The 56316-nt window shown below is 51.9% G+C and carries 58 protein-coding genes (2 of these 58 running past the window's edge); 37 read left to right on the plus strand and 21 right to left on the minus strand.

Going from position 1 to position 56316, the window contains the following annotated elements:
* Positions 1 to 1003 carry the 5' portion of an ATP-binding protein gene (locus ACO0LH_RS24945; RefSeq protein WP_422943849.1) on the minus strand. It extends 881 nt beyond the left edge of the window, so only the first 1003 of its 1884 coding nucleotides appear in the window; the start codon lies at positions 1001 to 1003; its stop codon lies off the left edge, out of view.
* Positions 1004 to 1222: 219 nt separating this feature from the next.
* Between ACO0LH_RS24945 and ACO0LH_RS24950 the strand changes: the two genes are divergently transcribed.
* From ACO0LH_RS24950 to ACO0LH_RS24960, 3 genes are all read left to right on the plus strand, one after another.
* The gene (locus ACO0LH_RS24950) at positions 1223 to 1771 is read left to right on the plus strand and encodes a hypothetical protein (RefSeq protein ID WP_422943850.1); all 549 of its coding nucleotides are present in this window, start codon (positions 1223 to 1225) and stop codon (positions 1769 to 1771) included.
* A gap of 15 nt (positions 1772 to 1786) precedes the next feature.
* On the plus strand, positions 1787 to 2731 hold the full coding sequence (locus tag ACO0LH_RS24955) for a fatty acid desaturase family protein (RefSeq protein WP_422943851.1): 945 nt from the start codon (positions 1787 to 1789) through the stop codon (positions 2729 to 2731).
* 153 nt (positions 2732 to 2884) lie between these two features.
* Positions 2885 to 3805 carry a hydroxymethylglutaryl-CoA lyase gene (locus ACO0LH_RS24960; RefSeq protein ID WP_422943852.1) on the plus strand — a complete coding sequence of 307 codons (921 nt, stop codon included), beginning with the start codon at positions 2885 to 2887 and terminating at the stop codon, positions 3803 to 3805.
* Positions 3806 to 3833: 28 nt separating this feature from the next.
* Here ACO0LH_RS24960 and ACO0LH_RS24965 read toward each other — a convergent pair whose 3' ends face one another.
* The 5 genes from ACO0LH_RS24965 to ACO0LH_RS24985 form a co-directional block, all read right to left on the minus strand.
* Positions 3834 to 4130 (minus strand): DUF427 domain-containing protein, encoded by a 297-nt coding sequence (locus ACO0LH_RS24965; protein ID WP_422943853.1) that lies wholly within the window; start codon positions 4128 to 4130, stop codon positions 3834 to 3836.
* Positions 4131 to 4138: 8 nt separating this feature from the next.
* A complete protein-coding gene (gene egtB / locus ACO0LH_RS24970) occupies positions 4139 to 5371 on the minus strand; it encodes an ergothioneine biosynthesis protein EgtB (protein WP_422943854.1) in 1233 nt (410 codons plus the stop codon).
* Positions 5372 to 5409: 38 nt separating this feature from the next.
* A complete protein-coding gene (gene egtD, locus ACO0LH_RS24975; RefSeq protein WP_422943855.1) occupies positions 5410 to 6378 on the minus strand; it encodes an L-histidine N(alpha)-methyltransferase in 969 nt (322 codons plus the stop codon).
* 274 nt (positions 6379 to 6652) lie between these two features.
* On the minus strand, positions 6653 to 7432 hold the full coding sequence (locus tag ACO0LH_RS24980) for an alpha/beta fold hydrolase (RefSeq protein WP_422943856.1): 780 nt from the start codon (positions 7430 to 7432) through the stop codon (positions 6653 to 6655).
* Complete coding sequence (locus ACO0LH_RS24985; RefSeq protein WP_422943857.1) at positions 7429 to 8439, minus strand: M14 family zinc carboxypeptidase; 1011 nt, start codon at positions 8437 to 8439, stop codon at positions 7429 to 7431. The genes ACO0LH_RS24980 and ACO0LH_RS24985 overlap by 4 nt, the downstream gene beginning before the upstream one ends.
* Before the next feature lie 304 nt (positions 8440 to 8743).
* On the opposite strand from ACO0LH_RS24985, the gene ACO0LH_RS24990 reads away from it, so the two are divergent.
* The 7 genes from ACO0LH_RS24990 (at position 8744) to ACO0LH_RS25020 (ending at position 13714) form a co-directional block, all read left to right on the plus strand.
* Positions 8744 to 9922, plus strand: coding sequence for an aminotransferase class V-fold PLP-dependent enzyme (locus ACO0LH_RS24990; RefSeq protein ID WP_422943858.1), 1179 nt, complete (start codon positions 8744 to 8746; stop codon positions 9920 to 9922).
* A 63-nt stretch (positions 9923 to 9985) separates the two neighbouring features.
* A complete protein-coding gene (locus ACO0LH_RS24995) occupies positions 9986 to 10546 on the plus strand; it encodes a helix-turn-helix domain-containing protein (protein WP_422943859.1) in 561 nt (186 codons plus the stop codon).
* A 3-nt stretch (positions 10547 to 10549) separates the two neighbouring features.
* Complete coding sequence (locus ACO0LH_RS25000) at positions 10550 to 11077, plus strand: GNAT family N-acetyltransferase (protein WP_422943860.1); 528 nt, start codon at positions 10550 to 10552, stop codon at positions 11075 to 11077.
* A gap of 12 nt (positions 11078 to 11089) precedes the next feature.
* Positions 11090 to 11815: a metallophosphoesterase family protein gene (locus tag ACO0LH_RS25005; protein WP_422943861.1), complete on the plus strand. Its 726-nt coding sequence runs from the start codon at positions 11090 to 11092 to the stop codon at positions 11813 to 11815.
* A gap of 4 nt (positions 11816 to 11819) precedes the next feature.
* Complete coding sequence (locus ACO0LH_RS25010) at positions 11820 to 12368, plus strand: cysteine hydrolase family protein (RefSeq protein ID WP_422943862.1); 549 nt, start codon at positions 11820 to 11822, stop codon at positions 12366 to 12368.
* A gap of 142 nt (positions 12369 to 12510) precedes the next feature.
* Positions 12511 to 13302 carry a TIGR00266 family protein gene (locus tag ACO0LH_RS25015; protein ID WP_422943863.1) on the plus strand — a complete coding sequence of 264 codons (792 nt, stop codon included), beginning with the start codon at positions 12511 to 12513 and terminating at the stop codon, positions 13300 to 13302.
* 133 nt (positions 13303 to 13435) lie between these two features.
* The gene (locus ACO0LH_RS25020) at positions 13436 to 13714 is read left to right on the plus strand and encodes a hypothetical protein (RefSeq protein WP_422943864.1); all 279 of its coding nucleotides are present in this window, start codon (positions 13436 to 13438) and stop codon (positions 13712 to 13714) included.
* 62 nt (positions 13715 to 13776) lie between these two features.
* Here the strand turns inward: ACO0LH_RS25020 and gshA are convergent, their stop codons facing one another.
* A complete protein-coding gene (gshA, locus tag ACO0LH_RS25025; RefSeq protein WP_422943865.1) occupies positions 13777 to 15405 on the minus strand; it encodes a glutamate--cysteine ligase in 1629 nt (542 codons plus the stop codon).
* Between the two features lie 317 nt (positions 15406 to 15722).
* Here gshA and ACO0LH_RS25030 point away from each other — a divergent pair, with 317 nt between their 5' ends.
* Positions 15723 to 17852 carry a S9 family peptidase gene (locus tag ACO0LH_RS25030; protein ID WP_422943866.1) on the plus strand — a complete coding sequence of 710 codons (2130 nt, stop codon included), beginning with the start codon at positions 15723 to 15725 and terminating at the stop codon, positions 17850 to 17852.
* A gap of 55 nt (positions 17853 to 17907) precedes the next feature.
* Entirely contained in the window at positions 17908 to 18300 is a 393-nt protein-coding gene (locus ACO0LH_RS25035) for a VOC family protein (protein WP_422943867.1), read from the plus strand.
* A gap of 103 nt (positions 18301 to 18403) precedes the next feature.
* Here ACO0LH_RS25035 and ACO0LH_RS25040 read toward each other — a convergent pair whose 3' ends face one another.
* Positions 18404 to 19156: a substrate-binding periplasmic protein gene (locus ACO0LH_RS25040; RefSeq protein ID WP_422943868.1), complete on the minus strand. Its 753-nt coding sequence runs from the start codon at positions 19154 to 19156 to the stop codon at positions 18404 to 18406.
* Positions 19157 to 19491: 335 nt separating this feature from the next.
* Here ACO0LH_RS25040 and ACO0LH_RS25045 point away from each other — a divergent pair, with 335 nt between their 5' ends.
* The 6 genes from ACO0LH_RS25045 (at position 19492) to ACO0LH_RS25070 (ending at position 25818) form a co-directional block, all read left to right on the plus strand.
* Complete coding sequence (locus ACO0LH_RS25045) at positions 19492 to 20004, plus strand: DUF1269 domain-containing protein (RefSeq protein WP_422943869.1); 513 nt, start codon at positions 19492 to 19494, stop codon at positions 20002 to 20004.
* Between the two features lie 216 nt (positions 20005 to 20220).
* Positions 20221 to 20955, plus strand: coding sequence for an ABC transporter ATP-binding protein (locus ACO0LH_RS25050; protein ID WP_422943870.1), 735 nt, complete (start codon positions 20221 to 20223; stop codon positions 20953 to 20955).
* Positions 20956 to 20973: 18 nt separating this feature from the next.
* Positions 20974 to 22572 (plus strand): putative ABC transporter permease subunit, encoded by a 1599-nt coding sequence (locus ACO0LH_RS25055; RefSeq protein WP_422943871.1) that lies wholly within the window; start codon positions 20974 to 20976, stop codon positions 22570 to 22572.
* Between the two features lie 86 nt (positions 22573 to 22658).
* Positions 22659 to 23852: an efflux RND transporter periplasmic adaptor subunit gene (locus tag ACO0LH_RS25060; protein ID WP_422943872.1), complete on the plus strand. Its 1194-nt coding sequence runs from the start codon at positions 22659 to 22661 to the stop codon at positions 23850 to 23852.
* Positions 23852 to 24598 (plus strand): ABC transporter ATP-binding protein, encoded by a 747-nt coding sequence (locus ACO0LH_RS25065; RefSeq protein ID WP_422943873.1) that lies wholly within the window; start codon positions 23852 to 23854, stop codon positions 24596 to 24598. Before ACO0LH_RS25060 ends, ACO0LH_RS25065 begins: the two co-directional genes overlap by 1 nt.
* The gene (locus ACO0LH_RS25070; RefSeq protein WP_422943874.1) at positions 24595 to 25818 is read left to right on the plus strand and encodes an ABC transporter permease; all 1224 of its coding nucleotides are present in this window, start codon (positions 24595 to 24597) and stop codon (positions 25816 to 25818) included. The genes ACO0LH_RS25065 and ACO0LH_RS25070 overlap by 4 nt, the downstream gene beginning before the upstream one ends.
* A gap of 100 nt (positions 25819 to 25918) precedes the next feature.
* Here the strand turns inward: ACO0LH_RS25070 and ACO0LH_RS25075 are convergent, their stop codons facing one another.
* Positions 25919 to 26575, minus strand: a complete 657-nt coding sequence (locus ACO0LH_RS25075) for a thiol:disulfide interchange protein DsbA/DsbL (protein ID WP_422943875.1) — start codon at positions 26573 to 26575, stop codon at positions 25919 to 25921.
* A 292-nt stretch (positions 26576 to 26867) separates the two neighbouring features.
* Between ACO0LH_RS25075 and ACO0LH_RS25080 the strand changes: the two genes are divergently transcribed.
* The 6 genes from ACO0LH_RS25080 to ACO0LH_RS25105 all read left to right on the plus strand — a co-directional run bounded on the left by ACO0LH_RS25080 (position 26868) and on the right by ACO0LH_RS25105 (position 33779).
* Entirely contained in the window at positions 26868 to 27371 is a 504-nt protein-coding gene (locus tag ACO0LH_RS25080; RefSeq protein WP_422943876.1) for a hypothetical protein, read from the plus strand.
* A gap of 232 nt (positions 27372 to 27603) precedes the next feature.
* Complete coding sequence (locus tag ACO0LH_RS25085) at positions 27604 to 28737, plus strand: SMP-30/gluconolactonase/LRE family protein (protein WP_422943877.1); 1134 nt, start codon at positions 27604 to 27606, stop codon at positions 28735 to 28737.
* A complete protein-coding gene (gene glpD, locus ACO0LH_RS25090; protein ID WP_422943878.1) occupies positions 28734 to 30287 on the plus strand; it encodes a glycerol-3-phosphate dehydrogenase in 1554 nt (517 codons plus the stop codon). Before ACO0LH_RS25085 ends, glpD begins: the two co-directional genes overlap by 4 nt.
* Positions 30288 to 30713: 426 nt before the next feature.
* The gene (locus ACO0LH_RS25095) at positions 30714 to 31511 is read left to right on the plus strand and encodes a DUF1700 domain-containing protein (protein ID WP_422943879.1); all 798 of its coding nucleotides are present in this window, start codon (positions 30714 to 30716) and stop codon (positions 31509 to 31511) included.
* Positions 31512 to 31556: 45 nt separating this feature from the next.
* A complete protein-coding gene (locus ACO0LH_RS25100) occupies positions 31557 to 32366 on the plus strand; it encodes a head GIN domain-containing protein (RefSeq protein WP_422943880.1) in 810 nt (269 codons plus the stop codon).
* 306 nt (positions 32367 to 32672) lie between these two features.
* A complete protein-coding gene (locus ACO0LH_RS25105; RefSeq protein WP_422943881.1) occupies positions 32673 to 33779 on the plus strand; it encodes a substrate-binding domain-containing protein in 1107 nt (368 codons plus the stop codon).
* 174 nt (positions 33780 to 33953) lie between these two features.
* Here ACO0LH_RS25105 and ACO0LH_RS25110 read toward each other — a convergent pair whose 3' ends face one another.
* Positions 33954 to 35141, minus strand: a complete 1188-nt coding sequence (locus ACO0LH_RS25110; RefSeq protein WP_422943882.1) for a diguanylate cyclase domain-containing protein — start codon at positions 35139 to 35141, stop codon at positions 33954 to 33956.
* Positions 35142 to 35222: 81 nt separating this feature from the next.
* On the opposite strand from ACO0LH_RS25110, the gene ACO0LH_RS25115 reads away from it, so the two are divergent.
* The 6 genes from ACO0LH_RS25115 (at position 35223) to ACO0LH_RS25140 (ending at position 39351) form a co-directional block, all read left to right on the plus strand.
* Positions 35223 to 36485: a TIGR03862 family flavoprotein gene (locus tag ACO0LH_RS25115; protein WP_422943883.1), complete on the plus strand. Its 1263-nt coding sequence runs from the start codon at positions 35223 to 35225 to the stop codon at positions 36483 to 36485.
* A gap of 109 nt (positions 36486 to 36594) precedes the next feature.
* Entirely contained in the window at positions 36595 to 36921 is a 327-nt protein-coding gene (locus ACO0LH_RS25120; protein ID WP_422943884.1) for a hypothetical protein, read from the plus strand.
* Positions 36922 to 37031: 110 nt separating this feature from the next.
* Positions 37032 to 37523, plus strand: coding sequence for a YbaK/EbsC family protein (locus tag ACO0LH_RS25125; protein ID WP_422943885.1), 492 nt, complete (start codon positions 37032 to 37034; stop codon positions 37521 to 37523).
* Positions 37520 to 37735, plus strand: coding sequence for a DUF1289 domain-containing protein (locus ACO0LH_RS25130; RefSeq protein WP_422943886.1), 216 nt, complete (start codon positions 37520 to 37522; stop codon positions 37733 to 37735). Before ACO0LH_RS25125 ends, ACO0LH_RS25130 begins: the two co-directional genes overlap by 4 nt.
* 72 nt (positions 37736 to 37807) lie before the next feature.
* Positions 37808 to 38446, plus strand: coding sequence for a 2-hydroxychromene-2-carboxylate isomerase (locus ACO0LH_RS25135; protein WP_422943887.1), 639 nt, complete (start codon positions 37808 to 37810; stop codon positions 38444 to 38446).
* Complete coding sequence (locus ACO0LH_RS25140; RefSeq protein WP_422943888.1) at positions 38443 to 39351, plus strand: MBL fold metallo-hydrolase; 909 nt, start codon at positions 38443 to 38445, stop codon at positions 39349 to 39351. Before ACO0LH_RS25135 ends, ACO0LH_RS25140 begins: the two co-directional genes overlap by 4 nt.
* Positions 39352 to 39381: 30 nt before the next feature.
* Here ACO0LH_RS25140 and ACO0LH_RS25145 read toward each other — a convergent pair whose 3' ends face one another.
* The gene (locus ACO0LH_RS25145) at positions 39382 to 39687 is read right to left on the minus strand and encodes a putative quinol monooxygenase (protein WP_422943889.1); all 306 of its coding nucleotides are present in this window, start codon (positions 39685 to 39687) and stop codon (positions 39382 to 39384) included.
* Between the two features lie 120 nt (positions 39688 to 39807).
* Here ACO0LH_RS25145 and ACO0LH_RS25150 point away from each other — a divergent pair, with 120 nt between their 5' ends.
* A complete protein-coding gene (locus tag ACO0LH_RS25150; protein ID WP_422943890.1) occupies positions 39808 to 40767 on the plus strand; it encodes a GlxA family transcriptional regulator in 960 nt (319 codons plus the stop codon).
* A 22-nt stretch (positions 40768 to 40789) separates the two neighbouring features.
* On the opposite strand, the gene ACO0LH_RS25155 is transcribed toward ACO0LH_RS25150, so the two are convergent.
* A complete protein-coding gene (locus ACO0LH_RS25155; protein ID WP_422943891.1) occupies positions 40790 to 41644 on the minus strand; it encodes an enoyl-CoA hydratase-related protein in 855 nt (284 codons plus the stop codon).
* 71 nt (positions 41645 to 41715) lie between these two features.
* Here ACO0LH_RS25155 and ACO0LH_RS25160 point away from each other — a divergent pair, with 71 nt between their 5' ends.
* The 3 genes from ACO0LH_RS25160 to ACO0LH_RS25170 all read left to right on the plus strand — a co-directional run bounded on the left by ACO0LH_RS25160 (position 41716) and on the right by ACO0LH_RS25170 (position 44260).
* Positions 41716 to 42702, plus strand: coding sequence for an NAD(P)H-dependent flavin oxidoreductase (locus tag ACO0LH_RS25160; RefSeq protein ID WP_422943892.1), 987 nt, complete (start codon positions 41716 to 41718; stop codon positions 42700 to 42702).
* An 18-nt stretch (positions 42703 to 42720) separates the two neighbouring features.
* On the plus strand, positions 42721 to 43035 hold the full coding sequence (locus ACO0LH_RS25165; protein WP_422943893.1) for a DUF1330 domain-containing protein: 315 nt from the start codon (positions 42721 to 42723) through the stop codon (positions 43033 to 43035).
* Positions 43036 to 43114: 79 nt separating this feature from the next.
* Positions 43115 to 44260 (plus strand): carbonic anhydrase, encoded by a 1146-nt coding sequence (locus tag ACO0LH_RS25170; protein WP_422943894.1) that lies wholly within the window; start codon positions 43115 to 43117, stop codon positions 44258 to 44260.
* 22 nt (positions 44261 to 44282) lie between these two features.
* Here the strand turns inward: ACO0LH_RS25170 and ACO0LH_RS25175 are convergent, their stop codons facing one another.
* From ACO0LH_RS25175 to ACO0LH_RS25190, 4 genes are all read right to left on the minus strand, one after another.
* A complete protein-coding gene (locus ACO0LH_RS25175) occupies positions 44283 to 44711 on the minus strand; it encodes a DUF3052 domain-containing protein (RefSeq protein WP_422943895.1) in 429 nt (142 codons plus the stop codon).
* A 99-nt stretch (positions 44712 to 44810) separates the two neighbouring features.
* Positions 44811 to 45269, minus strand: coding sequence for a cache domain-containing protein (locus ACO0LH_RS25180; protein WP_422943896.1), 459 nt, complete (start codon positions 45267 to 45269; stop codon positions 44811 to 44813).
* Positions 45270 to 45401: 132 nt separating this feature from the next.
* Positions 45402 to 47657, minus strand: coding sequence for a molybdopterin cofactor-binding domain-containing protein (locus ACO0LH_RS25185; RefSeq protein WP_422943897.1), 2256 nt, complete (start codon positions 47655 to 47657; stop codon positions 45402 to 45404).
* A gap of 14 nt (positions 47658 to 47671) precedes the next feature.
* Complete coding sequence (locus ACO0LH_RS25190) at positions 47672 to 48130, minus strand: (2Fe-2S)-binding protein (RefSeq protein WP_422943898.1); 459 nt, start codon at positions 48128 to 48130, stop codon at positions 47672 to 47674.
* 365 nt (positions 48131 to 48495) lie between these two features.
* Between ACO0LH_RS25190 and ACO0LH_RS25195 the strand changes: the two genes are divergently transcribed.
* From ACO0LH_RS25195 to ACO0LH_RS25205, 3 genes are read left to right on the plus strand one after another with little or no spacing between them, the layout of a single operon-like run.
* Positions 48496 to 49686 carry an MBOAT family O-acyltransferase gene (locus ACO0LH_RS25195; RefSeq protein WP_422943899.1) on the plus strand — a complete coding sequence of 397 codons (1191 nt, stop codon included), beginning with the start codon at positions 48496 to 48498 and terminating at the stop codon, positions 49684 to 49686.
* Positions 49643 to 49900, plus strand: coding sequence for a hypothetical protein (locus tag ACO0LH_RS25200; RefSeq protein ID WP_422943900.1), 258 nt, complete (start codon positions 49643 to 49645; stop codon positions 49898 to 49900). The genes ACO0LH_RS25195 and ACO0LH_RS25200 overlap by 44 nt, the downstream gene beginning before the upstream one ends.
* Before the next feature lie 7 nt (positions 49901 to 49907).
* Entirely contained in the window at positions 49908 to 50972 is a 1065-nt protein-coding gene (locus ACO0LH_RS25205) for a hypothetical protein (protein ID WP_422943901.1), read from the plus strand.
* 16 nt (positions 50973 to 50988) lie between these two features.
* Here ACO0LH_RS25205 and ACO0LH_RS25210 read toward each other — a convergent pair whose 3' ends face one another.
* The 5 genes from ACO0LH_RS25210 to ACO0LH_RS25230 all read right to left on the minus strand — a co-directional run.
* Positions 50989 to 52236 carry a phenylacetate--CoA ligase family protein gene (locus tag ACO0LH_RS25210; RefSeq protein ID WP_422943902.1) on the minus strand — a complete coding sequence of 416 codons (1248 nt, stop codon included), beginning with the start codon at positions 52234 to 52236 and terminating at the stop codon, positions 50989 to 50991.
* 52 nt (positions 52237 to 52288) lie between these two features.
* Positions 52289 to 53131, minus strand: a complete 843-nt coding sequence (locus tag ACO0LH_RS25215; RefSeq protein ID WP_422943903.1) for an ABC transporter ATP-binding protein — start codon at positions 53129 to 53131, stop codon at positions 52289 to 52291.
* A 90-nt stretch (positions 53132 to 53221) separates the two neighbouring features.
* The gene (locus ACO0LH_RS25220) at positions 53222 to 54523 is read right to left on the minus strand and encodes an ABC transporter substrate-binding protein (protein ID WP_422943904.1); all 1302 of its coding nucleotides are present in this window, start codon (positions 54521 to 54523) and stop codon (positions 53222 to 53224) included.
* Between the two features lie 124 nt (positions 54524 to 54647).
* Positions 54648 to 55706, minus strand: coding sequence for a branched-chain amino acid ABC transporter permease (locus tag ACO0LH_RS25225; RefSeq protein ID WP_422943905.1), 1059 nt, complete (start codon positions 55704 to 55706; stop codon positions 54648 to 54650).
* Positions 55707 to 55886: 180 nt separating this feature from the next.
* A protein-coding gene (locus ACO0LH_RS25230) for a branched-chain amino acid ABC transporter permease (protein ID WP_422943945.1) crosses the window boundary here: on the minus strand, positions 55887 to 56316 show its 3' end. It continues 467 nt past the right edge of the window; only the last 430 of its 897 coding nucleotides appear in the window; the start codon falls outside the window, past its right edge; its stop codon occupies positions 55887 to 55889.

The raw sequence follows: 56316 nt of genomic DNA on the forward strand, positions 1-56316 counted from the left end.
CAGACATGGCTTGATGCAGATGCGTACCCAGAATTGCGCCGGCAAGGCTTTCCAGTTGTGGCCAACTGGTGGCTGCTTCCAGTTCCTGCCGCCATGCCGCCAGCACGCCGGCTTCCAGATGAGCACCGGGGAAGACCAGTTTTTCCATCACGCTACGCATCGGCCTTTCCAGCAGCAGGGTGGTGAACAACATGGCCGTTCCCAATAACCACAACTGCCACAAGGGCAGGCTGGCCAGCGGGGCAAAACCGGTTTGTGCAACGAGGCTCAGCAATAAACCGGCAACAGCGATGGTGGTAATGCCTAGCGCCAGCCAGGCCAGCAGGCGGTTGGCCCATAGGTTCACCGCCATCACATCGTAGCGGACGATGCCAAACACCAGCAACACAGCATAAAAAGGTAGCAGGATCACGCTATACGGAAAAATCGGTATGCCAAAAGACGCATTCAAAAACATCAGCGTCGATGCCGAACCCCATACGCCTGCAAGACACAGCGCGATGATCTGGCCGCGTTTCTTCGGCGCTGCTGCCGGCCACGCCATCAACAGCAGGATATACGCCCAGCTACTGACTGCGCTGACAAAAATACCTGGTATCCAGCCCCAGGCTGGGAAGATGTAGTAGCGACGAAATGCCAGCCAGGGCACTAGCTGGCCCATGTCCAGCACGGTAATTAATCCGATCAGTATTACTGCCAGGCCATACCAGGCCAGCATTCTGGCAGGTCGCAAGCGCCCCAGGAAAGCCAGCACAAAGTGCAGGAACAGCACGGTATTCATGGGACCGGTATTGACCAGCATTTTGCCGAATTGGCTGAGACCTTCATCACCCAGGTTGATCGCCAGTTGACCCGTCGCCCACAGACCTATGCCTACGCAAAACAGTGACAACGCTTTCATGCCTGGCTGCCGCCCAGCCTTAACCCACAGCCATATGGCCAGCAGAGGACTGATGAGACTTTGCAGTATCAGTGAAGCGTAGTAAAGGCGGTAGGCATCCATCAGCAAGTACAGTGTCAGGGCGGGTCAGTGTTAAGAATCTTGATAGTCAAACCGGGCTAACTATATAGCAAGCTTACAGTTGTCGCCTAGTCCATAAATAAATTTCTTTCAAAAACAAAGGCTTAGCGCGAGCAGGACGATGGCATGCGGCTTGCGAATAAAGGCTTAAATTGCAGGCGTTCAAGCTGGTGCGATTCTGGCCAACGTATGAAAGAAATCATGAACATCCCATTTGTAAATCACCGCCTCAGTCTGGCTAGCTTATTTGTCACATTTGCGACCTCACGCATGAACTGGATACGATTTAACCGTGTGCTGGCATGGGCGCTGATCTTGACACCAGCCGTGCAGCTGATGCTCCGGTTTCAATGGAAGGACGGACTCATGCTTGATTTCACTCTCTTTATCGCGCACGGTATTTTGTCGCTGATCCTGTTTGGCATTCCAAAGATCAAAAAGAAAAAATTTACTTTATCCATGCACGTACTTGGCTTTCGTCCCCGTGGAATGAGTGCGCGCAATAATTTCCTGCTGACCGGTTATCGCCTGGCGATGGCGATGGCAGCCCCAGCCTTGCTGTTTATCCCTTATTTGAGCTGGTCATTTTTGTTGCTGTTGTATCCGGTATTGAGAATGTCCATTTCATTCATCCAGCATATTTTCGGAGCGATCAATTACGCCCTGTTGCGCTGGGGCGTACGCGATGTCGATGCGACCTTTCCGGTTCTGATTTATCTCATTGTGTTCTTTATTAATCTTTGCAAATAAAAGGGGGAAAACGTAATGACCAGTCTTAGCATCAACCTCTTTTTATTTGCAGAAAGAGCGCAGTTTCCCGGCCCTGCCCGCACTGTGCAGATGTCTGAAACGATGCATGCAAAAATCCATGCAAAGGCCTGCGCAAAGGCCCATACAAGAACCAGTCGCCAGAATGCAGGCTTGCCAGCTTTGTCGGAACTCGGTGCAGATTTTCTGCTTGCCAGCCGCCTGCAACGCCTGTTGTGGTCCTTGTTGCCGTTGACCACGCTGGCTATCTTCAGTGCGACCTATGCGTTGCGTTATTACGCATTGTTGCCAGTTGTCATCCTGGCGCATTTCATCGTGTCGACAACTTTTACGCATGATGTCGTGCATGGCTCTGCCGGTGCAGGTAAACGTACTGCGGAATGGCTATTATTTGGCATGAGCCTGTTATTGCTGGAAAGCGGTCACGCATTTCGTCATGCGCACCTTTATCACCATAGTCATTGTCTGGAAGATGATGATTTTGAAGGCAGTCCGGCGCGCATGAGTCTGCTCGGCGCGCTGCTTGCCGGGCCGCTGTATCTGCCTCGTCATTGGCTGCATGCCTATCGTCTTACCAAAAGAAAGGATCAGCGGCGCTGGTTACTGGCAGAATCGCTGGCCCCGATTGTTCTCGTCAGTTGTGCAGCCTTGCTGCTGTCGTGGAGTGCCGCACCGCTGACCTATTTCGGGTTCATGTGGTTTGGCAGCTGGTTGTACCCGGTGACGACAGCCTGGCTACCGCATTTCAAGCCAGACCAGTCCATGCTGGGGCATTCGCGTACTTTACGCGGGAAAATCATTCCTTTCCTCTTATGCAATCTTTCTTATCATCTTGAGCATCATCTGTATCCGCAGGTTCCGAGTTTCAATTTGCCACGGCTGGCTGAAAAACTTGATCCTTACTTTGCCGAGCGTGGTGTTTACCCGGTAAAAGTAGTTTGATGACAAGTTGATATGTTCAAGGCCGGAATGGCGATCAGGCGAAAAGAAGGGCAAGAGCGGGTAAAATGAGAGCTCGGATGGATTTAATACATTGGCATCATACAATTCAGGCCCAGCTCACGGGCGTGCGGCCGGTGAAATCGGGAAAACAAGATGAACACATCATTGCCACATCAAGTCAAAATTGTCGAAGTCGGCCCACGTGATGGCCTGCAAAATGAAAAAGAAAGCATACCTGCCGACATTAAAATCGAACTGGTTAACCGGCTTACTGCTGCTGGTTTTGCCAATATCGAGGCGGCGTCTTTCGTGTCGCCAAAATGGGTGCCGCAAATGGCCACGTCTGCTGAAGTCATGGCCGCCATACAGCGTAAGCCTGGTGTGATTTATTCCGTGCTGACACCGAATATGCAAGGCTTTGAAGCGGCACTGGCCGCCGGCGCAGATGAAGTCGTGATTTTCAGTTCGGCCTCTGAAGCCTTTGCGCATAAAAACATCAATTGTTCGATTGCCGAATCGATAGAGCGTTTCCGCGACGTGGCAGCAGCAGCAAAAGCCAATAACATCCGTTTGCGTGGCAGTATCAGTTGTGCCTTTGGCTGCCCTTATCACGGTGACGTCGCTGTCAGCAGTGTGTCGGATGTGGTCAGGCGCATGCGTGAGCTGGGTTGCGATGAAATCGATATTGCTGACACCATCGGTGTTGGTACGGCAAGACAGGTGCAAACGGTCATGCAGGCTGCTGCGCAGGATTTCCCGATTGCCGGTTTGTCTGGTCATTTCCATGATACTTATGGGCAGGCTCTGGCAAATATTTATGCCAGCCTGGAGGTGGGTATCTCCATTTTCCATTCTTCAGTAGCCGGTCTTGGTGGTTGCCCATATGCCAAAGGGGCGACAGGTAATGTCGCGACGGAAGATGTGCTGTTCCTGATGCAGGGGCTGGGTATCACAACAGGTATAAATTTGGACGCAGTGGTGGATGCCGGTCAATTTATTTCCAGCCATCTGGGGCGCAAGGCTGTCAGCCGGGCCGGTAATGCGATTGCTGCAAAACGCGCAAGCCAGGCCTGATTTTTATCATTGCCTCCTATAAGTGAAATCAGGGCGTGGGTGTGACCTGGACACCACGCCAGAAAGCAACGAAGCCGGCAATTTCTTTTGCTGCATCTTTTGGTGTGGTATACGTCCAGGCAGCATCTGCATTGACCTGACCATTGACGATGACATCAAAATAACTGGCCGTGCCTTTCCAGGGGCAAACCGTATGTTTTTCACTGGGGCGGAAATATTCCTGATTAATGCGGGTGAGCGGAAAATAGGTATTTCCCTCGACGATGACGACTTCTGAATCTTTCGCTTGCGCCAGCATGGCGCCGTTCCAGTTAGCTGTTGGCATGATATCTCCTATTCATCATCAGTCAGCGAGCGAGCCAGTCGCAGGCCGGTAAGTTGCCAGCGTGCAGATGCCGGGAAAAAATTGCGATAACTGCTGCGGCTGTGCCCAGCCGGAGTGAACGCAGAAGAACCGCGCAGTACATATTGGTTCACCATGAATTTACCATTGTACTCGCCGATTGCTCCGCTGGCTGCTGCAAACCCCGGGTAGGGGCTGTAACTGCTGCTCGTCCATTGCCAGCAATGATCAAACAACTGTGTCAGGGGCAAGCCCTGTTCATGCAGTTGTGTAGCATATTCCCACTCGGCTTCAGTGGGCAGGCGTGCTCCCGCCCAGCTTGCATAGGCGCTGGCCTCATAAAAAGACAGGTGGTTGGCGGCTTGTTGCGGATTGAGCTTCTGTATGCCATGCAGGGTAAATTCATGCCACTCCTGCTGCTCATCCTGTCGCCAGTACAGCGGATGCTCTATTGCCTGACTGCGTAGCCAGTCCCATCCTTCAGCCAGCCATAATGCCGGATTACGGTAGCCATCATCCCTGATAAACGCCAGGTATTCGGCATTGCTGACAAGACGGACACTCAACTGAAACGGTTCGACAAAATGGCGGTGGCGCGGTGTCTCATTGTCAAAGCAAAAATCTTTTCCCTCATGCCCCATTTCAAACAGGCAGGCTTCATAGTCTTGCCATTCCAGGGTAGGTAGTGTTTCTACTGCCTGTGGTGCAGTCAATATACTGGTCAGCGTAGCGGGTGTGGCATACAGTGCGGGGTACAGCGGGTTGCAGGATAACAGGTGCTTGATATCTGTCAGCATCAGTTCCTGGTGTTGCTGCTCATGTTGCAGGCCCAGTTCCAGCAGAGTGTGGAATTGCGCATCGTTTTTATGCCGCTCATGGCTAAGTGCAATGCGTTCGTCGACATTCTGGCGGTAAGCCATGACCACATCCAGCGATGGCCGTGTTAACAAGCCACGTTGTGGCCGTGGATGTTTTTCGCCTATACCGTTGTAATAGGAATTGAACAGGATACGGAAAGCTGCCTCGAAAGGCTGGAAATTTTTTTCGTACTGTTCAAGAATAAAGGTCTCAAAAAACCAGGTTGTATGGGCGAGCTGCCATTTGATAGGACTGGCATCGGGCATGGATTGCGCCATGCAGTCTTCTGCCGATAACGGGGCTGCAATCGCCAGCGAGCGCTGACGTACCTGTTGCCAGCGTTCAAAGGATAGGGCATGGGACATTTACTTTTCCTGCTCAATGTTCGAATGTCAAATCAAGATCAGGCTGCTTTTGCATAAATAACGGCAAACCAGCCATTTTCATCCGTCCAGTGACGGGTAGTCGAAAAACCGGCAGAGGCCAGCAAATCCACAAATGAATTTATGCTGTATTTATAGCTGTTTTCAGTATGTATCCGTTCACCCCTGATGAAATTTCTGTGGGCGCCCGGCCAGCTCACACGGACATCGGCCTGTGCCTGCAAGTGCATTTCTATACGGGATTTTTCAGGATTGAAAAATGCCAGATGCTGCCACTGACGTACATCAAAGTCACTGCCCAGTACACGGTTGACATGCCTTAACAGATTGAGGTTGAATGCAGCAGTCACACCGAGGCTATCGGCATAGGCAGCGTTCAATAAACTGTGTTCCTTGATCAGGTCAACTCCTATGAGTATGCCGCCCTCATCGCCACTTAAACTGCGCAAGTGCCGCAAGAAATGCAGTGCCTGCGCTGGCTCAAAATTGCCTATGGATGAACCAGGGTAAAAGAACAGACGTTTTTCTTCTCTGACTTCGCTGGGCAGAACCCAGTCTTGCGACAGATCCAGGCCCAGTGCGGTCATTTCTATGTGTGGAAAACGTTGCTGCAAACGCCGTACGGCATCCTGCAAATGATCAACCGAAATATCGATGGGTACATATTGATCAGGATGCAGACGCGGGAACAGGCGCGCTGCCTTGGCGCAATTGCCTGCACCCAGATCTATCAGAGTGCCACCAGCCCCGATCACATGCGCCATATCGGCCATATGCGTGCTGAAAATAGCGGCTTCAGTACGGGTCGGATAATATTCCGGCAGCACGCAGATGGCTTCAAACAATACAGACCCTACTGCATCGTAAAAATATTTCGGGGATGTGTAAGCCGCATCCGATAACAGGCCTGCTTCCAGTTCATGTTGAACTGCCTGGTAACTATGCAGCGGGATCACGGTTGCTGTATTTGCGCTTGTAGAGCTCAGCATAGCAGACGCCTTTTTCAAGATTTATGGTGATGTACCGCATTAGGCAAGAAGGATTTTTGCCTTATACGGTGAAGTCATATGGAAATACAGTGTACAAGGGAATCAAAAAAAAATCCTGTGCGCTAACGTACACAGGGTTTCCCTATTGCATCACCGATGTTTACCTATGGTCTGGCAGGGAAAATACAGCTCTGATACGAGATGGTGGTATGGCGGTTACCGCCCATGCTTTATGGGGTTATCGGGAGTTTTCTTCCCATATGGCCCCATGTACTTACATAAGTAATGCTGGATTGTTGCGCATCTGATTCTGCCAGGTGCGCACCTGTGCGATGATCCAGGCCGCATCGTCGAGTGGCAAATCATGTCCTGCTTCAGGATGTATATGCAGGGGACAATCCCATTTTTTTGCCAGCGTGCGTGAACAGGTGACATTCACCAAGCGGTCTTTCTCACCAGCGAGCAATAAAAGGGGAAGCTTCCCTGTTTGCATGGGTGCGTGAAAGCGAAGTGCCGCCCCCAATTGCCGTAATATATTGGCGCGGCTGATGGGTCTTTGCTGCGCATAATTTTTCCATTGCTCCACAATGGTTTTCGCTTGTTCCTCTGTATGCAGATTACTGGTAATGCGCAATATCAATTTTTCCCGCGCAAAGGCTGAACCGAACAACATGGTGGCGATCAGTGCGGGATAGTTGCCTGGTCGCAGCCGCTGATAAAAAGGGTTATGTGGTGCAACGCTGGTATTGACCAGCACGATGCCTTGCATATCTGCCGGATAGCGTTCAGCCCAGGCCAGCGCTACCATCGCCCCCAGTGATACCGCCAGGACATACACGGGCTCCTGAACAGCATGCTGCACTAATTGCTGATGACAAAAATCCGCCATGGCTGCCACAGTGGTCAAACTGTTTTGCTGGTTTAACTGGCCGTTGCCTGGAAAATCTATGCAGTGCAACTGCTCTGCCGCCATCGCCTGCTGGAACTGCACCGGGAAATCACCCCAGTGCCGCGCTTCACGCATCAGGCCGCGCAGCAATACCCAGGTCCTCATGGCCGGTACCAGCGCGCGACGGCACGTTCTTGCAGGCGCAGGCGGCTAGGCCCTTGTGCCAGCCATTGCTCGTGACCGCAAGTGGCACGCATCAAAAAATCCAGCCAGGAATTATGCCTGCGCAATACCCGGTGCAGACGGTGTTCAGCAACCGGGTTGAACATGCCATGACGCGAGAATAACTGACGCGGATTTTTTTTCACCCACAACCACGAACCCATTTCCAGTGTTAGTGGCAGAAAGGTTTTACTGCGGTCTTGCTGAGCTTGTAGATACAGATAGTCCCAGATATCGCCATGCGTGCGGTATTGCAGGCTTTGTGGCTCAAACAGGTAAGAATGATTGGGATGGGTTTGCTGGAACAATTCTTCCAGCGCCAGTATGTCAGCCAGATGATCAATAGGGTGCACGCTATGTGCATGCGGGAACCAGACGCGGTCACGCAGGCCAAAACCGGAATGGCAGTCTATCGCCAGGCTGAACGGGCGCGATAATAATTCTTCCTGCACGGTGCGGCACAATGCCTGGTTTTCTGCTTCCATGTCGGCGCCTGCTACGCCACGATACCAGGGCAGACGCGGGCTGTAACGGTGGCCACCCAACAGAAAAGGAACTTTTTCACTGGCCTCTATCGGTGCATTGCGCATCAGGTCGACACCGTTCGGATTGCAGCGCGTAGATTGCCACATGCCACCAGGGTTAATCAGTGGCATGAACACCAGCCGCACATCTTGCAGCATGTGTTGCAGGCTTCTATCCCATGACAGACGTGTGAGCAGGCCACGCAGGAAAGACAGTAATACCTGTGTGCCTATGCGTTCCAGACCATGAATGCCGCCAAAAAAGCCGATGGCAGGCAAGCTTGTATCAGGATTGCCCAGTGCCAGTTTATAGACCGGGAATTGTTTATGCTTGACTTCTACTTCACATAACACATCCACCTCCAGCTGGCCGCGGCCAAGGGCGATGATACGTTCCAGTTCTTTCAACTCAGGCAAAGCGGGCATGGGAGAAGTGCGGGAAAGTTAACTATGCCATGCTAGAGGAGCTATGCGGAGAAAGCAAGAAAGTCGCTGCGATAATAGCGTCCGGGGCAATTATGACCAACAGATGACGCATTAATTTGCAGGAACTTTTTGGCATGTCACGTATCTGTCATATAACGACAGATACAACACAGAGACAGCAACATATACAGCAACGGATATAACAACGGATACGATAGCCTGATTTCAATCCGGGGCAATGGAGTAATGTGATTCATGGCGTTTAATCAGGCTATCACTTGCTATTACATAAAAGGAGTTGGTTTTGCACAGTCTAACAAATGCAGTCGCCGCGGATGATGAAGCTTACTGGTCAGAAATCCGTTCGCAATACAGCGTCTCGCCAGAGTTCATCAATCTGGAAAACGGTTATTTTGGTGTACAGGCGCAGCCTGTGTTTGACGCTTTTCAGCGCTATCAGGCGCAGGTAAATGCCGAGACTTCTTATTTTCTGCGGGTGCGTTATGCCCCCCTGTTCGTGCAAGTGATGCAGGCGCTGAAAGATTTTTGCGGTGTTGATGAGGGTGAACTGGTACTGACGCGTAATTTGATCGAGGCCATGAATATCCTCTTGCAGGGTTACCCTTTGCAGGCTGGTGATGAAGTCATCCTTGCCACGCATGACTACGATCTCGTCATTGATACCCTGCTAATGCTGGAAAAGCGCAAACAGATACAGCTGCGGCATCTGCAATTGCCGCTTGACCCTGTCAGCGATGAAGACATTGTCGCCCGGTATGAACAGACAATTACACCGAGGACCAAACTGATACTGGTCACTCACATCGTGCACAGGACCGGGCAGATCATGCCGGTGGCAAAAATCACTGCCATGGCCAGACGTCACGGGGTGGATGTCATGGTTGACGCGGCACATTCCTTTGCTCACCTGAACTACCGCATGCCAGAACTGGGGGCAGACTTTGTGGCGGTGAATCTGCATAAATGGCTGGGTGCGCCGCTGGGTGTGGGCATGCTGTATATACGCAAGCACAGGGTGGCTGATATTGCTCCTCTGTTCGGCAATACCAGGTATGCGGATAATGAAATCTTTAAATTCACACAGGTGGGTACGGTGCCGCCTGCCAATGTATTGACGGTGCTGGATGCGTTGAAGTTCCATGCCTCCATAGGTTCCGCCAGCAAGGAAGCGCGCTTGCGTTACCTGACGCAGTACTGGTTGAACCAGGTACGCGGCCTGCCGGACATACGCATCATGACACCTACTGATCCGCTACGCTCTTGTGCCATTGCCGGTTTTGGTATCGCTGGCAATTCTGGCCATGCCATCGTCGATTACCTGATGCGGGAACACCAGATATTCACCGTCACACGCGACCTTGATGGCCAGGATATTGTCAGGGTGACGCCACATCTGTACTCCAGCCTGGAAGATCTGGATAAGCTGGTGGCGGCAATAAAACAGTTAACGCAAGCTTCATGACAGCGACCAGGGTATAAAGTAATTCCAGTTTACAGGATTAAAATATCCTATATAATGGAATTTATGGATATCAATACGATAATCGCCCGTCGGGTGCGCGCGTTGCGGGATCAACAAAAACTGTCGCTGGAGGCATTGGCCAGGCGCAGCGGCGTCAGCCGTTCGAATATTTCTCTCATCGAACGCGCAGAGAGCAGCCCGACCGCCGCAGCGCTGGATAAACTCGCTGTAGGCCTGGGCGTGACACTGGCGTCGCTGTTTGAAGACAGCACGCCTGCTGCGGAGGTTTCACCGGTATCACGCCTGGCTGAGCAGGTATGCTGGACTGACCCCGCATCCAGCTACATGCGTCGCAACTTGTCTCCAGGTCTGCCTTCATCCATACAGCTGGTGGAAGTCGAATTTCCGGCTGGGCAAACCGTGCGTTATGACAGTTTTCATCGCGATGTCGATATTGAGCAGCAAGTCTGGATACTGGCTGGCGAGATGCGCATCCATGTCGGTGAGCAAGCCTGGGATTTATGCACTGGCGATTGCCTGTCCATGAAGCTGGATAAGCCTATCACTTTTCATAATCCTGGCGCCGCCGCAGCACGCTATCTGGTCGCACTTTGCAAGGAGTAAATCATGTCTGATCAAGTCCAAATCGAAATACTTGATGCGAAAGAAGCGCAGTCCAGCGTGGCAGCCCTGGCCGATGTATTGACAGACTGTGTGGCTGGTGGCGCGTCCGTCAGTTTCATGTTGCCTTTGCCACGCGAACATGCCTTGCAATTCTGGCAGGGCGTCGCGGAGGGCGTCGCACGCAAGGAACGTGTCTTGCTGGTCGCCAGGGGCACCGGCGATGAAATCATAGGCACAGTACAATTGATCATCGCCATGCCAGACAATCAGACACACCGGGCCGACGTGGCCAAGATGCTGGTACATCGCAGCGCCCGTCGCCGTGGTGTGGCACACGCCCTGATGGCCGCAGTTGAAAAAGCCGCCAGGGCCGAGGGTAAGACTGTGCTGGTACTTGATACCGTCACTGGCGGCGATGCCGAGCGCCTGTACGAACGTGCAGGCTGGCAGAAGGTGGGCGTGATACCCAATTATGCCCTGATGCCCGATGGTGACTTTTGTGGAACGACCATCTTTCATAAACAAATCTAGCAAGTTGAATTTATGCGTATTGCAGTCATCTCAGACATACACGGTAACCTCGCCGCGCTCGAAGCCGTGGCAGTTGACTTGCGTCTGCGAGGTGTTGATCAGGTCGTGAATCTGGGTGACAGCCTGTCTGGCCCTTTGCTACCCAAAGAAACTGCAGATTTCCTGATGGCACAGCCAGGCTGGCTACATCTGGCCGGTAATCATGAGCGGCAGATACTTGAATTAAATGAACGTTCAGGTGCTGGTGATGTGTATGCGCATCAGCAAACCACGGCAGAGCAAAAGAACTGGATGGCAGGCCTGAAACCCGCGCTGCGCTTTAATGACGAGGTCTTGCTTTGCCACGGCACGCCCACCAGTGACACAACTACCTTGTTGCAGGTGGCAGACAGAAATGCCACGGCGCAGGAAATAGAAAACAGATTGGGGCAGGTCAGTGCGAGCGTGATTGCCTGTGGCCATAGCCATGTCGCCCGCAGTGTGCGCACGACCGCAGGCCAGCTTATCGTCAACCCAGGCAGTGTCGGCCACCCGGCCTATGCCTATGATTTCCCTTACCCGCATGTGATTGAATCAGGGTCACCGGATGCCCGCTATGTCATTATTGAAAAGAGGCAGCATGGCTGGACAGCCTGCCTGATTAATGTTCCTTATGACTATCAACCAATGGCAGAACTTGCCGCGTTGCGCGGCCGCGATGACTGGGTCAGGGCTTTGCAAAGCGGCTACGTCAATTAAGATCATGAAAAAACAGAATACCGCCCTTATCATCATCGACATGCAACGAGGCATGGCGTCCCCTCAGGCAGGGCGCAGAAATAATCCAGATGCAGAAGACAATATAAAACAGTTGCTGACTGCCTGGCGTGAAGCGGCAGCGCCCATTGTGTTTGTACGGCATATGTCACGTACCCCCGGTTCCCTGTTCTGGCCGGGGCAGCCAGGTAATGAATTCCAGCAAGCTCTCGCACCAATGGCCAGCGAATACGTGGTTGAGAAAAATGTTCCTGATGCCTTCACGCATACCGGTCTTGAACGCTGGCTGCATGTGCGTGGTATCAAAGACCTGGTAATCACTGGTGTCAGTACCAATAATTCAGTTGAGGCGACTGCCCGCAGTGCCGGTAACCTGGGCTTTGCTACCACGGTGGTCGCCGATGCCTGTTTCTGCTTCGACAGGCTCGATCTGCATGGCAAACCACAAACTGCAGAAGACATTCATATCCATGCGCTCAGCAATTTGCAGGGTGAATATGCGCATGTCGCTGATACGTCTGCGCTGTTGAATTGAGTGGACGTCCTGGTTCCTGCACCGGTAATTTTCATAAAAGATTACCGCACCGGACATCTGTTCGGAAATCCAAAAAATTCATAGAATGCCCATCATTGCTGCAAAAGTCTGCGGCTTCATTTTTAAGAATGGGAAGATCACCATGGCGATGGATGTCATAGATTATGAAATTTTTGGCGACGACATGCAGTTTGTGGAAGTCGAGCTCGACCCTGGTGAAGCCGCCATCGGTGAAGCAGGTACCATGTTTTACATGGAAGACGACATTCAGATGGAAACCATCTTCGGTGATGGCTCTGCAGGCCAGACTGGCATCTTCGGCAAATTGCTGGGTGCAGGCAAACGTCTGGTGACAGGCGAATCCCTATTCACCACGGTCTTCATGAATGGTGGTGGGATGAAGAGAAAAGTGGCCTTTGGTGCTGCCTATCCCGGCAAAATCATTCCCATGCACCTGGATCAGCTGGGCGGTACGCTGCTGTGCCAGAAAGATGCTTTCCTCTGTGCAGCCAAAGGCGTGTCACTGGGCATTGCCTTTCAAAAACGACTGGGCGCCGGTTTCTTTGGCGGCGAAGGTTTTATTCTACAAAAACTCGAAGGTGATGGTCTGGCATTTGTGCACGCCGGCGGTGCCATCATAGAAAAAACCCTGCATCCAGGTCAAACCTTGCGGGTCGATAGCGGTTGTGTAGTCGCTTTCACGCAAGAAATTGATTTTGACATCAAGTTTGTTGGCGGCGTTAAAACGGCGCTATTTGGTGGCGAAGGCATGTTCTTTGCGCATCTGCGTGGACCGGGCAAGGTCTGGCTGCAATCACTGCCATTGGCTCGTCTGGCCAACCGTATCGTCGGCGCGTCGCATGTGGGTGGTAACAAAGGTGGCGAGCAGGGTTCGGTGCTGGGTGGCCTGGGCAGCATCTTCAAGGATGAATAACTGGAACTCATTTCATAAATAGTTAGGCACCAAAACAGTCAATTCCCGCAGATGGTAAAAAATGCGGGGAATTGACTTTTAAATGCAGGTGCCGCTCCATGAGCGCATTAATTTCTTTTTACATGGCCTTATAATGCGGTCTATTTTGCCTGGTCGGCATGGTCAGGCATTTTCAAAAGAGAACTTCATGGTTAAGAAAATTGTGTTTTTAGCGCTGTTTATTTGTGTGCAAGCTGGCTTGACAGCTTGCTCGGTCGCGTATGACCTTCAGCAAGACGCTGCGGAGCGTCAGTGTGAAAAAATCATGGACTGGAATGAACGTAAGACTTGTCTGCAACAAAACAAGACAACGTACGAGCAGTATGAAAAACAGCGTGAAGATTTACGTACCAAGGGTACGGAAAAGAAATAGATACTGCTTTTGAATCTGGCATAAAAACATTTTATGCCAGTTCAGATAGTGGCTATGACAGATCAAACACTGACGCTTTGTGTGCCGGTGGCATTGGCAAAACTTTCGCAACAAATTTCACTTGATGTGCGTGAACGGTAATCAGCGATGAACTGGTCAAAACTGCCGGTTTGTGTGCTTTCCATCCGCGCCTGTTCTGCCAGTGATTGCTCTGCCATTTTTGTGTAGTAAGCCTGCTGTTCAGCACTCGGTGGATGAGCGCGGAATGCATTCGCCAGCAGTTGGCTTTGTTGCAAGGCAAATTTTGTGTAAGAACCGTCAGCAGCCTTGATCGCATCCATCACCTTTGCAGATGGTGTCAGCGCCGGATTCAAGAGTTTTTCTCTTTGTGTTGCCATGGTCTTGCCGTGGCTGTCGTCACCACGCTGTGCATCGAGCAGGGCGGCAACCGGTGCGATTTTATCCAGTAGCTCATTGCCCCAGTCTTGCAGGGAAACAGCTGTACCATGCCGTGACAACATCAGGCCGTGGCGGCGGCCCTGTTTGACGGTCAGGGCAAAGTTTTCGCTGTTCTCATCGCCTTCAGCCTGGTTCGTAAGCGGGCTGTCATCAAGTGCGCAAAACAGCAGGAAGGCATCGAGGAAGCGTGAAGTTTCCAGGCTGATGCCGAGAGGGTCGAAGGGGTTCACGTCCATACAGCGCACTTCTATGTATTGCACACCGCGTGCGCATAGTGCCTCCACCGGGCGTTCGCCTATGCGTATCACGCGTTTCGGGCGTATGGTGGCATAGAATTCATTTTCGATTTGCAATACGCTGGTATTGATCTGTACCCATTCGCCGTCACGTTGCATGCCCAGTTTTTCATACTCAGGGTAAGGCTGGCGCACGGCCAGTGACAGGCTGCGCATGTATTCCAGCAGCGTATTGTAAGGTGGCACCAGGCCAGCCTGGGCATTGTTCTGGTAACCCAGGTCGCTCATACGCAAGCTGGTTGCATACGGTAGATACAGGGTGTCTTCAGACAGGGTGTCGAGTTGATGTGGGCGGCCACGCAAAAATGCGGTTGAAAGTGCAGGTGAGGCACCAAACAGATACATCAGCAGCCAGCTATAGCGATGAAAATTACGTATCAGTGCAATATAGTTTTCTGATTGCACATGCATGGCACCGCCACTGGTGTTTTCTGCCTGCTGCAAGACTTTCCACAAATTTTCAGAAAGCGAATAGTTATAGTGTATGCCTGCAATGCACTGCATGCTTTTGCCATAGCGCAAGGCCAGGCCGCGACGGTACACATGCTTGATCATGCCTATATGTGATTTGCCATACCAGGCGATGGGAATATCTTTTTCTTCCGGCAAAATACAGGGCATGGACTGATGCCATAGCATCTCATCACCCAGTACGGTATAGGCGAAACGGTGTATGTTATCCAGTTCTTCCAGTGCGATCGCGATATCAGGTTCGGCCGGGGTAATGAATTCCAGCAGGGATTCAGAATAATCAGTCGTGATTTGTGGATTTGTCAACGCCGAGCCTAGTGCTGTGGCATGCGGGGTCAATGCCAGCTTGCCATCTGCATGCACACGCAGGGTTTCCCGCTCTATGCCACGCAAGCCTTGGGCGAGCAGCGGACGATGCGCGTCGGTATCCAATAATGCCAGACGTTGTTTTAACAGATTACTCACGGGGTATTCCTTCACGATTCAGTTGTTTTTGCATCCTGTGGTCTGTTGAGGGGGGGACGAAGAGTGTCGCGCACTTCCGTTTTAGCCTTTATATTTCACTGGCTGCAAAAAATATCGAGCAAGCATATCCGAAAATCGAAAATGGGACACGAGGCTGCTTTAAAAGTGTCAGGTAGGTCTTGTAAAGTACAAAGCAAGCCATCGCTTTCAGGCGCACAATCATGGTTTACTGCAACAGATTATACGAAGTGCGAAATCGCTTCTTGTTTTGTTGTCATCGTTCTAGAATGCAAGTTCACATCTTTTAAGGAGCTTATGTGTCCATCAAACAAGTATCCATGCTGGTCTCTGGCTTATTCATGAGTCTCGCCAGTACAGGAATCGCCCTTGCCGCCGACGCAGTGCCGCCCGTGGCCGCCAAAGTCAAATGGCAGGAAACCCGCCATGGCGAAGTGGTGACCGATGATTACCGCTGGTTGCAAAAGAAAGAAAATCCAGACGTCATCGCCCATCTGAATGCCGAAAACAGCTATACCGAAGCCATGACCGCCGGTATCAAGCCGCTGTCGGAAAAACTGTATGCCGAAATCAAGGGGCGCATGAAAGAGGTGGATTTGTCCGTGCCAGTCCGCCGGGCCAATTTTTATTATTACTCGCGTACCGAGGCGGGCAAACAATATCCCCTGTTCTGCCGCCGTCATGCCGATGACAAACTGGCTTATGACGAAAAACTGCCCGAAGAAATCCTGCTGAATCAAAACGAGATGGCGCAAGGGCAAAAGTTTTTTTCAGTTGGTTCAACCATCATCAGCCCGGATGAACAATTGCTGGCCTATACCACCGATACCGTCGGTTACCGCCAGTATGAACTGCATATCAAGAATCTGAAGACCGGTCAGTTACTGCCAGATACCGTGCCGCGCGTGACCTCCGCTGCCTGGGCGGCAGACAACAAGACGCTGTTTTTTGTGCAGGAAGATGCGACCACCAAGCGCTCAGACCGTCTGTTCCGCATGGAGATAGGCAAGGCACCGGTAGAAGTCATGAATGAAGCCGTTGAACAGTTCGACATCAGCGTCAGCAGCACGCGTGACCGGCAATTCATCGTCCTGAGCAGTCATGCAACCGATACCAGCGAAGTCATGCTGTTATCCGCCGCTACGCCAACGGCACAATTCAAGAGCGTGCTGGGACGCGAAAAAGGCCATCGCTACAGTGTAGAACACCGCAATGGCGAGCTGTATATCACCACCAACAAGGACGCCAAGAATTTCCGCGTCGTACGTGCACCAGTGGCTACGCCAGATCAGCAACACTGGCAGGAAATCGTCAAACATGATCCTGAAGTACTGGTATCTGGTGCCGAGCTGTTCAAGGATTTCATGGCGGTCACCGAGAAAAGCCAGGCACTCAATCGCATCCGTATCTATGACTTTGCCAGCAAACAGTGGAAGACTGTCAAATTCGATGATCCCGTCTATCTGGCCATGGGAGCAGGTACGCCGGAATTTTCTGCCACGCGTTATCGCATGTCTTACCAGTCACCAGTGACACCGCCGACCGTGCTGGATGTCGATATGGCGACGGGTCAGCGTTTTGTATTAAAGCAGCAGGAAGTGGTTGGTGGTTATGACGCCAATCGCTATGAAAGCCGCCGCCTGTGGGCAACTGCGCGCGATGGTGTCAAGGTGCCGCTGTGGGTGGTCTATAAAAAGGGTGTGAAACTTGATGGTTCTGCACCCTTGTTATTGTATAGCTATGGCAGCTATGGCATTTCGACCGAGGCAACGTTTGCATCCAACCGCATCAGCCTGCTGGAGCGTGGCGTCATCTATGCGCAGGCACATATCCGTGGTGGTCGCGACATGGGCGAGCGCTGGCATGAAGATGGCATGCTCATGCATAAGAAAAATACTTTTTATGATTTCATCGACAGTGCCGAATACCTCGTCAAGCAGAAATGGACCAGTCCTGACAGGCTCATCATACAGGGCGGCAGCGCCGGTGGTTTGCTGATGGGGGCTGTCGTCAATATGCGGCCTGATCTGTTCCATGCCGTGCATGCCGCCGTGCCTTTTGTCGATGTGATGAACACCATGATGGACGCCAGCCTGCCGCTGACTACCGGCGAATACCTGGAATGGGGTAATCCGAACGAAAAACCCGCCTATGACTATATGCGCAGCTATTCACCTTACGACAATATAGCGCACAAGGCTTACCCGTCCATGCTGGTCACCACCGGTTTGAATGACAGCCAGGTCATGTATTGGGAGCCGACAAAATATGTCGCCAAACTGCGTGACTACAAGACTGATAAAAATCCCCTGCTGCTGAAGATTAATATGGCAGCCGGACATGGTGGCGCATCGGGTCGTTATGATGCGATACGTGAAGGCGCTTTCAATATGGCCTGGATGCTCGATCAATGGGGTATCAAAGAGTAATTTTTTGCCCCTGCCTGCCAACGCGGACAGGGGCATTTTCTTGAAAGGATGGTTCATGAAATTTGCCTACACGATTATCTATGTACCCGATGTGGCCGCATCGCTGGCTTTTTTTGAAAAGGCATTCGGATTTGCCACGCGTTTCCTGCACGAATCGGGAATGTATGGCGAACTTGATACCGGCGATACCACGCTGGCATTTGCCGCGCATGCCATGGGTGAGCTCAATTATTCCAGTGGCCATGTCGAAGCCCATGATTCGGCACTGCCCCTGGGTATGGAAGTCGCATTTACCACTGACGATGTCGCGGCAGCACATGCACAGGCTATCGCTGCAGGTGCAAGAGAACTGGCAGCCCCTTCTGAAAAACCCTGGGGTCAGGTCGTATCGTATCTGCGCTGTCCAGACGGTAGTCTGGTGGAATTGTGTACGCCTGTGGGTGCGTAGAAAGCATCTCAGTAATAGAATAGGAATGAATAGAATAGGGATGAATTCTGGTTTTTTGCATTTACCTCACCGGCAATAGCGCACACAGGCATACTTTGTGTTGCTATTGTCCGTGAAAATACTTCTTTTGCAGCTTTGCTACTGTTCCATCCTTTTGCAGTGATTCATAAGCAATCCGCCAGGCACGTTCTTCGTTCTCACGCAAATCCAGAGATGTTGCCAGATACAGTTGTGCCGACCCCAGGCTGGGGCCTGTGGCGAAATCTTCAAAACGAAAGCCATATTCTTCTATGGCAGAAGTCAGCATTGGGTAACCAGCATAGATCGCATCTATGCCGCCCAGCGATAACATCCTGATTAAATCCTGATAGCTTTTTTCATAGATGATATGGCGAAAATTTTTCGCTTTCAAATTCATCTCTATTGGTGATCCACGTAAAATTCCCACACGCAGATGGCTTAACTGTTCCAGGTTCGCATGTTCTATATCGACACCTTTGGCGAGTGCAGAACGATTGCCAAAGAAAGTGTAATTGACCTTGATCATGGGAATCAGCCATTTGTAGCTGTTTTCGCGATCCGGTGTTCTGGCCAGCGGGAACACACCATAGGAATTACCTTCCGCAGTCATCTTGACCGCTCTCGCCCAAGGATAAAACGTCACATCGGGTGGCCGTCCTATTTGTGCCGACATGGCAACGATCAGCTCATAGGCATAGCCTTGTGGCTTGTTATGTTGCAGCCAGATGAAAGGTGGGAGCTCGGCAGTCAGCCATTTGACGGGTTTGGATGGTGGCGCTTGCGCTTGGCAATTCATGCTGCTTAAAACCGCGATCAGACAGATGAGTTTTTTCATGGAAGTCTCATGGCGGAAATAGAATGTGCACTTATTAATAATGCAAGTATATTTAAGGCAGCTGCTTATAGCATTGTAGCCTCGCATAAGGCAGCTCAGGCAGGAATTTTCAATTGATCACAATACTGGTTTTTCAAGCTGATTTGCTATTTGAATTTTGCCCAGAATTGTCTATAAAGGAAGACAGGGTGGTTGTATTTTATGCCAATTCCCGAACGCTTATCCCGAAGGCATATTGACGGTCGCCGCCACCCTTGTCCCCTGACCTTTTTCTGGTTTTGGTCACCGCGATGTCATCGCAAAACCTCATTGCTCTCTTTCCACAGGAGGTCACCATGAGACGCGGACTATACTTCATGCTGCCTGACGTTACCAGCGCCAGGGCTATGCTCGATGAACTTTTACTGGCACGTGTTGATGAACGGCACATGCATTTTTACGCGAAAGAAGGTATGTTGCCAGCGGATATGCCAGCTGCCAATTCCTTTCAAAAAACTGATCTGATCCACGGTGCAGAAACAGGCATGCTGATAGGTGGGATTGCGGGTTTGCTGTCAGGTGGTTTGTTATTGATTTTTCCACCTGAAAGCGTGGAAATGCGTATTCTGGTTTTGTTGATATCTACACTGGGTGGCGCTTTCTTCGGATCGTGGGCATCGGCCAAGGCTGCGGCAGCTACACCCAGTTCCAGCTTGCAGCCTTTTCGCGCTGATGTTGATGAAGGGAAAGTGCTGTTGATGGTCGATGTACCATTCAGGCGCTTGACAGAAATCCAGGAACTGGTCAGCAAGCGCCATCCAGAAATTCACTTTGGTGGTATCGACCCGCATGTCCCCGTGTTTAGCTGAAGCACAATCCCGGAAGCCTGCGAAAGTGAGAACAGGTCAGAACAAGTCAAAACACGTCAAAACAAAGCACAGTAAAGCAGAACAGGGCTGAACAAACACATTGTTTCTTCCGCCTTTGTTCTCTGCCTTGAATTATTCATCTAACAAGTCTCTTCTCAATCTACGGTGCTTGAATTAGGAATACAATGGCTAATTTTTTAGACAACATTCCTGAATATGACAGAGACTGCCCTGGAGTTACGTGGCCTGAATAAAAGTTTTGGCCGCCCTGCTGTGGAAAACCTGAACCTGCAAGTACGTCGTGGCGAACTGTATGCCTTGCTGGGGCCGAACGGTGCTGGTAAAACGACGACGCTGCGCATGGTTGCCGGCCTGATATCGCCCGACAGCGGCAGTATCCATATCCTCGGAACAGATCTGGCTACTGATGCAGCCGCAGCCAAGCGCAAACTGGCTTACCTGCCGGATGACCCGATGTTGTACAACAAACTCAAGCCTTTTGAATACCTCGAATTTGTTGCCGGCCTGTGGGGTGTGGCGGCTGATGTTGCTGCACCCAAGGCACAGGAATTATTGACCTGGCTGGATCTGCTCAAGCATGCAGATGAACTGACCGAAGGTTTTTCGCGCGGCATGAAGCAAAAGCTGGCACTGGCAGGCGCACTGATCCATCAACCTGAACTGATCATTCTCGACGAACCACTGACCGGACTGGATGCAGCAGCCGCCAGGCAAGTCAAGGATGTGCTGTTATCCCACGTCAAACAAGGCGGTACGGTAATCCTGACCACCCACATCCTCGACGTGGCGGAAAGGTTGGCAGAGCGCATAGGCATCATACAAAACGGCAAGCTGATTGCTGAAGGCACGCTTGAAGAATTGCGTACCCAGACCAGTCACAGTGCGGCGACACTGGAAGAAGTATTTTTGCAATTGACGGAGCCAGCATAAATGAGCGGCATGAGCGGAATGAGTGGATCAAAGCGCTGGTTCAATTTCAAGCCGGGCAGTGCAGCCTGGTTACTGATGCATGAATGCCGCCTGTTTTTCTATGATATGGGCGAAAACAAGCCAGGCCATGCTGCCGCCCGTGGCATGTCGGTTTTTGGCATGGGCCTGATATTGCTGGCCATTGCCATCATACATTTTGGTGTATGGATGGCGATGCACAAGATGCCGGCACTGGATGGCGAGATGCCCCCTTTCATGCTGATCGGTGCCGGTATCGCGATGCTGGTGGCGTTCAGCCTGATGCTGTCACTGGGCCTGACCCGCAGCGTCCGGGCCTTGTTTGAGCGGGGCGACCTGGATTTGCTCCTGTCTTCCCCTCTATCGTCAAGAACCATCTTCAGCGTCAGGCTGGCAGGTATCGTGTTTGGCGTGAGCATCTGGTTTTTTCTTTTGCTGGCCCCGGTCGCCAATGTCGGTTTGCTCATGGGGCAGCCACGCTGGCTGGGCATTTATGCGGCGTTATCCGGGCTGGCTGTCATTGCGTCAGCGCTGGCGATGTTGCTGACACTGGGCCTGGTTAAAACCATAGGCGTGCGCCGCACCCGCACAGTGGGGCAGATACTGGGTGCACTGACTGGTGCCAGTATTTTTATCTTGACACAGGTATTTGGCAACTTTGGTAAAGACCTGCGTCAAGATGTACTTACTCAATTGACACCCTGGTTTCAGCCAGGTGGCATGTTGGATGCGCAAAGTCTGGTCTGGATGCCTGCTCGCGCACTGTTCGGTTCCTTGCCGGCAATACTGATTTTTCTGTTGCTTAGCCTGGCATGCTTCTGGTTCACTGCTCAGTTTACGCATAACTTTTTTGTCCGTGGCGTGCAGCAGGCAGGTGGTGATCAGCGCAAAGACCCGCTTCAGTCGTCGACGGCGACAGGTGCATCTGCCAGCTTGCCGGTCCAGGCACACAACTTGGGTCAGAGGCGTTTTCAACATAGCCTGCGCATGACCATCATCCTGAAAGAATGGCGCCTGATCGCACGTGACCCGCAATTGATTTCACAGGTTCTGCTGCAATTATTGTATATGGGGCCCTTGTTCCTGCTGGTGTACAAAGGTCAGACCTTATTGCCGGGTGTGGCTGCCGGGCTGGTTTTCCTGGCAGCGTCACTGGCAGGTTCGCTAATCTGGGTGATGGTTTCTGCTGAAGATGCGCCAGACTTGCTGCGCGCAGCGCCGGTAAAGCCATCAATGATTTTGATCAGCAAATTGATTGCTGCTATCTTGCCTGTCATGGTTTTACTGGCACCTTTGCTGATCTGGCTGCTGCTACAGCAAACCATTCTGGGTCTGGCAGTGTTAGTCTGTGCATCAGCCGCCATGCTGGGTGCGGCGCTGATCCATTTATGGCAAGCCAAGCCGGGTACGCGTGCCCAGTTTAATAAACGCGGGCAGTCCCAGATACTGGCCGGGCTGCTGGAAGCGCTGAGTTCTTTCGCCTGGGCTGGCTGTATTTATACCGGCATACTGTACAGAAACTGGCTATGGATACCCGTTCTGGTAGCTTTGCTAAGTCTGGCGATGGCCTGGGTGTTCCGGATTGAACGAAACGCCTGATCACTTGTCTATGTCTTGATCTGATAACCCTGGATTTTTTAACCATGCCTATATTCACAAAAAAAAGAATTTTTGTTGCAATTGGATTGTTGGTAGTAGCTGGCGCTGCTGTTACGTATTATCAAAAAGAACAGGGTAAAACCAAGGAAGAAGAGCCCAAATTTCGTACAGCGGTAGTCGATAAGGGTAATATTACGCAGACCGTAACAGCCAGCGGCACGCTCAACCCGGTAGCGTTGATCAATGTCGGCTCACAGGTCTCCGGCACGGTGGTTGAGCTGAAAGCCGATTTCAATGACCGAGTGAAGCAGGGCCAGGTTTTGCTGAAGCTGGACCCGACCATCTTCAACGCACAGATTAAGCAAAGCGAAGCCAGCCTGACCTCTGCCGAGGCATCAAAACGGCTGGCACAGGCCACGCTGGATCGTAATCAGAAGCTGGTCACGCAAAACTATATTTCCGCCACGGCGATGGACCAGGCCAAGCGTGAAGTGGAAGTGGCAGATGCCAATATCAAGCTGGCCAAGGCCCAACTGGATCGCGTGCGTGCCGATTTGAATAACAGCGTCATACGTTCACCTATCGATGGTGTGATCATCAAGCGCACCATCGATATGGGGCAAACCGTTGCTGCATCTTTCCAGACACCTAACCTGTTCCAGATTGCGCGTGACCTGACCAAGATGCAAATCGATACCAGCGTTTCGGAAGCCGATGTCGGTTCATTGAAAGATGGCTTGCCAGCGCGTTTTGTCGTCGACGCCTATCCTGACCGCGAATTCGAAGCGAAACTGCGGCAGTTCCGCCTGGCCGCTAACGTGCAGCAAAATGTAGTCACCTACAATGTTGTTCTCGATGTCGATAATAAAGACGAATTGCTGAAACCTGGCATGACAGCACAGGTACGCCTGGTGGTTGGCAGTCGTGAGAATGTCGTGCGCATCCCGACAGCGGCTCTGCGTTATAAGCCCAGTGAAGAAGACCAGGCGAAAGAAGCCAAGGCCCTCAAGGACAAGGAAAAACAGGATGGTAAAAGCGCAGCATCTGCGCAAGCCAATGTACCTGCACCAGAGGCAGATGATGATGTTGCCTTCCGCACCAAAAAAGACCTGACACGTACTTTTAAACTTTACAAGTTGGATGAAAAAAACCAGGCGAAGGCTGTCGACGTGAAAATCGGTCTGTCAAATTTCCGCTATACCGAAGTGATTTCCGGTGACTTGAAAGTCAGCGACAAAGTCATCATCCGTGCCATAGACAAGGCCAGTGGAGCACGTTGATGACTGATACGCTGATAGCCATACGGCAGGTCACGAAAAGCTATTTTTCTGGTGGTATTGAAACCAAGGTCCTGCATGGTATTGATGTGCAGGTGCCGCGTGGAGATTTTCTTGCGGTGATGGGGCAATCTGGCTCTGGCAAATCGACACTGATGAACATACTGGGTTGCCTCGATCAGGCCACCAATGGGTCTTATCTGCTCAATGGTGTCGATACCCTGAGCCTGTCGCGTTCGGAACTGGCAACGATACGCAACCGCACTATTGGCTTCGTGTTCCAGAGTTTTAACCTGATCAAGCGCATGAGCGTTGCTGAAAACGTCGCTCTGCCGCTTATCTATGCCGGGGTCGGGCGTGACAAGGCGCACAAGAAAGCACTGGTCGAACTGGAACGTGTGGGTCTGAAAGATTATGCCAAACGCCTGCCCAACCAGTTGTCTGGCGGTCAGCAGCAAAGGGTGGCAATTGCGCGTGCGCTGGTGGCAGACCCGCCGCTGATCCTGGCCGATGAACCTACCGGTAATCTTGATACCCAGACCAGTGAAGACATCATGTCTTCCTTGCAGCAATTGAATGCCGAACGTGGTATTACCATCCTGCTGGTGACGCACGAGCCGGATATCGCTGCTTACAGCAAACGCCTGGTGCGACTCAAGGATGGTCATGTCTTATATGATGGCCCGGCTGCTGAGGGCCTGAGGCAACTGGCCGCATCGCATATTGAAGCAAAGGCAGAGACAAGATGAATTTCCTCCAGGTTTTTATCGAGGCATTCCGTTCCATGAATGCCAACCGCCTGCGCACTGCACTGACCATGCTGGGCATCATCATCGGTATCACATCAGTGGTGATGATGCTGGCTGTCGGCGAGAGCGCCAAAAAATTTATCGCCAAGGAACTGGAAGTACTGGGTAGTAACCTGATGATTATTTCACCAGGTGCCAACCGTACCCAGGGTGTGCGTGCGCGTACCGGCACGGCACCGTCACTGTCAGTGGAAGATGCAGTTGCATTGAATGAGCTGACGACACTCAACGGTGCTGCACCAGCGTTGCAGGGTTTTTTCCAGCTGACCGTAGGCAATGACAATTCAAATAATGCCGTACTTGGCATTACACCCGAAATGTTCAAGGTGCGTAACTGGAAAGTGGACCAGGGCAATGAATTCAGTGATTCTGATATCCGCGGTGCGGCACGCATGGTCATCATCGGCAAGAAACTGGCCGAACAATTCTTCTACAAGGATAATCCCGTTGGCCAGTTTGTCCGTATCGACAATGTACCGTTCCAGGTGGTGGGGGTCTTGCAAGGTGAAGGCCGCATGTTTGATGGGGGAGACTTGGGCGAAATGGTGTTGATACCCATCACCGCGGCGCGCGCCACACTGATGCGCAGTCCTTTCCCGCGCAATGTGCATTATGTTGTGGTGCAGGGCAAGAGCGACAAACAATTGCATGATGCCGAAGAAGATATCAAGGACATGCTGCGCGACCGCCACCATATCAAATCCGGGCAGGAAGATGATTTCCGCATCGATAATCTCGCGTCCATTGCCGAAACCGGCGCCAAGATCAGTGCCGGCCTGGCTGCCATGCTGGGTGCCATCGGTGCTATCTCATTGATCGTTGGCGGCATCGGCATCATGAATATCATGCTGGTATCCGTGACAGAACGTACGCGTGAAATCGGCATACGCATGGCTATTGGTGCCAAGCCGCGCGATGTATTGTTGCAGTTCCTGACCGAGGCCGTGGTGATTTGCCTGGTTGGTGGCATCATCGGCATCTTGCTGGCGATGGCTGGCGCTGCCGCGATTACTTCTACTGGCAAGCTCGAAGTCATCATCGGTTTGCAAGCCATGGTCGTTGCCTGCGGCTTTGCCAGCTTTGTCGGAATCTTCTTTGGTTTTTACCCGGCCCGCCGCGCATCGCGTTTGTTGCCGGTAGATTGTTTGAGATATGAGTAGCGTATAAGGCAGGTGAAAAATGAAAAAACCGGGCATGCCCGGTTTTTTTATCATCATCCCTCATTCATGGATGATAAATGTAGATGACCACAGTCCTGATCTATTTCTTTGACCTGGCGATTAAAACTTCCAGCACCTTCATCGTTGCCTGGTATAACTGGTCGCGCGGTACATTGGCATTGGCGCCACCTATCATCGCAGGATTGGTCAGGTAACGCCCATCAATAATAAAAGTCGGGGTGCTGTCGACTTTATAGGCAGCCACGACCTTGCCCAGGTTCTTCAGCTTGGCAATAACACCAAAGGAATTGTAAAAGCTCAAAAATTTCGCTTTATCAATGCCGTTCTTGACTGCCCATTCTATATTTTCAGCATCGCTGGTCAGGCGACGGTGATCCACATGCCAGGCTGTCAGTACCTTGCTATGCATGGCTGCTTCCAGGTTCATGGCTTCCAGTGTCAGGAACAAATGCGCTTCAGGATCATTTTCACCCGTCAGCGGCATATGTATGCGGCGGAAAACAATATTGTCACCCTGTTTCTTCACCCATTCATTGATGGTTGGTTCCAGCGCATTACAGGCTGGGCAGTGATACATGAAAAATTCAATGACTTCAATTTTTTTACCACTCACTTGCACTGGTTGCGGCGCTGCCAGTGTGATGAAATCAGCACCGTTTTTAGGGTCGGCAGGACTGGCGAAGGCAGTGGTGGCAGCGAGGCTGAGAGTAATCAGCAGTAAGCGCAAGAGACGCATAAGTTTCCTTTATCGTGAAGCAAAACAAGCCTGCGAGCTTACCAGCATTTCTGCAAATTCGCATTTCATGCCAGGGCTGGTTGCAGGCTCCTATGCTATGGATAGCGATACCGGTACTTAGTTCAGAGAAAAAAGCCGCAAATTCGTCAAACATCTTTAAAAAACCATAAATTTCATCGCAAAACCTTGCGCGGGCAATCAATTCATAGAAAAATGATTCACGGGTTTTTGTCATATTGGTCAGTTAAACCGCTTGAGCCCGTACTCCTTCCCAGCTTGTGGAGCCCGCGCAATGATGACCGTGCCTGTCATAATCGACTTCGAAGCATCTGGCTTTGGTAAAGGCAGCTACCCCATTGAGGTCGGCTTTTCTCTGCGCCATGGAGAAGGCTGGTGTACGCTGATACGTCCCGAATCTGACTGGCAGCATTGGGATGCGCAGGCAGCCCGCATACACCGCATACTACGCGAGACCCTGGTCGAACGCGGAAAATCGCCTATGCTAGTGACCGAACAGCTCAATACCGTACTGGCTGGCCTGACGGTGTATACCGATGGGTGGACCCAGGACTATATCTGGATGGCGCGTCTGTATGACGCGGCAGAACGGGTACCCAATTTTCGTCTGGCCGATCTGCGCGAGATTATTTCGCCGCAGCAGGAAAGTGTCTGGCATGCCACCAAGAACCAGGTGCAGGAAGACCTGAATATTTCCCGCCACCGCGCCAGCAATGATGCCAGGATATTGCAGATGACCTGGCTACGCACTTATGACGCCACCCGCTGTGTTCATTAAACCTCATCCATTGCTCAATTAGCATCGCATTTGGCTATTTGTAAAAAATGAATGCCAAATTATCACTCAGGCAAGGCAAAATACGATTTGCCCGCTTTCTTTGAAAAGTCTTTTGTCAGACATCAGGTATTTATTTCCTGATGTCTGACAAAAATTGCCCAGCCTAAATGGTGTATCTTAAGCATAGCTTAACTTGACAAAGAAATACGCTAATTGCAATGAGGAGATAGATTTGTTGAAGAAATGGCTCATCCGTATCGTGTTGATCTTGCTGGGATTGATCGTCATCCTGCTGGCTTATCTGTTGCTTGCGCCTGTACCCATCAATCCGGTCGCCTGGCAGGCGACGCCGTTTACCGGTTATTCGCCACCACATGCGCGCAATGAGAAACTGGCCGCCCTGAAAACCATCGCTATCGGTGAAGAAACGGGACCTGAGCATATTTTGATGGGGCCAGATGGCTATCTGTATGCGGCCGTGACTTCCGGCGCAATCCTGCGCATGCAGCCAGACGGTGGCCAGCGCGAAGTATGGGTCAACACCGGCGGACGTGTATTGGGTTTTGCTTTTGATGCAGCTGGCAATATGATCGCTGCCGACGCTTTTCGTGGCTTGCTGTCAATCAGCCCTGACAAACAAATCAAGGTATTGACGGACAAGGTCGGTGACAGCCCGATCTTATATGCGAATGCAGTCGTGGTTGCCAAAACCGGCAAAATGTATTTTACCGATGCTTCGCAACGCTTTGGTGCGAAGGAATATGGCGGTACTTTTCATGCCAGCGTGTTGGATATTCTGGAGCATTCTTCCACCGGCAGATTGCTCGAATATGATCCGGCCAGCCAGCAAACACGCGTCATTGCCGAGGGTATGTGTTTTGCGAATGGTGTTGCGCTCAACGCCAGTGAGCAATACCTGATCGTCAGCGAAACAGGCGAATACCGCATCTGGAAAATTGCCATCACAGCACAGGGATTGAATCTCAAGAATAAGCCTGACAAAAAACTGGCCAGCTTATTGTTACGCGATCTGCCTGGTTATCCCGATAACCTGATGCGCGGTCTGGATGGCCGCATCTGGCTGGGCCTGGTCAAACCGCGCGGTGCTGCCATAGACGGCATGGCTGAAAAACCTTGGCTGCGCAGTCTGACCTTGCGCCTGCCGCGCGCCTTGTGGCCGGTCCCACCTGCGTATGGGCATGTGATTGCCTTTAATGATGCAGGAAAAATTCTGGCAGACTTGCAAGACCCTTCCGGACAATATCCCGAAACCACAGGCGTCACCGAAACCGCAGACAAGCTGTATATCCAGAGCCTGCATGCGCATGGCATAGGCTGGTTGCCCAATCACCTGACCAGGAAATGACGAATCTCCCTTCTTCTGTCGATGCCGAAGTCGATGTGCTGGTCATCGGTGGTGGCATCAATGGTGCCGGCATCGCCAGGGATGCAGCCGGGCGCGGCTTGCGCGTCTTGTTATGCGAAAAAAATGACCTTGCTTCGCATACCTCATCAGCGTCCACCAAGCTAATACATGGCGGTCTGCGCTATCTCGAATATTTTGAATTTGGCCTGGTGCGCAAAGCTTTGCAGGAGCGTGAAGTACTGATGCGCTCCGCCCCACATATTATCAGCCCGCTGCGCTTCATCATGCCGCATGCCATGGGGCAAAGACCGGCGTGGATGATCAGGATGGGCTTGTTCTTGTACGATCACCTGGCCAAAAGGGAATTATTGCCAGGCGCAGAAAGCTTGCGTCTGCAAGAGCATGTAGCCGGCAAGCCTTTACGTGCGGATTTGCTGCGCGGCTTTGCTTATTCTGACGGCTGGGTCAATGATTCCCGTCTGGTCGTTTTGAACGCGATGGATGCGCGTGAAAAAGGCGCAAGCGTGTTGACCCGCACCACCTGCATCGCGGCACAGCGTTTTGATGACCACTGGATGTTGCAATTGCAGCAGGCTGATGGTCGCCAGCTTACGGTGAAAAGCCGCAGCCTGGTGAACGCCACCGGCCCCTGGGCAGTGAATGTCCTGCACAACATCATGCACCAGAAAGCAGCCAGAACCTTAAGGCTGATCAAGGGCAGTCATATCGTCGTCAAGCGCCTGTTTCATCATCCGTTTGCCTATATTTTCCAGCATCACGATGGCCGCATTGTGTTTGCCATTCCCTATGAAGATAATTTCACTCTGATAGGCACGACGGATCTTGATTACACAGGTTCACTTGATGAAGTCGCGATTACTGGTGATGAAATTGCGTATTTATGTGAACTGGCGGGTCAATACTTTACGCAGGTGATCTTGCCTGCGGATGTGGTCTGGTCTTATTCCGGCGTGCGGCCGCTGGTGGAAGAAACACACGCGGGCGACAAAGAAAAGGCCGCCGCACTGACGCGCGATTACCGACTTGAACTCGATACCATGCAAGCGCCTTTCCTGAATGTCTTTGGAGGTAAGATTACTACCTACCGCAAGCTGGCAGAGGAAGCCCTGTCGCTGCTGGCACCAGTGCTGGGCCATGACAGCCCAGCATGGACTGCGCAGGCTTGCCTGCCGGGTGGTGATATTGTCGGCAGCATTCCGAGTAACCGGTCTGTAAGGGAATTTCCACAATTCATTCAGCAATGTCAGCATCAGTACGGCTGGTTGCCACCAACGCTGGTTGAACGCTTTGCGCATGCTTATGGCACCCGCATTCATGTCTTGCTGGGGCAGCGCCAGTCGCTGGCCGATATGGGGGAAATGCTGGCACCTGGCCTGTATGCCGCCGAAGTGGACTATCTGGTGCAACATGAATGGGCGCGTACGGTCGAAGATATCCTGTGGCGGCGTAGCCGTCTGGGTCTGCATCTGTTAGGTGAAAACACGAATCGCCTGGCAGCCTGGCTTGTGCACGCCAGGAAAACACCGTAATTTCAGACGACTAAGCCTTCATTGAAAGTTTGAAATACGAAGGCTTTCCACTTTGTCTTGCCATATGTGTGTCTGGGCGGGACTCGCCATCAATCAAACCAGGTGACTAAGCTAGTGGCGAATCAAGTGACTGATCGGAGTTGCATGATCCTGGTCTTGGCCGCATTGAAATACCCGCATTTCATCATCTGAGCGCCTGACCCGTCTGAGAATCATTATCGAATCGCCATCTGGATTAATTGTCTTAAGATAAAGATGTACGATGTTTTGCCGCTCTGGTGCAGATTTTATTCATCATTCGCATTGCTGCCTGTCCCCGTCTTTTGCAGTTCATTCCATCGAATTTGCGCACTGTCGCATAGCGATAGTCTTGTTTTTCCGCTTTGCTTATTCTAAGCATACGCAATCAAAAAACGGGAGAAATCCATGAACAAGACCGAATACATGGGCGCGCTGCGCCAGGCACTCGAAGGCCAGTCTGCCGCCCAGATAGAAGAAACCATGTGGGCCTATGAAGCCAGGTTCAACGAAGGCCGTGCTGCCGGTAAGTCTGAAGAGGAAATTGCCGCAGGCTTGCCCAAACCCGAATTGCTTGCAGCACAAAAAAAAGCCAGCAACCGCTATCAGGCCCTGAAAACCAGTTTCACCCTTGGCAATATTGCCAGCCTGATAGTCGCCTTGATCGGGCTGATGTTTTTCAATTTGTTTCTGCTGATACCTGCCATTGTCTATTTCAGCCTGCTGTGCAGCAGTTATATCATTGCCCTGAGCTTATATGTTGCTGGCATAGGAATCACTGCTGCCAGTCTGTCTGGCGTGGAAAATTTCAACTTTGACCTGCCTGCTGGTTATCACCACGTCCACAAGAATGGTCATTACGCAGTCAATGGCAAAAACCATCGCGAAAATGTGCGCGTCGATGTGACGGAATCCGGTATTTTGATTGATGGCGAACCAGTCGACAAAACAGGAGTGGATGTCAACACCAGCGGCAGCAGTAATTTGCCGGTTTCCGTATCAATGGAAAAAACCGATGAAAAATTGCATGTGGAAGTCGGCAACCATTTTTATGGTGCAAAGATCATGACAGGCATTGGCATCTTGTTAGGCTCGATTGTCATGCTGATGTTCAGCATGTTCATGACCAAATATACCTTTATCGGTGCCAGGCATTACCTGCGCTGGAATTTATCGCAACTTCACCTTGCGCCACGCCCAGCTTGAACTTGTCATCACATTCTGCACCCCCTTTAACATCAGGAGAACATCATGAAAAATATTATCCGTACCGGCCTTGGTATGTTGGCCTTGTCAGTTGTGCTTACCGCTGCTTCTGTCGTCTTTATCAAGGCCCATGCCGGTAATATCGCTGCGTCTGGCAGCGGTTCAGAAGCCAGCGAAATACGTCAGGTCAATGCAGGCGTGGTCAATATCGTCATGCACGGGCCAGTTGATCTGGTTGTCAAGCAAAGCGCCACGCCGGAGCTATTGATCAAGGGTGACCCGAAACTGGTGTCACGCGTGACCACAAGGATGGAAGGTAATACTTTGCATATAGGCACACGCGGCATTTTCATTTCCTTCGGTAAATCAGAACAAACCAGGGCGGAACTGAGTTTGCCAACACTCGAAAAACTGCAAATTGCGGGTAGTGGTGACGCTAGCGTGAAGGGGTTTCGTGGCAATAAAGTGGATTTATCCATGAATGGTTCCGGCGACCTGATCTTTGATGGCGAATTTCAGCAGGTGACGGCCAGTCTGCATGGCAGCGGCGATCTTAATCTCAACCTAGGCAGCAGCGAGGCGATAGACTTGAATATCAACGGTTCAGGCGACAGCAATATCAAGGGCCAGACCAAATTGTTGACCGCAAAACTGACAGGCTCTGGTGACTTGAACGCCAGTTCCTTGAAAAGTGGGCAGGTGATTTTGAATTCACTGGGCTCGTCCACCAGTAAAGTATTTGCCAGTCAGGAAGTCAAACTGAAATTAATGGGTAGCGGTGACGTGCACATCTCTGGCAATCCGCAGAAACGCAATGTGGAGCGCCTTGGCTCTGGTGAGGTGCGCTGGGACTAAAAACGCGTGCAATAATTTAAGCAGCAATTCAGGCGGTAAATACTTGCTGCCTGAATTGTTGCTTAAAAGAATGATATTTTCCACATGAAATCATTGCAAGTGGAAAATTTTATTCATTTGTGTATCTTTTAGATGATTAAAAGTTCGCCACGGGCAGGTTGGTACGGAAACTCTATTTACTTGACGCATTTTTCTGCAATAATCATTGCGCATATGTAAGAATTTGTTTCAAAAACAAATAGCAAGACCTGTGTTTGCATCTGTATGCAATATGCGGGTCCATTTCCAACCTGACCGCCAAGAATCATGACTGCTACTTTAAGTAAGTGCTTGACCGTGTTGTTTGTTGTGTTCAGTTTCATCAGCGGCGCTGCCGCTCAGGAAAATCCCATGCAGTTTCTCAGCCGCGCCAATGCCAAGGTTGCACGGGCTGCATCGTTGAAGAATCGCTGGGAAGGGCCGGTAGACGGGCCAAAACTGCAAAAGAAAAAGAAAATCATCTTTATTGCCTCCGATATGAGTGATGCTGGTGTCAGCGGCGTATTTGCCGGTGTGCGAGAAGCCAGCGCGGCGGCGGGTTGGGAGACCCTGCCTATCGATTGTCGCGGCCGCTGCAATCAGGGATCGGCAATTGTCAGCCAGGCACTGGACATGAAAGCGGATGGCATCATTCTGGCCGGTGTCGATGTCGGCAGCCAGGCAAAAGGGATGGCGGCGGCCGCCAAAGCCAAGGTACCGGTAGTGGGTTGGCATGCTTCCGTCAAAAATGGTGCGACAGATGGCTTGTTCACCAATATCACCACCAATCCAAAAGAAGTGGCACAAGTCGCTGCTTTGTATGCTGTGGTCGAATCAAATAACAAGGCAGGCATTGTGATTTTCACTGATTCCACCAATCCGTACCTGGCAGCGAAATCGGCGGCCATAGTGGAAACCATCAAGCAATGCGAAGGCTGTAAATTGCTCAGCATTGAAGATGTGCCCCTGATTGACGCCTATACGAAGATGAAAACCGTTGCTGAAAATCTGGTGAAGCGCCATGGCAGCAAATGGACGCATGCCATTGCCGTCAATGATTTCTATTTTGACTTGCTGGAAGTGCCGGCAACCGCCGCCATCATCGCCAACAACAAGCTCGTTGGTATTGCCGCAGGCGATGGTTCTACTACGGCCTACAAGCGCATTCGTGCCAACAGCCTGCAAACCGGCACGGTACCAGAACCCCTGTCCATGCACGCATGGCAACTGGTCGACGAATTGAACCGCGCTTTCTCGAATGCCGAACCAAGCGGCTATATCACCGCTGTACATCTGGTGACCGGACAGAATATTGCGTATGACGGTGGGCAAAAGAATATGTTTGAACCGGGCAACGATTTCAGGACACACTACCAAAAATTCTGGTCCAAGTAAGAGGCTTGATCAAGTTACTGCGCGGCGCGATTTTGAACCTGCGATGCTCATCGTACTTTTGTACGACTGCGCTTCTAAATTCAAACTAGCGTCGCTCGCTACGCTTACTCAAGCTTCCTGGGCTGTATGTATTAAAACAAAAGACCGGTTAATCCGGTCTTTTGTTTTTCTGGCCTAGGTTCTCTGGGTAACAGCATTGAGGATATTGCCGGGGACGGATTTGTCCAGGTACATGCGCTGGTCGGCGATTTGCATGAGTTTGTCAGCGCTATTGCCATCGGTGGGGAAGAGGGCGCAGCCCAGTGCCGCATGTATTTCTACGACGTGGCCCTGTATGGTGCAACTGCCTTCCAGCATTTTCTTCAGTCGTAACAGAGTGCTGTCGAGTTGTGATTCCTGGTTGACGCCAAAGGTCAGGGCGACGAATTCATCGCCACCTATGCGGCCGACGAAGTCGGCTTGCCGGCAGAAATTTTTCAGGCGTCTCGCGACTTCCTTGAGCAATAAATCGCCGGCCTGGTGGCCATAGCGATCATTGACAGCCTTGAAATGATTGAGATCAATCAGGATAAAACCAAAACCTTGCTGATGTCGGGCACTCTGCGCAATAGCCTTGTCCAGCATCTCATCGACATGGCGGCGATTGGGCAGGCCAGTCAGCGCATCTTCACGTGCCATTTCCAGTATGCTTCGCTGGGCGCGCAGATTGCAACTGACGCTGACGCCATAAGTCCAGCTTAAGGTACACAGTACCAGTACCAGATACACCACGTTGAGCAAGGGATGGCTGGCCAGTTGTGTATCATCTGCCGATACGAAGGCAAGATACCAGCGCAAGGCAAAGCCCATCGCCATGGTGAGCAGTGAAATAGCACCTATGCATGCTGCCATCAGATCGAGGTCACGGGTTTTCCAGACCATGATGCAAGCGGTGACCAGCATCATGCTGGCAGCGATCACATCATGGAACAGATAACGGCGTATCATGTCGTCCCGGTTGACGAATGCCAGCACAATGAACAACGGGACGAGGGCCATGCCCCAGCGCCAGCGATACCGGGAGGCAAAGCCGCGAAAGCGCAAAGTGCCTTCCAGCATCAACAAGGTGGTGGTCAGCGTCAAAGAATTATTGATGGCAATGATCAGGGATTTTGGTACATCAATGATATTGATGAGCCGTATAAGCAAAAAGACAGGTGCGATCAGTGTGGCTGCAGCGGCCCAGAAACCGGTGCCGGGTATGCCGCGATTGATGCGCCATACCGCCAGCATGACCAGCATGGATATCACGCTGACGCAAAGGACGACAATATTAAGCGTTGCTCTATCCAGGCTGACCATAAGGATGTTTGCTTGTAACATCTAAAAAATTTCGGACTGATGCTGTTTCAGATAATTCGTTAATCAAAGCCTGACAGCATTCCCCTATTATGACGCAAACTTATGCATAACTATCCAGATAATTCTCAATATGACAACGTCAAGAATGTCGTTGTCATCGGTGGTGGCCCAGCGGGTTTGATGGCTGCCGAAACCCTGGCTTTAGCAGGCGTGCAGGTCGATTTATATGACGCCATGCCCTCGGTGGGCCGCAAGTTTTTGATGGCTGGTAAGGGCGGTATGAATTTGACCCATTCTGAAAATTTTGTCTCTTTCATGACACGTTATGGCCAGCGTGAAACAAGCCTGAAAGAAATGATAGCTAAATTTGATGCTGTCGCTTTACGTGATTGGGCAACTGAACTCGGTGTACCTACCTATGTGGGCAGTTCAGGCAGGGTTTTTCCGGTGGACATGAAAGCAGCACCTCTCTTGCGCAACTGGCTGCATCGCCTGCGCACGCAGGGAGTGCGTTTTCACATGCGGCACCGCTGGCTGGGCTGGGCCGATGCAGGCATGCTGACTTTTATGACGCCAGATGGCGAAGTGGCGGTGCCGGCCAAAGCGGTCATATTGGCGCTTGGTGGTGGCAGTTGGGCGCGTCTTGGCTCTGACGGCGCCTGGGTAGACATCGTCAGGCAGCGTGGTTTGCCAGTGGCTGAGCTGCAAGCGGCAAATTGTGGCTTTGATGTCGGCTGGACGGATTTTTTCAAGTCGCGGTTCGCAGGACAGCCTTTGCTGACCGTTGCCGCCAGAGCGCAATCGTCAGGTTTGCCGATGCGCCAGGGGCAGTTCGTGTTGACCGAAGATGGTGTCGAAGGCAGTCTGATCTATGCCCTGTCCGCATCCTTGCGTGAACAGATCAATGCGAAAGGAAGGGCGATACTGGAACTGGATTTATTGCCTGATACACCGCTGGAAAAAGTGATTGTAGAAGTCCAGCATCCACGAGGCTCACGTTCGCTGTCGAGTCATTTGAAAACCCGTTTGGGTCTAGATGCCTTGAAGACAGCGCTGTTACATGAGTGCCTGAAGAAAAGCGATTTTGAACAGCCAGATTTGCTGGCGCGGGCGATCAAGTGCCTGCCCCTGGTTTTGCGGGCTGCCCGCCCGATAGATGAGGCCATCAGCAGCGCAGGTGGCGTTTGTTTTGAAGGGCTGGATGCCAATCTGATGGCCGTGAAATGTCCGGGCGTGTTTTTTGCCGGCGAAATGCTGGACTGGGAAGCGCCAACCGGCGGCTATTTATTGACAGCCTGTTTTGCCAGCGGCAAAGCTGCCGCACAAGGTATGCTCAACTGGTTGAAAAATTTTGAACAATGCTGATTTAGCGCAGATGAAGCACGTAGAAATAGGTACAATAACACTTTCCTTGCGTCATCATTCGCATCATTTTTAATGGCTACAATATTTTGGCATTTCCAGAGTTTTCAGTATGAGTGATTCCCGTCAAGCGCCACGTTCCAATGTGACCTGGCGTGCAGCCATTCAGGTAGTTCCCGGTAAAATCGTTCCGGCCAAAATCGTCAGCTTTACCTCACACAGCATACAGATGCAAACCAGCGTCGTGCTGAAAGAGAACCAGACTTATCAGATGATGATGGAAGTGCCAAGTACCAGTGATGCGTCCCAGCGTACCCAAGTCGTATGCAAGGCTACCTGTACATACACCATACTCAGTGGTAATGAATACCGCGCCGGCATGAAATATTTTGATTTCCCGGCACAACACCAGGCCCTTCTGGCTGAATGGTATGCGTGAGCCTGCACCTGTATGTATCTGCTGCATCTGCGGCATCTGCAACACGCAGGCAGCTGTGATATAAAGGGGTTTGCTCATTTGTCGCCAGTTCTGTGGCCCATTTTTACACCATGCATACCGATACCGCCTTACCAGAAACAGCACAACGCGTCGCCCATCTGCTGCAAAGCCTGGGGCATGACCAGGCCATCGTCATGTTGCCCGCATCCGGAAAAACTTCAGCAGAAGCTGCTGCCGGCCTGGGTTGCCAGGTTGCTGAAATTGCCAAATCCATCGTCTTTCGCCGCCTGCATGATGATGCTGCCGTCATGGTGGTGGCAAGTGGCATCAACCGTGTTGATGAAAGCAAGGTCGCCGCGATTGTCGGCCCGCTCGGTAAAGCCGATGCCCGTTTCGTCAAGGAAAAAATAGGTTATGCCATAGGTGGCGTCTGCCCTATCGGTCACGTAGAAAAAACCGTGATGTTGATCGATGAAGATTTGCTGCAATATCCGCATATCTGGGCAGCAGCAGGACATCCGCATGCCGTCTTCAGGCTGACGCCGGATCAGTTAAAAACCATGACCGGCGCACCCGTTGCCGATGTGGCTTTGCGCGCATGAGTATCCTGCATGAATTCGACCCGGCGCAGTTTGTCGTCCAGCCTGGTGCGACGGTGCCATCGCCCTGCATCAATATCTGCCGCATGGATGAAAAAACAGGCTTGTGTAGCGGTTGTTATCGCACCATCGATGAAATTATTTGCTGGAGTAAGGCAGATAACCACAAGAAGCTGGAAATCTGGGAATTGATACAACAAAGAATTTTGCCCTGACTGCGTGCACTGGCAAGGGCTACCCTTTATGACCGTACATGGTGTTTGCAATGTCTCAGGCAAAGGATGACGATGAAACAGCTGGACTGGTATTTCGATTTTATTTCACCGTTTGCTTATTTACAAAGCGAACTGCTGGGGCAACTCAAGGGTGTTGAAGTGATCCATTACCATCCGGTTTTATTTGCCGGTTTGCTCAATCACTGGGATAACAAGGGGCCAGCAGAAATCCCACCCAAGCGCTTATGGACTTTTGAGCATTGTGCCTGGCTGGCACGCAAGCACGGTATCCCTTTGCGTATGCTGCCCGAGCATCCGTTCAACCCCCTGCCTTTATTGCGCTTGTGTGTGGCAGCGGGCAGTACCGCTGAGATAGTGCAGCGCCTGTATCGCTTTGTCTGGCGTGATGGCCACATCCCGGCGCAAACCGAACACTGGCAAGCGCTACTGGCAGAGTTGCACATGACTCCCGCCATGCTGGATACACCTGCTATCAAGGATGCGCTCAGGCACAATGGCGAAAAAGCCATTGCTGCCGGCGTGTTTGGTGTGCCTGCTTCCGTCGTGGATGGCCGCTGCTTCTGGGGGCTGGACAGCACAGATATGCTGCAAGCCTGGCTCGACGGTGATACCTTTTTTCAGTCCTCTGCCATGCAGGCGGCGCAAAACATGCCCAATGGTTTGCAACGCAAAATAAAGGAGGCGAAATGATGACGCTACCTGCAAGCATGCAAGTCTTTGAACGCGGCTGGCTGTCAGCAAATAACATCCTTTTCATGGATGAGCAGCAGACGGCGCTGGTTGACAGCGGCTACCTGACGCATGCGCCACAAACCCTGGCGCTGATACAGCAAGCACTGGGTGCACGCAAGCTGGATTTGCTGGTCAATACCCATTTGCACTCTGACCATTGCGGTGGCAATGCCTTATTGCAGGCACATTATGGCTGCCGCACCCTGATACCTGTTGCCGACACGGCAGCAGTCGCGGCATGGGATGAAGATGCATTGAGCTATACCGCAACCGGGCAGCAATGCCAGCGCTTTGGTTTTGATGCCAGCTTACAGCATGGTGACAGCCTGCAACTGGGTGGTATGGAATGGCAAGTATTGTCAGCACCCGGGCATGACCCGCATTCCATGATTTTGTTTTGCCCACAGGAAGCCATACTGATTTCTGCCGATGCCTTATGGGAAAATGGCTTCGGTGTCATTTTTCCTGAACTGGAAGGCGAATCCGGTTTTGCTGAACAAGGGGCCATTTTGCAAGTCATACGCGAGCTCAGGCCGCGTATTGTCATACCCGGTCACGGCGCTGTATTTTCCGATGTGGATACCGCCCTGGCGCGTGCCGAGTCCCGCCTGGATTACCTGCAAGCCGACCCCAGGCGTAATGCGCGAAATGCTCTTAAAGTCATGCTGGCTTTCATTTTGCTTGAGCAGCGCCAGCTCACTTTGCAACAAGTGTTCAGCCAGCTTGGCCATACCCGTGTATTCACGTCGTCTTCGCGGCTGCTGGGTGTGACAGTTGATGAACTGATCCCACAAATCGCCAAAGAACTGGTCGCCGCTGGTGCGGCCAGGCTCGATGGTGATTTGTTGATCAACGCTCGCTAAGCCAGGTGGCATCAGTTTGAGCAAGCGTGTTTAGCTTGCCAGATTTTTTAAACCCAGAACCTCGATTTTTTCTATGCTGGGCGGGGCGGTAAACAATTCTTCCGCCTTCGCCATCAATGCCTGTGCGATAGGCCCTTGCAAATGCGCCTGGCGACCGGCTTCATTTTCAAAGGCATCAAAGACACCGAAGACATGGTCGGATAATTGCAGCGCGAACCAGATGGGTGTCGTGCTTTCCTGATTGGCCAGGGCCAGACCCATTTCCAGGAAGGCGGCAACATCGGCAGCTTTGCCTGGTTTGGCTTCAAAACGGGCGAACAGGGCGTGCTTGATCATGATATTTCTCCATTTGTTGTGATCGCAGGGTTGCGATGAAGGCAGACTTTACAGATCAACCGACTTGGTTGATACTGGCGCGATTGACATCTTTGGTATTAATCCTGCCACGGACACACCATGAATATAAACATCCTCGCGCTTGATGGCGTTTTTGATACCGGCCTGTCCATCGTGCTTGACGCGCTGACGACAGCGAATGAATTGTCGGCCATGCAGGCTGATCCGACAGCACCCATGAAGGTGTCCGTCGTAGGCATGCGACGGCGAGTACAAACTGCGCAAGGCATGAGCGTACCGGTAGTGCATGTGAATGAAGCCCCCACGCCTGATCTTGTTATCGTACCTGCCCTTGGGTATAAGATGCCGGATGTCCTGTTACAGGCTTTGGCGCGCCCGGATGTTGCCGACGCCGGTTTGGCACTGCGTGACTGGGCGGGTGCCGGCGCACGCATTGCTGCTGCCTGCATAGGCACGTTCGTGCTGGCAGAAAGTGGCCTGCTCGATGCGCAGGATGCCACGACGACATGGTGGTTGAATCCCCTGTTTCGCCAGCGTTATCCTGCCGTCCGCCTGAACACCAGCCACATGATCGTGCATTCGGGACAGTTCCTGACGGCGGGTGCCGCTTTCAGTCATATGGACATGATGCTGTGGCTGATACGCCAGGCCAGTCCGGAACTGGCCAGCCTGGTTGCCAGCTACCTGGTGGTAGATAGCCGGCCTTCGCAATCTGCCTATATTATTTCTGACCACTTGTCGCATGCAGACCCGATCGTCGAGCGCTTTGACCGCTGGGCGCGCAGCCATCTGGGTCAGGGTTTCAACCTGGATGAGGCAGCCGATGCACTGGCGACCAGCAAACGTACACTGGCAAGGCGTATCCATGACGTGCTGGGCAAGACGCCGGTCTCTTATGTGCAGGATTTACGCATAGAAAAAGCCGTCCATCTGCTAAAGACCAGCAACCATAGTGTTGAACAGATTGCGGGCCTAGTTGGCTATGCCGATGGCGTCACTTTGCGCACCTTGTTGCGGCGACGGCTGGGCAAAGGCATACGCGAAATCCGGAAAGACTGATTGCACGACGCTATGTGCCCTGTTATTTCAAGGTATACCCAGCTTCAGAAAATGAACTCACCGGCGCCAGGTCGGCATACTCGGTGGGGCGCCCCTGCTGTTTGGCCATGAAGGCTTCCATCAGGTTGCTGCTTTGCCAGATGCCGGATTGCAGCCAGCCCATCTGTTGCAAAGCATCATGTGTGCTATGGTCACGCGCATAATGAATGGCCTGCTTGCTACCCCAGATGGCGACGGGGGGCTTTTCTGCAATCTCAGTGGCCATTTGCAAGGCGGCTTCCAGCATTTTTTCCTGGTTTTCAAATACCTCATTGACCAGTCCCACTGCGAGGGCGCGCTGGGCAGGCAGGCGGCGACCGGTGTAGGCCATTTCATGGACTATGCCTTCCGGTATCAGTTTGGGCAGGCGTTGCAGGGTGCCGAGGTCAGCGGTCATGCCGATATTGATTTCCTGTATGCAGAAAAAAGCGTCGCTGCTGGCAAGGCGTATGTCGCTGGCACAAATCAGGTCAACCCCGCCACCGATACAGCCGCCGTGGATTGCCGTAATCACTGGCATGCGCAATTGTTCTATCAGGTTAAAAGCATGGTGCATGTCTTGCAGTGCCAGCGCAATATTGGCACGCCCCACTGCACTGGCATCATCGAGTGTCATGCCGCCGCCAGCAAAAACATCAAGCGCCATGCCTGCCGTGAAATGTTTGCCGGTGGATGAAATCACCAGCACGCGGGCGCTTGCCTGGCTTTGCAGGGTTTGCAGTATGTCTGTCAGCTCACGAAAAAACACCGGCTGCATGGTGTTCAGGCTGGCCGGACGGTTAAAGCGCAGGTGGGCAATCTTGTGATTGATAGCGAGGTCAAAACATTGGTAAGTCATGGTGTCTCCACAGGAATTTATTAGCACTGTAAAATCATACTGGATATATGCTACTTTAGAGGATACTGACCATGGCTCTTGATACACCGAATTCGCGTTTACCGGCAGCATTGCAGCATTTAACCTTACCCGTCATTGGTTCCCCTTTGTTTATCGCCAGTGGTCCCAAACTGGTGGCGGCACAGTGCAAGGCTGGGATTGTCGGTTCTTTCCCTGCGCTCAATGCCAGGCCGGCGGAAATGCTCGATGTCTGGCTGACCGAATTGCAGGCGGAGCTGGCAGCCCACCAGGAAGCCCATCCCGATGCCCTGATCGGCCCGATTGCCGTCAACCAGATCGTCCATCAGTCCAATGACAGACTGGCGCATGATGTCGAAGTCTGCGTCAAGCACCAGATTCCCATCATCATTTCATCCCTGCGTGCACCACCAAAGGAAATGCTGGATGCCATCCACAGCTATGGTGGCATCGTCATGCATGATGTGATTTCCATACGCCATGCGCAAAAAGCGCTGGAAGCCGGCGTGGATGGTCTGATCCTGGTGGCAGCCGGTGCTGGCGGGCATGCCGGTGGCCTGTCGCCATTCGCCCTGGTGGGCGAAGTACGCAAATTTTTTGATGGCCCGATTGCCCTGTCCGGTGCGATTGCCACTGGTGATGCCGTGCTGTCAGCGCAGGCCATGGGGGCAGATTTCGCCTATATCGGTTCACGCTGGCTGGCTACCTTGGAATCGAATGTCGATGAAGCCTATCGTCAGGCCATACTGGAATCAAGCGCTGCCGATATCGTCTACACCAACCTGTTTACCGGTGTGCATGGCAATTACCTCAAGAAATCCATCATCGCCGCCGGTCTTGACCCTGATAACCTGCCGGTAGCCGACAAGACCAAGATGGATTTTGGCTCTGGCGGTGGCAGCAAGGCCAAAGCCTGGCGTGATATCTGGGGCGCCGGGCAAGGCGTTGGCCTGATGGATGATGCGCCCACGGTGGCCGAGGTAGTGGCGCGTCTGAAAACAGAATATATGACGGCCAAGGCGCGCCTGCTTGCATTGTAAAATTCTGAAAGGCAAGAAATGTCAAAAGCGTATGTAGTTGCCGAAATTAATATTACCAATCCTAAAGGCTATGCAGAATACCGGCCCTTGTCCACGGCCAGTGTTGCCCAGTATGACGGGCAGTTTCTGGTCAGAGGCGGAGCGCGTGTGCAAAAAGAGGGTGGGGATGACGAGCATCATGAGGGCTGGCGTACCGTGATTGCAGAATTTCCTTCATTGGCGCAGGCGCAACGATGGTACGACTCGGTGGAATACAGCAAGGCCAGAGAGGTGCGCCTCGCCAATTCAATTGGTCGCCTCTTCATTGTTGAGGGGGTTGCATCGGTAGCCTGAAATGTAAATTGCCGTCAGGATTCAAGTTTGCAAAGAGACTTGCCGTAACTAAGATATCTCCCTGCTACCGACCCTGACTATGCGCCGCCATTTCTGCTATCTCGCCTTGTTGTTACCCATGCTGATGGCCTTGCCTGCTATGGCGAATGATCCGCCTGCGGCGACATCGAAACCCATCAAGCCCGCTTCGGCAAAAGAAGAAGCATCCGCGTCTGCCTCGGGTTCTGCGTCGGCGTCAGCCACAACGAAGGAAGAACGCAAGCCCTCGGCCAAAGAAAGCAAGGAATCAGCCAGGGAAACTGCCAAAGAAGCGGCAGCCAAGGCTAAAGAAGCGTTGGCTGCAGATGAACTGGCCGCCCGCATTGCTGACCGCCTGTCCGTTATCCGCAAAGAAAAAGATGACGCTGCTGCACGCATGGCTCCACGGCCTGTAGTGCGTTTGCCTTATGCCCCGCCAGTACGCCGGCCAGAAGCTGCCAAACCAAAAACTGAAAACGCTGGGGAACATGGCGCTGGTACAGCAACTGCCAGCAGCATGGTTTCCTTACGTGACGTGCACTGGAGTTATCAGGGTGATGGCGGCCCCTTGAACTGGGGCAAGCTCAACCCCGCCAATGCCAAATGCGATCTTGGTGATCGCCAGTCACCGATAGATATCCGTGACGGCATACGGGTAGATCTTGATCCCATCGCCTTTGATTACAAGCCCAGCCGTTTTACTGTGGTCGACAATGGTCACACCATACAAGTCAACATGGGGGCGGGCAATTACATCAATGTGCTGGGGCATAATTACGAGCTCGTACAATTTCATTTCCATAAACCATCGGAAGAGCGCGTGAATGGCAAGAGCTTTGAAATGGTCGCTCATCTGGTGCACAAGGATGCCGATGGCAAACTGGCCGTGGTGGCCGTATTGATAGAGCGCGGCAAAGGGCATAGCCTGGTACAGCAGGTCTGGAATAACCTGCCACTGGAAAAAAATGACCCTGTACAACCACTGACCGCCCTGGACATGAACCAGATTTTGCCAGTCAAGCGTGATTACTATACGTATATGGGCTCGCTGACCACACCGCCTTGCAGTGAAGGCGTACTGTGGCTGGTGATGAAAGAGCCTATCGAGATTTCACCAGACCAGTTGGCGATCTTTAGCCGCCTGTACCCCATGAATGCACGCCCCATACAAAAAAATTCAGGGCGCTTGATCAAGGAATCAAATTAAACTGTTCAAACTTCAATAAATATCATGAGGCTGGCCAGTCCAGCCTCAGTTCTTTACGTACCACCAGTTTCAAACCCGACCAGATTTCATTGACGGCACAAACCTTGACATCGACATAGCCCAGTGGCAGGGCAACTTCCCTGATGGTATCTTCGGTGATATCGGTCGCCACCTTCGATGCTTTCTTGGGCCAGGATACCCAGATTGTGGCATCACTTCTCAGGCTGGTTTTGTATGCCAGTAACTCTCTCATCAGTACCGCTTTTTTATCAGTGAACAGGTGGATAATATCTGTCGCCGGTGTCGGCTTCTTATCAAATACGACATCTGTTGGCAAGTCCATGAGCAATGCCAGATAGTTTTCAGGTGCATTTTTGGCAAAAACATGACCGCCAGACTGCATGCCCAGTTTTTTTGCCAGTGGTGTGCCGGAATAGCCAGTCGGGTTCATTGCCAACAAAAATTAAAAAGCAGTACCTGCCCGGATACTGCTTTCACATCAATCCGATGAGTCAAATGCGTCAGGAGAATCTGAGCAGCAAATTGGCAACTACTTATAGATACCGCAGCCCACCACCACATCATCAGATTTCTCAAAATAGGTAGACTTCAGTTCTATTACCTTGGTAGTCGGGTTTGGCCATTTGTAATCTATCCAGCCTTTCCCTTTGCTTTTCGCAATGGCCAGCAATTCTTCGATGAAGGCCTTATTATCGACATCCCTGAGAGTACTGATATTTTTGCCCCAGAGTTTGGGATTGGCACCATGCGCCAGGGTTTTGCCACTCATGTCGAGCACAAAAATATATAGGTCGCGGTCACTGAAACTGCCTTTGGAATTATTAAATTCAGAATAGGCTGCATCTGCCCCCTTGGCTTTTATGTAGGCAATGGCTTTTTTGACCATCGCTTCAGCCTCTTGCGCTGTACCATGGTCTGCTGCCGCTACGCTGTGGCTAAGAAAAAAACTGAATAATGTCAGTGTCAGGAATTTAATGATGCTGCGCATAATAAGTCTCCTTTATTGTGGGGTACCGATGCCGGGATTTCGAAAAAATCCCGGCATCGATACCTCTCAACATACAACTATCTGCGCTGCATTACTACCATTTACCAAAACTACCACTACAAGTAACAAAAATTAGCTTTGCTTGTAAGGCAGTTCGCGCCAGCGCTTGCCGCCTGCCCTGGCGATGGCATTGGCAAAAGCCGGTGCCAGTGCTGGCAAACCAGGTTCACCCATGCCGGTAGGCGCATCGGCACTGGGGACGATATGCACGGCCACCTGTGGCATATCGGTAATGCGTGGCACAATAAAATCACTGAAGTTGCTTTGCTCGACCACACCGTCCTTGAGCGTAATGGCTGCACCTGGCAGGCACATGGACAAGCCCATCAGCGCTGCACCCTGCACCTGGGCTTCGACACTCCTTGGATTGACGGCAAGATTGCAGTGCACACCTGCCGTGACCTTATGTAGCTTGGGCTGGCCATTTTTCATGGAGGCTTCCACCACATAGGCCACCACGGACGAGAAGGATTCATGGACAGCCACACCATAGGCACGGCCTGCCGGTAATTTTTTCTTGCCGTAGCCAGATTTTTCTACCGCCAGTTGCAAGGCTGCTTTATGCCGCGGATGCTTGTCACCCATGAGCTTCATGCGGTAAGCCACCGGGTCTTGTTTGGTGGTTTCGGCAATTTCGTCAAGCAGGGTTTCCATGACAAAAGCAGTGTGGGTAGAACCCACGCTGCGCCACCACAGCACCGGCACATTGATCTTGGGATGATGGACCGACAGGCGCATCGGCATTTCATACGGTTCTTTCATGCCTTCAACGGCGGTAATATCGACGCCATCCTTGACCATCATGGATTCAAATGGCGTACCGCCGACGATGGACTGACCAACGATGACATGGTCCCAACCGAGGATGTTGCCCTGTGCGTCAAAACCGATGGCTGCTTTATGCACATGCATGGGGCGGTAATAGCCACCCTTGACGTCATCTTCACGGCTCCACAGTGTGCGGATTGGTGCATCCAGCCCTGCGGTCTGTGCCGCCTTGGCGACATTGCAGGCTTCCACCACATAATCGCTGGTGGCAATTGCCCGGCGGCCAAAGCCACCACCCGCAAACTGGGTGTGGACTGCAATATTTTCCGGTTTCAGACCCAAGGTCTTGGAGGCCGCAAAACCGTCAAGGCCGGGCATTTGTGTGCCCATCCACAACTCGGCCTTGTCACCTTTAATGGCAACTGTGCAGTTCAGCGGTTCCATGGGCGTATGGGCGAGATAAGGGAAAACAAATTCGGCATTGAGTTTATGCGGTGCCGTCGCTATTTTCGACACATCATCATTAAACTTCAGGGCACCTTGCTGCTTGGCCAGCTCTTTATAGCTGGCCAGCATTTTAGCGGAATCGACTTTTTCCACGCCATCGGTGTCCCATTCCAGTTTCAAGGCATCACGCCCCTGTTTGGCTGGCCAATAACCGGTAGCAATGATGGCTACACCTTCGCCACCACGGTCTGTCGGCACGCGCAAAACTGCCTTGACACCCTTGATCGCTTTTGCCGCGGTGTCATCGATAGTTTTGACCTTGGCACCGAACACTGGCGGCCGTGCCACGACGGCAGTCAGCATGCCTGGCAAGTGAGTATCAATGCCAAAATCCTGCATGCCGGTGGATTTGGCTTTGGCATCCAGACGACCTGTGGGTTTGCCTATCAGGCGAAAGTTTTTCGGATCTTTCAGCGTGACTTTTTCTGGTACTGGCAATTTCATGGCCGCATCTGCCAGCTCGCCATAGCCCAGCTTCTTGCCACCGGGCCCGATGACATAGCCATTCTCTGTGCGCAGGCTGGCAGGGTCGACTTGCCACTGGTTGGCCGCGGCCTGCACCAGCATGGCACGGGTGCGCGCACCCAGTTCGCGATATTGGGTATACGAATGGGCGATGGAGTTCGAGCCGCCGGTCAGGTGCATGCCAAATGCCGGGTCGACATAGGCTGGGTGATTATTGCCATTCGCACCGATGACTTTGGTCCAGTCAGCATCCAGTTCTTCTGCCAGTATCAGCGGCAGGCCGGTTTGCACACCCTGACCAAATTCAAGACGGTTGATGGTAACGGTGACCGTACCATCCTTGGCTATCTGTACGAACGCGCCAGGCTGTTCTGTGGGTTTCAAGCCGGCAGGCGCTTTGGCAGCAGCATCTTCCGCATTTGCCAGCATGGGATAGCAACCGAGGGCAAAGCCGCTGGCAGTTGCCATCTTCAGGAAGATGCGGCGGCTCAGGCCGGCCGAACTGCTTCCAATTGTTTCTGGTGTCGTGGATTGCAACAGTGACTGCAAATGGCGTGGCAGCTCAATCAAACGGTCTTCAAAATGCATGTCGGTTCTCCTGATCAGGCCAAAGTAGATGCAGCATCATGGATGGCAGCACGGATACGTACATAGGTGCCACATCGGCAGATATTGCCTGCCATGGCACCGTCGATATCGGCATCGCTGGGTTTTTTGTTGGATTTCAGCAGGGCGGTGGCGCTCATGATCTGGCCACTTTGACAGTAGCCGCATTGCGCTACATCATGTTTGATCCAGGCGGCCTGTACAGCCTTGCCCACTTTATCCTGGCCGATTGCTTCTATGGTGGTGATTTTTTGTCCAGACACGGAAGAAATCGGGGTGATGCATGAACGTATGGCCTGGCCATTCAGGTGCACAGTGCAGGCACCGCACAAGGCGGCACCACAACCAAACTTGGTGCCGGTCAAACCCAGGGAATCGCGTAGAGCCCACAGTACCGGGGTGGAAGGGTCCGCATCGATTTGGTGATCTTTACTATTGATATTGAGTGAATTCATGGAACGAGTCTCCATACGGTGAGATAGGTGGGTGCGGCGTTATTTTGGTAACAAAACCTGGCAAGCTTGCACTACTGCTTGATCAACTGGATTTTTTGGCGAAATTTGCGAAATTTGTTTACTCAACCACTATAGAATATTTTTGAAAACTAAGTGCAAGACTTGCAAAAATTCATGAAATCTTGAATTGAGCAGCCAAAACAGGCTTGATGGCAGGAAAATGTGTTGCTTATATGTTTATTATGACTAAGCGCATTTTCCGTTTTATGCTTGCGCCTAAGTAATATACTGTCGCTCTCAGTCAGGGATAACAATCAGATCGCTGCAAACAGTCGTGGCGAGCCATAAAACCTATAGATCAGTGAATGCTTTTTAATTCTTTTACCTTCCTGCTGTTTTTCATTCTGGTCTACGGGATTTTCTGGATGTTGCCGAACTGGGCCTACCGGAAAACCTTGTTGCTGGTCGCCAGTTATCTGTTTTATGCCGCCTGGAATCCACCGTACGTTTTTTTGCTGATTTTATCTACTCTCGTTGACTGGTGGCTGGCGATGCGCATAGGCAAGGCCGCGTCACCTGCCAGGCGCAAACTTTTATTGTTTTTCAGTATTGCCTGCAATCTGGGCATGCTGTCTTATTTTAAATATGGCAGCTTTCTGCTCGACGGTTTCACCGATGCAGCCAATGCGCTTGGCTGGCCTATTAAACACCTTGATCATTCCATCCTGCTACCGATAGGTATTTCTTTCTATACTTTTGCTTCGCTTTCGTACACTGTGGATGTCTATCGTGGCGTGATCAAATCGGCTTATTCATTCAGGGATTACGCCCTGTTCGTCAGTTTTTTCCCGCATCTGGTGGCCGGCCCTATCGTCAAGGCGAACATCCTGATGCCACAGATAGAAAAACCGGTCTTGCCTGATGCAAACCAGGTAGCCTGGGGCTTTGCCCTGTTTTTGCTGGGCCTGTTTGCCAAACTGGTACTGGCAGACGCGTTGTTTGCGCCTTTGGTAAATGGCGTTTATGCGCATCCTGAACAATATGGTGTGCTGGAAACCTGGTGTGCCATCGTCAGTTTTTCAGGGCAGATTTATTTTGATTTTTGTGGCTATTCATTGTGTGCAATCGGTCTGGCAAAAAGTTTCGGTTTTTATTTCCCTGAGAATTTCAACTACCCCTACACCGCCACCAGTTTTTCTGATTTCTGGCGGCGCTGGCATATCTCACTATCCAGCTGGCTGCGCGATTATCTGTATGTCCCTCTTGGCGGGAACAAACACGGCGTGTTCAGGACGTACCTCGCCCTGTTCATCACCATGCTGATCGGCGGCTTATGGCATGGTGCTTCCTGGATGTTTGTGTTGTGGGGGGGCTTTGCATGGTGGTTTTCTGGTTGTGGAAAGAATGTGCAGTGGCCGCGCCATTGCACGTCTGCTGACGCCAGCCATACGGCGGGGTCTGGTATTTTTACTGGTGACACTGGCCTGGATACCGTTTCGCTCTGGCACAACCATGCAGGCACGCGACATATTCACCGGCCTGTTCGGTCAACATGATGCGGGCGAATATCTGGGGTTGAACGAAGGGGTGGCATTGGCTGTCATGGCGGTCACCGTGATTGGCGTTACCTATCTGAAGGACATGAACCTCGACAAGCTGTTTGCCAGCATGCGTAGCAATGTGCAAGCCCTCGTACTGGCATCTTGCCTGGCTGCGATATTTGTATTTTCTGGAACCGGACAAAATGCCTTCCTTTACTTCCAGTTCTGAAGCATTCATGCATGCTCATCCATGGAAACGCATCTTTGCGTTCACTATCGTATTTTGTTTCTTGCTTATTCTCGGCATGGAAGGCAGCCTGCGTTATCTCGGTTACCAGCCAACTGCGCTCGATTCCAAAGAACGCTGGGGTCATGAACGCAGCAGAGCCAGCAAACTTGGCAGACAAGCCCTGATCCTTATCGACACCTCCCGCTTTCAGCTGGGTCTGGATTTAGATGTTCTCAGAAAGCAGACCGGGCTGGAACCCCTGCAACTGGCGATAGATGGCAGTTCCTTCGTACCCATCCTGAAAGGCCTGGCAGATGATGCGCGCATCACAGGCACAGTGTTGATCGACTACACAGATGGTGCCGTACTTGGTGCAAGAAACAGTGATTTTGGCAATGCCAGCATGTTTGAAGACGAGTATGAAAAAAGCCTGCTGCGCCCATCCAGTTTTTCTGCGGATACACTGGAAACCTATCTGACCAGGGAACTGCACGAAAACCTGAGTATTTTTTCAGATGGTGCCAATCCCCTGCATTCACTGCGCTACAGGATAGTGCCATGGAAGCGCTCTGCACAGTACATCAACACGCTGCCAGACCGTTCACGTCTGGCCGATTATAGCCGGCTGGCCTGGCCTGATGTGTATTTTTCCAGAGTCGCCAAACAACTAGGTGTGCAATGGGATAGTCATGCCAGTCACGCGGTGACGGAAGCGAGATTCAAAGATCACATCAACAAGTTACAGGTGGCCAGTCAGGCAGATTTTCTACGCGGTGCGCAGGTGATACAGAGCTATATTGCCAGAATAGAAAACCGTGGCGGGAAAGTGATGTTCGTTGAAATGCCTACCAATGGCCTCGTGAAAGACGCGAATCAACAGATTTTCCCACGCAGGCAGTTTTTTGACGTGTTTTTTGAGAAGACAAAATTGCCTGTGCTTAGCAGTCAGGGCACAGAGCTGCAGTCTTTCATTTGCCCTGATGGTTCGCATATCGACATGAAGGACAGAGCGCGCCTGAGTGCCATAATTGCCCGCTTCGTGCAAGCCGGGCTTGCTGCCAAATCACCGTAATCTGTCCCGGTCCAGACTATTCATATTTGCGCGCATCATCAATCACCTTGCCATCATTGGCCAGGCAGGCGTTTTCTACAAACAGCACATCACCACGTAGTTTGGTGACATCGCGCAAGCTGTCAATGATGGCGCTTTTCAGTGTCGCGTCGGTAGATGTAGTTTCGCAATGCAGGGTCATTACATCATTTGCCATTTCACCCGTGACGACCAGGCGTGCCTTGATGATTTCCGGGTGGCGTTTCACTACTTCGGCGACCTGAGAAGGGTGCACAAACATACCCTTGACCTTGGTCGTCTGGTCAGCACGACCCAGCCAGCCTTTGATGCGCTGATTGGTGCGACCACAAGGTGATATGCCAGGCAGGATGGCCGACATATCACCAGTGCCAAAACGTATCAGCGGATAATCCGGGTTGAAAGAGGTGATGACAATTTCACCGACTTCACCTTCTGCCACCAGATCACCCGTACCCGGACGGACTATCTCGAGTATCAGGTCTTCATCCATGATCATGCCCGGATTGACCTGACCATCCGTCATGCTTTCATAAGCGATATTGCCGATATCAGCAGTCGCGTAGATTTGCAGGACATGCGCCACACCATGTTCGTTTAACCATTTGCGCAGTGACGGTGGCAGCGCTTCGGCACCAACCACGGCGCGCTGCACGCTGGAAATATCAGCGCCCATATCAGTCGCTTTTTCTATAATGATTTTCAGAAAACTCGGTGTACCGATATACGCATCAGGCCGCAATTCTGCCATGGCCTGTACCTGCATTTCTGTCTGCCCTATACCCGCGGGTATCACCGCGCAACCCAGGCGTGCAGCCGCGCTTTCTACCATGAAGGCGGCGGGCGTGAAATGATAGGAAAAGCAGTTCTGCAATAAATGACCGCTGCGCAGGCCGACGGCATGCAGGGGGCGGGCAAAGCGCCACCAGTCCTGTCCACGACCTTCCGGATCAAAGATAGGCCCGGGAGACATGAAGATGCGGGCCAACTGATGCGGGGGAGTGGTCGTCAGGTCACCGAAGGGAAGGCTGGTTTTCTGCAAATCCTTGAGGTCGGATTTGCGTGTGACCGGCAATTGCGCCAGGCTGGCACGACTGCGGATGTCACTGGCATTGACGCCTGGCAGTATGGCGGCCCAGCCAGGCGCGGTTTGCGCATGCGCCAGCAATTGCGGCAGCTTGCTCATCAGCGCTTGTTCGCGGCTTTGCGGATTGCGGGTTTCCAGTGCGTCCAGGTATTCACTCATGAGCTTGCTCTATCAATGTGTAAGTTGTATGCATGGCTGATCGCCAGGAGTTTCAAGCCAGCCAGCGTTTGCGGCGGCGATAGAACTTCATATCCTTGAAACTCTTGCGGCCAGCGCCAGAAACACCGAGATAAAATTCCTTGACGTCTTCATTGCTGCTGAGATCTTTCGCATCGCCTTCCATCACGACACGGCCGTTTTCCAGGATGTAGCCAAAATCGGCATAGCGTAAAGCGGTGTTGGTATTCTGTTCAGCCAGCAGGAAAGACACGTTTTCTTGCGTATTGAGGCTTTTGACGATTTCAAAAATTTCTTCCACCAGTTGCGGTGCAATACCCATCGAAGGTTCATCGAGCAAAATCATCGAAGGTTTTGCCATCAGTGCGCGACCGATCGCACACATTTGCTGTTCACCACCCGAGGTATAACCGGCCTGCGAATTACGGCGTTCACGCAGACGAGGAAAATAGTGATAGACCTTCTCCAGCGCATCCTTCAATTCACTGCGTGACAATTTTCTTGTATACGCGCCAGTCAACAGGTTTTCTTCGACGGTCAGATGGGCAAAACAATGACGGCCTTCCATCACCTGCGACAAGCCACGTTTGACCAGTTCATTCGGCGTCAGGTGATCCACCCTTTTCCCCTGAAAAGTAATATCCCCCTTGGTGATATCGCCACGTTCATTTTTCAGCAAGGTGGAAATAGCTTTCAGCGTCGTCGATTTACCCGCACCATTGGCACCCAGCAAGGCGACGATTTTTCCCTGCGGTACTTGCAGAGAAATGCCCTTCAACACCAGGATCACGTGGTCGTAGATGACTTCAATATTATTGACACTGAGATAGGCGGGATTCGCCGTTGCCGCTTCAGTATGTATGCTGTGAATGCTCATGTTGTCGGGTAAGCTGATGTTAATCTGAATGGCCAGAAAAATGACGAAATAGACGGTGACGGTATCTTCATTGCCGTCACCGCCATCTGCTTATTTCAAACAGGCAGGCGTGATCTTTTTCTCTGTCGCATATTTGTTTGATGATTCTTCCAGCATAGCGCGCGTCAGTGCCTTATCACCTGTCACCCAGTTCGGCGTGATGGCTTTCCACTTGTCACCGGTCCATTGCTGCACTTTGACTGCACCTGAACCTTCATGGTCCTCACATGATGTTTTTACCGGCGGGAACATGCCCAGCGCACCCAGTGTTTTTTGACGTGCATCATCAACATTCAGGTTTTCAAAACCCCAGCGTATCTGCTCTGAAGTCATGAGTTTGCCCTTGCCATATTTCTCCTGCGCTTTCAGGATTGCTTCTGTCCACAAGATCGCCGCAGTCACACCGCGCATGTGGTAAACAGAGCCGATGCGAGACTTGTCACTGAGATTGCCCTTGCCAGCCGCATAAACCTTGCTGCGGATTTCATCCAGCACTGGATAATTGCCTGGCGTATTGAAAGTCATCGCGGTATAACCTTTTGCCGCATCACCAGCTGGGATTGTGTCTTCTTCCGAGCCGGCCCACCATACACCCAGCATTTTTTCGCGTGAATAACCGTTGCGTTGTGCTGTCTTGATGGCGACGGCGTTCATGACACCCCAACCCCACAGAATGACGTAATCAGGATTGGCTTGGCGGATTTGCAGCCATTGTGATTGCTGTTCATTGCCAGGGTGGGCGACGGGAATCTTGATGAGTTCGAACCCATATTGTTTGGCCTGCGCTTCCAGTACTGGAATTGGTTCCTTGCCAAATGCAGAGTCATGGTACAGATGGACTATTTTCTTGCCTTTGAGTTTGTCCATCCCACCGGATTTATCACCCAGGTATTTGGTCATGGCCGCAGCCTGGTTCCAGTAACTAGTAATCAGCGGGAAAATATATGGAAACACCTTGCCATTGGCCGCATCAGAACGGCCATAGCCCAGCGTTGTCAGGGGTATTTTGTCTTCTGCCACACGATCCAGTATGCCGTACGCAATGCCGGTCGATAAAGGTTCTACCAGGGATGCACCACCCTGGCTTTTTTTCAGTCTTTCATAGCATTCAATACCGCGTGAAGCGTTATATTCCGTTTCGCATTCTTCCCATGAAATCTTGACGCCATTCAAGCCGCCTTTGGCATTGATCAGGTTGAAATAATCAATTGCGCCGCCGTAAAAACCGGAGCCGCCAGCCGCATAGGGGCCGACGCGGTAAGACAGAATGGGAACGAACTGATCGTTCGCCTGGGCAGCACCGACAGCGCTCAGTATTGCCGAGGCCAGCAGTAAGGATTTAAGCAGTTTCATAGTGTCTCCTTGTGGTTTGGATAGGTATTGCGTAACGCTTGTCTACCAGATTCTTGAATAAGGCGAAGCGTCTTTATTATGAACTTTATTCTTTTCTACAGTGCATGCGAATGACAAAAAACGCTCAATGCGGGAAAGGCCATAAACGCAGCTTTTCCTTGGTGATTTGCCATAATCTTGCCAACCCGTGTGGCTCAACGATCAGGAAGAAAATGATCAGTGCACCAAACACCATCAGTTCCAGGTTAGAGGCTACATGGGTAGGCAGCGACAAGCCATGCGCGAGCAGATTCAGTACGATGGGCAACAGGATGATGAAGGCAGATCCGAGGAAGGAACCAAGTATGGAACCCACACCACCAATGATGATCATGAACAGGATGCGGAAAGACAAGTCGAGGTTATAGGCTTCCGGCTCTACCGTACCCAGATAAGCATAGGCATACAAGGCACCGGCCACACCGCAGTAAAATGAAGACACGGCAAAGGCCAGCAATTTGGTACGCATCAGGCGAAAACCGATGACTTCAGCGGCCACATCCATGTCACGTACGGCCATCCATGAACGGCCTACGTTTGATCTCACCATATTTTTTGCCAGCAAGGCCATGACACAAACGATGGTCAGCGTCAGCAGGTATTTTTTGACCGGGGTATTGATGCTGATGCCAGATATCACCATTTCTTGCGCGGTGATCACGCCGGAGGAACTGTAATTTGTAAACCACTGTATCTTGGTCAGGCACCAGACCACGAAGAACTGTGTTGCCAGCGTTGCTGCCGCCAGATAAAAACCACGTATGCGCAATGAAGGCAGGCCAAAGGCAATGCCCACCATGGCAGCAGACAGGCCGCCCAGCACAAATGCCAGCAGGACAGGAATGCCAGGTATCCTGAGCACAAAATTATACGAAGCAAACGCACCGACTGCCATAAAGGCGGCAGAACCCAGTGACAATTGCCCCGCATAACCAGTCAGGATATTCAAACCCAATGCAGCCAGTGAAAATATCAGGAAGGGAATGAAAATGGCTGAAAATGCATAGTCGGTCGCCAGCAATGGCACGGCAAGAAATGCGGCAATCAGCACCAGGGCAATCGCAATCCGGTCTTGCCTGATGGGGAAGATCTGATTGTCTGCCAGGTAGCTTGTTTTAAACTGGCCTGCTTCACGGTAGAACATGCTCGTCCTTTAATTTTTTTGCTTATGGAAGTTCTGATTAAGTTACTGCGCGACGCCATTTTTGGGTCTGCGATGCTCGCCGTACAGTCATACGAAGCGCGTCTTAACCCAAACTAATGCCGCTCGCTACACTTGATCAAAATTTCCTTATGTACATAGGTATACGCTGAGGCTTGATTTTTAAATCCGGCGTATGATTTTTTCACCAAACAAGCCTTCTGGCCGTACCAGCAAAAATAGTAATGCCAGTACATACGGGAACCAGCCTTCAATACCGCCACCAACCAGCGGGCCAATATAGACCTCGGCCAGTTTTTCCGATGCACCGATGATCAGGCCGCCGACAATCGCACCAGGCACCGAGGTAAAGCCACCCAGTATCAGGACTGGCAAGGCCTTCAGGGCGACAAAGGTCAGCGCAAACTGCACGCCATTGCGCGCGCCCCACAGCAGGCCGGCAACCAGTGCGACAAAACCGGCAACTGCCCAGACGATGCCCCAGATTTGCTGCAAGGGGATGCCAACGGCCAGCGCAGCCTGGTGATCATCGGCCACGGCACGCAAGGCACGGCCTATCTTGGTTTTTGAGAACAGCAGCGCCAGACCGGTG

Origin of the sequence: Undibacterium sp. TJN19, assembly GCF_049339485.1 — a bacterium.
GTDB lineage: Bacteria > Pseudomonadota > Gammaproteobacteria > Burkholderiales > Burkholderiaceae_D > Undibacterium.

Excerpts from the sequence above, each read along its gene's own strand:
- ACO0LH_RS25070 (WP_422943874.1), top strand. The coding sequence starts at position 24,595 with ATGAATTTCCTCCAGGTTTTTATCGAGGCATTCCGTTCCATGAATGCC.
- ACO0LH_RS24955 (WP_422943851.1), top strand. The coding sequence starts at position 1,787 with ATGACCAGTCTTAGCATCAACCTCTTTTTATTTGCAGAAAGAGCGCAG.
- ACO0LH_RS25145 (WP_422943889.1), bottom strand. The coding sequence starts at position 39,687 with ATGATCAAGCACGCCCTGTTCGCCCGTTTTGAAGCCAAACCAGGCAAA.
- ACO0LH_RS25150 (WP_422943890.1), top strand. The coding sequence starts at position 39,808 with ATGAATATAAACATCCTCGCGCTTGATGGCGTTTTTGATACCGGCCTG.
- ACO0LH_RS24995 (WP_422943859.1), top strand. The coding sequence starts at position 9,986 with ATGGATATCAATACGATAATCGCCCGTCGGGTGCGCGCGTTGCGGGAT.
- ACO0LH_RS25040 (WP_422943868.1), bottom strand. The coding sequence starts at position 19,156 with ATGAAAAAACTCATCTGTCTGATCGCGGTTTTAAGCAGCATGAATTGC.
- ACO0LH_RS25100 (WP_422943880.1), top strand. The coding sequence starts at position 31,557 with ATGAAAAATATTATCCGTACCGGCCTTGGTATGTTGGCCTTGTCAGTT.
- ACO0LH_RS25045 (WP_422943869.1), top strand. The coding sequence starts at position 19,492 with ATGAGACGCGGACTATACTTCATGCTGCCTGACGTTACCAGCGCCAGG.
- ACO0LH_RS24960 (WP_422943852.1), top strand. The coding sequence starts at position 2,885 with ATGAACACATCATTGCCACATCAAGTCAAAATTGTCGAAGTCGGCCCA.
- ACO0LH_RS24950 (WP_422943850.1), top strand. The coding sequence starts at position 1,223 with ATGAACATCCCATTTGTAAATCACCGCCTCAGTCTGGCTAGCTTATTT.
- ACO0LH_RS25050 (WP_422943870.1), top strand. The coding sequence starts at position 20,221 with ATGACAGAGACTGCCCTGGAGTTACGTGGCCTGAATAAAAGTTTTGGC.
- ACO0LH_RS25000 (WP_422943860.1), top strand. The coding sequence starts at position 10,550 with ATGTCTGATCAAGTCCAAATCGAAATACTTGATGCGAAAGAAGCGCAG.
- ACO0LH_RS25010 (WP_422943862.1), top strand. The coding sequence starts at position 11,820 with ATGAAAAAACAGAATACCGCCCTTATCATCATCGACATGCAACGAGGC.
- ACO0LH_RS25195 (WP_422943899.1), top strand. The coding sequence starts at position 48,496 with ATGCTTTTTAATTCTTTTACCTTCCTGCTGTTTTTCATTCTGGTCTAC.
- ACO0LH_RS25185 (WP_422943897.1), bottom strand. The coding sequence starts at position 47,657 with ATGCATTTTGAAGACCGTTTGATTGAGCTGCCACGCCATTTGCAGTCA.
- ACO0LH_RS25200 (WP_422943900.1), top strand. The coding sequence starts at position 49,643 with ATGCAGGCACGCGACATATTCACCGGCCTGTTCGGTCAACATGATGCG.
- ACO0LH_RS25020 (WP_422943864.1), top strand. The coding sequence starts at position 13,436 with ATGCGGTCTATTTTGCCTGGTCGGCATGGTCAGGCATTTTCAAAAGAG.
- ACO0LH_RS25075 (WP_422943875.1), bottom strand. The coding sequence starts at position 26,575 with ATGCGTCTCTTGCGCTTACTGCTGATTACTCTCAGCCTCGCTGCCACC.
- ACO0LH_RS25210 (WP_422943902.1), bottom strand. The coding sequence starts at position 52,236 with ATGAGTGAATACCTGGACGCACTGGAAACCCGCAATCCGCAAAGCCGC.
- ACO0LH_RS24965 (WP_422943853.1), bottom strand. The coding sequence starts at position 4,130 with ATGCCAACAGCTAACTGGAACGGCGCCATGCTGGCGCAAGCGAAAGAT.
- ACO0LH_RS25055 (WP_422943871.1), top strand. The coding sequence starts at position 20,974 with ATGAGTGGATCAAAGCGCTGGTTCAATTTCAAGCCGGGCAGTGCAGCC.
- ACO0LH_RS25190 (WP_422943898.1), bottom strand. The coding sequence starts at position 48,130 with ATGAATTCACTCAATATCAATAGTAAAGATCACCAAATCGATGCGGAC.
- ACO0LH_RS25065 (WP_422943873.1), top strand. The coding sequence starts at position 23,852 with ATGACTGATACGCTGATAGCCATACGGCAGGTCACGAAAAGCTATTTT.
- ACO0LH_RS25140 (WP_422943888.1), top strand. The coding sequence starts at position 38,443 with ATGATGACGCTACCTGCAAGCATGCAAGTCTTTGAACGCGGCTGGCTG.
- glpD (WP_422943878.1), top strand. The coding sequence starts at position 28,734 with ATGACGAATCTCCCTTCTTCTGTCGATGCCGAAGTCGATGTGCTGGTC.
- ACO0LH_RS25175 (WP_422943895.1), bottom strand. The coding sequence starts at position 44,711 with ATGAACCCGACTGGCTATTCCGGCACACCACTGGCAAAAAAACTGGGC.
- ACO0LH_RS25095 (WP_422943879.1), top strand. The coding sequence starts at position 30,714 with ATGAACAAGACCGAATACATGGGCGCGCTGCGCCAGGCACTCGAAGGC.
- ACO0LH_RS25015 (WP_422943863.1), top strand. The coding sequence starts at position 12,511 with ATGGCGATGGATGTCATAGATTATGAAATTTTTGGCGACGACATGCAG.
- ACO0LH_RS25215 (WP_422943903.1), bottom strand. The coding sequence starts at position 53,131 with ATGAGCATTCACAGCATACATACTGAAGCGGCAACGGCGAATCCCGCC.
- ACO0LH_RS25080 (WP_422943876.1), top strand. The coding sequence starts at position 26,868 with ATGATGACCGTGCCTGTCATAATCGACTTCGAAGCATCTGGCTTTGGT.
- ACO0LH_RS25120 (WP_422943884.1), top strand. The coding sequence starts at position 36,595 with ATGAGTGATTCCCGTCAAGCGCCACGTTCCAATGTGACCTGGCGTGCA.
- ACO0LH_RS25035 (WP_422943867.1), top strand. The coding sequence starts at position 17,908 with ATGAAATTTGCCTACACGATTATCTATGTACCCGATGTGGCCGCATCG.
- ACO0LH_RS25180 (WP_422943896.1), bottom strand. The coding sequence starts at position 45,269 with ATGCGCAGCATCATTAAATTCCTGACACTGACATTATTCAGTTTTTTT.
- ACO0LH_RS25125 (WP_422943885.1), top strand. The coding sequence starts at position 37,032 with ATGCATACCGATACCGCCTTACCAGAAACAGCACAACGCGTCGCCCAT.
- egtD (WP_422943855.1), bottom strand. The coding sequence starts at position 6,378 with ATGCTGAGCTCTACAAGCGCAAATACAGCAACCGTGATCCCGCTGCAT.
- ACO0LH_RS25220 (WP_422943904.1), bottom strand. The coding sequence starts at position 54,523 with ATGAAACTGCTTAAATCCTTACTGCTGGCCTCGGCAATACTGAGCGCT.
- ACO0LH_RS25155 (WP_422943891.1), bottom strand. The coding sequence starts at position 41,644 with ATGACTTACCAATGTTTTGACCTCGCTATCAATCACAAGATTGCCCAC.
- ACO0LH_RS25105 (WP_422943881.1), top strand. The coding sequence starts at position 32,673 with ATGACTGCTACTTTAAGTAAGTGCTTGACCGTGTTGTTTGTTGTGTTC.
- ACO0LH_RS25115 (WP_422943883.1), top strand. The coding sequence starts at position 35,223 with ATGCATAACTATCCAGATAATTCTCAATATGACAACGTCAAGAATGTC.
- ACO0LH_RS25160 (WP_422943892.1), top strand. The coding sequence starts at position 41,716 with ATGGCTCTTGATACACCGAATTCGCGTTTACCGGCAGCATTGCAGCAT.
- ACO0LH_RS25110 (WP_422943882.1), bottom strand. The coding sequence starts at position 35,141 with ATGTTACAAGCAAACATCCTTATGGTCAGCCTGGATAGAGCAACGCTT.
- egtB (WP_422943854.1), bottom strand. The coding sequence starts at position 5,371 with ATGTCCCATGCCCTATCCTTTGAACGCTGGCAACAGGTACGTCAGCGC.
- ACO0LH_RS25205 (WP_422943901.1), top strand. The coding sequence starts at position 49,908 with ATGCATGCTCATCCATGGAAACGCATCTTTGCGTTCACTATCGTATTT.
- ACO0LH_RS25225 (WP_422943905.1), bottom strand. The coding sequence starts at position 55,706 with ATGTTCTACCGTGAAGCAGGCCAGTTTAAAACAAGCTACCTGGCAGAC.
- ACO0LH_RS24985 (WP_422943857.1), bottom strand. The coding sequence starts at position 8,439 with ATGCCCGCTTTGCCTGAGTTGAAAGAACTGGAACGTATCATCGCCCTT.
- ACO0LH_RS25135 (WP_422943887.1), top strand. The coding sequence starts at position 37,808 with ATGAAACAGCTGGACTGGTATTTCGATTTTATTTCACCGTTTGCTTAT.
- ACO0LH_RS24980 (WP_422943856.1), bottom strand. The coding sequence starts at position 7,432 with ATGAGGACCTGGGTATTGCTGCGCGGCCTGATGCGTGAAGCGCGGCAC.
- ACO0LH_RS25170 (WP_422943894.1), top strand. The coding sequence starts at position 43,115 with ATGCGCCGCCATTTCTGCTATCTCGCCTTGTTGTTACCCATGCTGATG.
- ACO0LH_RS25130 (WP_422943886.1), top strand. The coding sequence starts at position 37,520 with ATGAGTATCCTGCATGAATTCGACCCGGCGCAGTTTGTCGTCCAGCCT.
- ACO0LH_RS25165 (WP_422943893.1), top strand. The coding sequence starts at position 42,721 with ATGTCAAAAGCGTATGTAGTTGCCGAAATTAATATTACCAATCCTAAA.
- ACO0LH_RS25005 (WP_422943861.1), top strand. The coding sequence starts at position 11,090 with ATGCGTATTGCAGTCATCTCAGACATACACGGTAACCTCGCCGCGCTC.